Source organism: Pseudomonas sp. R3-57 (assembly GCF_051132065.1).
Lineage (GTDB): Bacteria > Pseudomonadota > Gammaproteobacteria > Pseudomonadales > Pseudomonadaceae > Aquipseudomonas.
Window position 1 is genome coordinate 2,343,929 of record NZ_CP071655.1, and the last position, 55,377, is coordinate 2,399,305.

At 60.4% G+C, this 55,377-nt stretch carries 56 protein-coding genes and 1 pseudogene (2 of these 57 only partly in view); 26 read left to right on the forward strand and 31 right to left on the reverse strand.

Going from position 1 to position 55,377, the window contains the following annotated elements:
- From J3P93_RS10695 to J3P93_RS10725, 7 genes are all read right to left on the reverse strand, one after another.
- Nucleotides 1-361, reverse strand: the start of a protein-coding gene (locus J3P93_RS10695) for a glutathione S-transferase family protein (protein ID WP_434597211.1). The gene continues 641 nt to the left of window position 1, outside the view; 361 of the gene's 1,002 nt are visible here — the first part of the coding sequence; the start codon lies at nt 359-361; its stop codon lies off the left edge, out of view.
- 91 nt (nt 362-452) lie between these two features.
- Entirely contained in the window at nt 453-1,454 is a 1,002-nt protein-coding gene (locus J3P93_RS10700; protein ID WP_434597214.1) for a glycosyl transferase family protein, read from the reverse strand.
- Complete coding sequence (locus tag J3P93_RS10705; RefSeq protein ID WP_090284330.1) at nt 1,451-1,786, reverse strand: TusE/DsrC/DsvC family sulfur relay protein; 336 nt, start codon at nt 1,784-1,786, stop codon at nt 1,451-1,453. The genes J3P93_RS10700 and J3P93_RS10705 overlap by 4 nt, the downstream gene beginning before the upstream one ends.
- Nucleotides 1,783-2,076, reverse strand: coding sequence for a sulfurtransferase complex subunit TusB (tusB, locus tag J3P93_RS10710; protein WP_090284329.1), 294 nt, complete (start codon nt 2,074-2,076; stop codon nt 1,783-1,785). Before tusB ends, J3P93_RS10705 begins: the two co-directional genes overlap by 4 nt.
- A complete protein-coding gene (tusC, locus tag J3P93_RS10715; RefSeq protein ID WP_336355920.1) occupies nt 2,076-2,432 on the reverse strand; it encodes a sulfurtransferase complex subunit TusC in 357 nt (118 codons plus the stop codon). The genes tusB and tusC overlap by 1 nt, the downstream gene beginning before the upstream one ends.
- Nucleotides 2,433-2,825, reverse strand: a complete 393-nt coding sequence (gene tusD, locus J3P93_RS10720) for a sulfurtransferase complex subunit TusD (RefSeq protein ID WP_090288579.1) — start codon at nt 2,823-2,825, stop codon at nt 2,433-2,435. It lies immediately after the preceding gene.
- 173 nt (nt 2,826-2,998) lie between these two features.
- Entirely contained in the window at nt 2,999-3,328 is a 330-nt protein-coding gene (locus J3P93_RS10725; protein ID WP_434597218.1) for a DUF6388 family protein, read from the reverse strand.
- Between the two features lie 134 nt (nt 3,329-3,462).
- Here J3P93_RS10725 and J3P93_RS10730 point away from each other — a divergent pair, with 134 nt between their 5' ends.
- A complete protein-coding gene (locus tag J3P93_RS10730) occupies nt 3,463-3,813 on the forward strand; it encodes a hypothetical protein (protein WP_434597220.1) in 351 nt (116 codons plus the stop codon).
- 104 nt (nt 3,814-3,917) lie between these two features.
- On the opposite strand, the gene J3P93_RS10735 is transcribed toward J3P93_RS10730, so the two are convergent.
- On the reverse strand, nt 3,918-4,343 hold the full coding sequence (locus J3P93_RS10735) for a GNAT family N-acetyltransferase (protein ID WP_434597222.1): 426 nt from the start codon (nt 4,341-4,343) through the stop codon (nt 3,918-3,920).
- A 146-nt stretch (nt 4,344-4,489) separates the two neighbouring features.
- On the opposite strand from J3P93_RS10735, the gene J3P93_RS10740 reads away from it, so the two are divergent.
- The gene (locus tag J3P93_RS10740) at nt 4,490-4,927 is read left to right on the forward strand and encodes a hemerythrin domain-containing protein (protein ID WP_434597224.1); all 438 of its coding nucleotides are present in this window, start codon (nt 4,490-4,492) and stop codon (nt 4,925-4,927) included.
- A 193-nt stretch (nt 4,928-5,120) separates the two neighbouring features.
- Here the strand turns inward: J3P93_RS10740 and J3P93_RS10745 are convergent, their stop codons facing one another.
- Both J3P93_RS10745 and J3P93_RS10750 read right to left on the reverse strand, forming a co-directional pair.
- A complete protein-coding gene (locus tag J3P93_RS10745) occupies nt 5,121-5,444 on the reverse strand; it encodes a contact-dependent growth inhibition system immunity protein (RefSeq protein ID WP_434597226.1) in 324 nt (107 codons plus the stop codon).
- Nucleotides 5,434-10,221, reverse strand: coding sequence for an RHS repeat-associated core domain-containing protein (locus J3P93_RS10750; protein ID WP_434597228.1), 4,788 nt, complete (start codon nt 10,219-10,221; stop codon nt 5,434-5,436). Before J3P93_RS10750 ends, J3P93_RS10745 begins: the two co-directional genes overlap by 11 nt.
- 194 nt (nt 10,222-10,415) lie before the next feature.
- Here J3P93_RS10750 and J3P93_RS10755 point away from each other — a divergent pair, with 194 nt between their 5' ends.
- Entirely contained in the window at nt 10,416-11,006 is a 591-nt protein-coding gene (locus J3P93_RS10755) for an NUDIX domain-containing protein (protein WP_434597230.1), read from the forward strand.
- Between the two features lies 1 nt (nt 11,007).
- Here the strand turns inward: J3P93_RS10755 and J3P93_RS10760 are convergent, their stop codons facing one another.
- Entirely contained in the window at nt 11,008-11,523 is a 516-nt protein-coding gene (locus J3P93_RS10760; protein WP_434597232.1) for a methylated-DNA--[protein]-cysteine S-methyltransferase, read from the reverse strand.
- Between the two features lie 149 nt (nt 11,524-11,672).
- On the opposite strand from J3P93_RS10760, the gene ggt reads away from it, so the two are divergent.
- Complete coding sequence (gene ggt / locus J3P93_RS10765) at nt 11,673-13,400, forward strand: gamma-glutamyltransferase (RefSeq protein WP_434597234.1); 1,728 nt, start codon at nt 11,673-11,675, stop codon at nt 13,398-13,400.
- 66 nt (nt 13,401-13,466) lie between these two features.
- A complete protein-coding gene (locus tag J3P93_RS10770; protein WP_434597236.1) occupies nt 13,467-14,003 on the forward strand; it encodes a cysteine hydrolase family protein in 537 nt (178 codons plus the stop codon).
- A gap of 870 nt (nt 14,004-14,873) precedes the next feature.
- Here the strand turns inward: J3P93_RS10770 and J3P93_RS10775 are convergent.
- Entirely contained in the window at nt 14,874-15,176 is a 303-nt protein-coding gene (locus tag J3P93_RS10775) for a DUF7693 family protein (protein WP_434597238.1), read from the reverse strand.
- Between the two features lie 154 nt (nt 15,177-15,330).
- On the opposite strand from J3P93_RS10775, the gene J3P93_RS10780 reads away from it, so the two are divergent.
- On the forward strand, nt 15,331-16,776 hold the full coding sequence (locus J3P93_RS10780) for a SulP family inorganic anion transporter (RefSeq protein WP_434597241.1): 1,446 nt from the start codon (nt 15,331-15,333) through the stop codon (nt 16,774-16,776).
- On the opposite strand, the gene J3P93_RS10785 is transcribed toward J3P93_RS10780, so the two are convergent.
- Nucleotides 16,744-18,975 carry a response regulator gene (locus J3P93_RS10785; RefSeq protein ID WP_434597243.1) on the reverse strand — a complete coding sequence of 744 codons (2,232 nt, stop codon included), beginning with the start codon at nt 18,973-18,975 and terminating at the stop codon, nt 16,744-16,746. The genes J3P93_RS10780 and J3P93_RS10785 overlap by 33 nt on opposite strands.
- 190 nt (nt 18,976-19,165) lie before the next feature.
- Nucleotides 19,166-19,684, reverse strand: a complete 519-nt coding sequence (locus tag J3P93_RS10790; RefSeq protein WP_434597246.1) for a carboxymuconolactone decarboxylase family protein — start codon at nt 19,682-19,684, stop codon at nt 19,166-19,168.
- A gap of 275 nt (nt 19,685-19,959) precedes the next feature.
- Here J3P93_RS10790 and J3P93_RS10795 point away from each other — a divergent pair, with 275 nt between their 5' ends.
- Nucleotides 19,960-20,787, forward strand: a complete 828-nt coding sequence (locus J3P93_RS10795) for a cupin domain-containing protein (RefSeq protein ID WP_434597248.1) — start codon at nt 19,960-19,962, stop codon at nt 20,785-20,787.
- Here J3P93_RS10795 and J3P93_RS10800 read toward each other — a convergent pair.
- Nucleotides 20,780-21,673 (reverse strand): DMT family transporter, encoded by an 894-nt coding sequence (locus J3P93_RS10800; RefSeq protein ID WP_434597250.1) that lies wholly within the window; start codon nt 21,671-21,673, stop codon nt 20,780-20,782. The two genes, J3P93_RS10795 and J3P93_RS10800, sit on opposite strands and share 8 nt — an antisense overlap.
- A 91-nt stretch (nt 21,674-21,764) precedes the next feature.
- On the opposite strand from J3P93_RS10800, the gene J3P93_RS10805 reads away from it, so the two are divergent.
- Complete coding sequence (locus J3P93_RS10805; protein ID WP_434597252.1) at nt 21,765-23,096, forward strand: PLP-dependent aminotransferase family protein; 1,332 nt, start codon at nt 21,765-21,767, stop codon at nt 23,094-23,096.
- Nucleotides 23,097-23,147: 51 nt separating this feature from the next.
- Nucleotides 23,148-23,534 carry a c-type cytochrome gene (locus J3P93_RS10810; RefSeq protein WP_434597255.1) on the forward strand — a complete coding sequence of 129 codons (387 nt, stop codon included), beginning with the start codon at nt 23,148-23,150 and terminating at the stop codon, nt 23,532-23,534.
- Between the two features lie 54 nt (nt 23,535-23,588).
- Here the strand turns inward: J3P93_RS10810 and J3P93_RS10815 are convergent, their stop codons facing one another.
- Nucleotides 23,589-25,232, reverse strand: coding sequence for a sensor domain-containing diguanylate cyclase (locus J3P93_RS10815; RefSeq protein WP_434597256.1), 1,644 nt, complete (start codon nt 25,230-25,232; stop codon nt 23,589-23,591).
- A 137-nt stretch (nt 25,233-25,369) separates the two neighbouring features.
- A complete protein-coding gene (locus tag J3P93_RS10820) occupies nt 25,370-25,930 on the reverse strand; it encodes a chorismate mutase (RefSeq protein WP_434597258.1) in 561 nt (186 codons plus the stop codon).
- Nucleotides 25,931-26,130: 200 nt separating this feature from the next.
- Between J3P93_RS10820 and J3P93_RS10825 the strand changes: the two genes are divergently transcribed.
- The 4 genes from J3P93_RS10825 to J3P93_RS10840 all read left to right on the forward strand — a co-directional run bounded on the left by J3P93_RS10825 (nt 26,131) and on the right by J3P93_RS10840 (nt 29,970).
- Nucleotides 26,131-27,486 (forward strand): MATE family efflux transporter, encoded by a 1,356-nt coding sequence (locus J3P93_RS10825; protein ID WP_434597260.1) that lies wholly within the window; start codon nt 26,131-26,133, stop codon nt 27,484-27,486.
- A 91-nt stretch (nt 27,487-27,577) separates the two neighbouring features.
- Nucleotides 27,578-28,588, forward strand: coding sequence for an acyltransferase family protein (locus tag J3P93_RS10830; protein WP_434597262.1), 1,011 nt, complete (start codon nt 27,578-27,580; stop codon nt 28,586-28,588).
- Nucleotides 28,589-28,650: 62 nt separating this feature from the next.
- Nucleotides 28,651-29,208, forward strand: a complete 558-nt coding sequence (locus tag J3P93_RS10835) for a YceI family protein (RefSeq protein ID WP_434597264.1) — start codon at nt 28,651-28,653, stop codon at nt 29,206-29,208.
- A 75-nt stretch (nt 29,209-29,283) separates the two neighbouring features.
- On the forward strand, nt 29,284-29,970 hold the full coding sequence (locus tag J3P93_RS10840; RefSeq protein WP_434597266.1) for a GNAT family N-acetyltransferase: 687 nt from the start codon (nt 29,284-29,286) through the stop codon (nt 29,968-29,970).
- A 149-nt stretch (nt 29,971-30,119) separates the two neighbouring features.
- On the opposite strand, the gene J3P93_RS10845 is transcribed toward J3P93_RS10840, so the two are convergent.
- On the reverse strand, nt 30,120-30,560 hold the full coding sequence (locus tag J3P93_RS10845; RefSeq protein ID WP_434597268.1) for a hotdog fold domain-containing protein: 441 nt from the start codon (nt 30,558-30,560) through the stop codon (nt 30,120-30,122).
- A 162-nt stretch (nt 30,561-30,722) separates the two neighbouring features.
- On the opposite strand from J3P93_RS10845, the gene J3P93_RS10850 reads away from it, so the two are divergent.
- On the forward strand, nt 30,723-31,355 hold the full coding sequence (locus J3P93_RS10850; protein WP_434597270.1) for a TetR/AcrR family transcriptional regulator: 633 nt from the start codon (nt 30,723-30,725) through the stop codon (nt 31,353-31,355).
- 188 nt (nt 31,356-31,543) lie between these two features.
- Here the strand turns inward: J3P93_RS10850 and J3P93_RS10855 are convergent, their stop codons facing one another.
- The gene (locus tag J3P93_RS10855; RefSeq protein ID WP_434597272.1) at nt 31,544-32,485 is read right to left on the reverse strand and encodes a class I SAM-dependent methyltransferase; all 942 of its coding nucleotides are present in this window, start codon (nt 32,483-32,485) and stop codon (nt 31,544-31,546) included.
- Between the two features lie 198 nt (nt 32,486-32,683).
- Here J3P93_RS10855 and J3P93_RS10860 point away from each other — a divergent pair, with 198 nt between their 5' ends.
- The 3 genes from J3P93_RS10860 to J3P93_RS10870 all read left to right on the forward strand — a co-directional run bounded on the left by J3P93_RS10860 (nt 32,684) and on the right by J3P93_RS10870 (nt 34,321).
- The gene (locus J3P93_RS10860; RefSeq protein ID WP_434597274.1) at nt 32,684-33,097 is read left to right on the forward strand and encodes a response regulator; all 414 of its coding nucleotides are present in this window, start codon (nt 32,684-32,686) and stop codon (nt 33,095-33,097) included.
- Nucleotides 33,098-33,154: 57 nt separating this feature from the next.
- Nucleotides 33,155-33,823 carry an HAD-IA family hydrolase gene (locus tag J3P93_RS10865; RefSeq protein WP_434597276.1) on the forward strand — a complete coding sequence of 223 codons (669 nt, stop codon included), beginning with the start codon at nt 33,155-33,157 and terminating at the stop codon, nt 33,821-33,823.
- Nucleotides 33,824-33,910: 87 nt separating this feature from the next.
- Nucleotides 33,911-34,321 (forward strand): SRPBCC family protein, encoded by a 411-nt coding sequence (locus J3P93_RS10870; protein WP_434597278.1) that lies wholly within the window; start codon nt 33,911-33,913, stop codon nt 34,319-34,321.
- A gap of 140 nt (nt 34,322-34,461) precedes the next feature.
- Here J3P93_RS10870 and J3P93_RS10875 read toward each other — a convergent pair whose 3' ends face one another.
- Both J3P93_RS10875 and J3P93_RS10880 read right to left on the reverse strand, forming a co-directional pair.
- Nucleotides 34,462-35,856, reverse strand: coding sequence for a sensor histidine kinase (locus J3P93_RS10875; protein ID WP_434597280.1), 1,395 nt, complete (start codon nt 35,854-35,856; stop codon nt 34,462-34,464).
- The gene (locus J3P93_RS10880; RefSeq protein WP_434597283.1) at nt 35,834-36,517 is read right to left on the reverse strand and encodes a response regulator transcription factor; all 684 of its coding nucleotides are present in this window, start codon (nt 36,515-36,517) and stop codon (nt 35,834-35,836) included. The genes J3P93_RS10875 and J3P93_RS10880 overlap by 23 nt, the downstream gene beginning before the upstream one ends.
- Nucleotides 36,518-36,814: 297 nt before the next feature.
- On the opposite strand from J3P93_RS10880, the gene J3P93_RS10885 reads away from it, so the two are divergent.
- From J3P93_RS10885 to hcnC, 4 genes are all read left to right on the forward strand, one after another.
- On the forward strand, nt 36,815-37,744 hold the full coding sequence (locus J3P93_RS10885; protein WP_434597286.1) for a hypothetical protein: 930 nt from the start codon (nt 36,815-36,817) through the stop codon (nt 37,742-37,744).
- Between the two features lie 379 nt (nt 37,745-38,123).
- Complete coding sequence (gene hcnA / locus J3P93_RS10890) at nt 38,124-38,438, forward strand: cyanide-forming glycine dehydrogenase subunit HcnA (RefSeq protein ID WP_090284264.1); 315 nt, start codon at nt 38,124-38,126, stop codon at nt 38,436-38,438.
- Nucleotides 38,435-39,844: a cyanide-forming glycine dehydrogenase subunit HcnB gene (gene hcnB / locus J3P93_RS10895; RefSeq protein WP_434597288.1), complete on the forward strand. Its 1,410-nt coding sequence runs from the start codon at nt 38,435-38,437 to the stop codon at nt 39,842-39,844. The genes hcnA and hcnB overlap by 4 nt, the downstream gene beginning before the upstream one ends.
- Complete coding sequence (hcnC, locus tag J3P93_RS10900; protein WP_434597290.1) at nt 39,837-41,096, forward strand: cyanide-forming glycine dehydrogenase subunit HcnC; 1,260 nt, start codon at nt 39,837-39,839, stop codon at nt 41,094-41,096. The genes hcnB and hcnC overlap by 8 nt, the downstream gene beginning before the upstream one ends.
- Before the next feature lie 269 nt (nt 41,097-41,365).
- Here the strand turns inward: hcnC and J3P93_RS10905 are convergent, their stop codons facing one another.
- Nucleotides 41,366-43,174 (reverse strand): monovalent cation:proton antiporter-2 (CPA2) family protein, encoded by a 1,809-nt coding sequence (locus J3P93_RS10905; protein ID WP_434597292.1) that lies wholly within the window; start codon nt 43,172-43,174, stop codon nt 41,366-41,368.
- Between the two features lie 249 nt (nt 43,175-43,423).
- Between J3P93_RS10905 and J3P93_RS10910 the strand changes: the two genes are divergently transcribed.
- On the forward strand, nt 43,424-44,338 hold the full coding sequence (locus J3P93_RS10910) for a LysR family transcriptional regulator (protein WP_434597294.1): 915 nt from the start codon (nt 43,424-43,426) through the stop codon (nt 44,336-44,338).
- On the opposite strand, the gene J3P93_RS10915 is transcribed toward J3P93_RS10910, so the two are convergent.
- Both J3P93_RS10915 and J3P93_RS10920 read right to left on the reverse strand, forming a co-directional pair.
- Entirely contained in the window at nt 44,328-45,098 is a 771-nt protein-coding gene (locus tag J3P93_RS10915; RefSeq protein ID WP_434597296.1) for a substrate-binding domain-containing protein, read from the reverse strand. The genes J3P93_RS10910 and J3P93_RS10915 overlap by 11 nt on opposite strands.
- 12 nt (nt 45,099-45,110) lie before the next feature.
- On the reverse strand, nt 45,111-46,403 hold the full coding sequence (locus tag J3P93_RS10920; RefSeq protein WP_434597298.1) for an MFS transporter: 1,293 nt from the start codon (nt 46,401-46,403) through the stop codon (nt 45,111-45,113).
- Between the two features lie 784 nt (nt 46,404-47,187).
- On the opposite strand from J3P93_RS10920, the gene J3P93_RS10925 reads away from it, so the two are divergent.
- Nucleotides 47,188-47,496, forward strand: a complete 309-nt coding sequence (locus J3P93_RS10925; protein WP_090284252.1) for an RcnB family protein — start codon at nt 47,188-47,190, stop codon at nt 47,494-47,496.
- A gap of 21 nt (nt 47,497-47,517) precedes the next feature.
- Here J3P93_RS10925 and J3P93_RS10930 read toward each other — a convergent pair whose 3' ends face one another.
- Together J3P93_RS10930 and J3P93_RS10935 are read right to left on the reverse strand one after the other, a co-directional pair.
- Nucleotides 47,518-47,829, reverse strand: coding sequence for a protealysin inhibitor emfourin (locus J3P93_RS10930; RefSeq protein ID WP_093100696.1), 312 nt, complete (start codon nt 47,827-47,829; stop codon nt 47,518-47,520).
- Between the two features lie 14 nt (nt 47,830-47,843).
- Nucleotides 47,844-48,890 (reverse strand): M4 family metallopeptidase, encoded by a 1,047-nt coding sequence (locus J3P93_RS10935; protein ID WP_434597301.1) that lies wholly within the window; start codon nt 48,888-48,890, stop codon nt 47,844-47,846.
- Between the two features lie 139 nt (nt 48,891-49,029).
- Between J3P93_RS10935 and J3P93_RS10940 the strand changes: the two genes are divergently transcribed.
- The gene (locus J3P93_RS10940) at nt 49,030-49,368 is read left to right on the forward strand and encodes an FKBP-type peptidyl-prolyl cis-trans isomerase (RefSeq protein ID WP_434597303.1); all 339 of its coding nucleotides are present in this window, start codon (nt 49,030-49,032) and stop codon (nt 49,366-49,368) included.
- A gap of 60 nt (nt 49,369-49,428) precedes the next feature.
- Here the strand turns inward: J3P93_RS10940 and J3P93_RS10945 are convergent, their stop codons facing one another.
- The 5 genes and pseudogenes from J3P93_RS10945 to J3P93_RS10965 all read right to left on the reverse strand — a co-directional run bounded on the left by J3P93_RS10945 (nt 49,429) and on the right by J3P93_RS10965 (nt 53,598).
- Nucleotides 49,429-49,740, reverse strand: coding sequence for a helix-turn-helix domain-containing protein (locus J3P93_RS10945; RefSeq protein ID WP_090284248.1), 312 nt, complete (start codon nt 49,738-49,740; stop codon nt 49,429-49,431).
- Nucleotides 49,741-49,744: 4 nt separating this feature from the next.
- The gene (locus J3P93_RS10950) at nt 49,745-50,068 is read right to left on the reverse strand and encodes a type II toxin-antitoxin system RelE/ParE family toxin (protein WP_090284246.1); all 324 of its coding nucleotides are present in this window, start codon (nt 50,066-50,068) and stop codon (nt 49,745-49,747) included.
- Nucleotides 50,069-50,257: 189 nt separating this feature from the next.
- Nucleotides 50,258-51,199 carry an AraC family transcriptional regulator gene (locus tag J3P93_RS10955; RefSeq protein ID WP_434597305.1) on the reverse strand — a complete coding sequence of 314 codons (942 nt, stop codon included), beginning with the start codon at nt 51,197-51,199 and terminating at the stop codon, nt 50,258-50,260.
- Nucleotides 51,200-51,226: 27 nt separating this feature from the next.
- A pseudogene (locus J3P93_RS10960) lies at nt 51,227-52,059 on the reverse strand (oxidoreductase).
- Nucleotides 52,060-52,197: 138 nt separating this feature from the next.
- Nucleotides 52,198-53,598, reverse strand: a complete 1,401-nt coding sequence (locus J3P93_RS10965; protein ID WP_434597307.1) for an amino acid permease — start codon at nt 53,596-53,598, stop codon at nt 52,198-52,200.
- A 942-nt stretch (nt 53,599-54,540) separates the two neighbouring features.
- Here J3P93_RS10965 and J3P93_RS10970 point away from each other — a divergent pair.
- Both J3P93_RS10970 and J3P93_RS10975 read left to right on the forward strand, forming a co-directional pair.
- Nucleotides 54,541-54,903, forward strand: coding sequence for a DUF6124 family protein (locus J3P93_RS10970; protein ID WP_434597309.1), 363 nt, complete (start codon nt 54,541-54,543; stop codon nt 54,901-54,903).
- A gap of 136 nt (nt 54,904-55,039) precedes the next feature.
- Nucleotides 55,040-55,377 carry the 5' end (the start) of a T6SS phospholipase effector Tle1-like catalytic domain-containing protein gene (locus J3P93_RS10975; protein ID WP_434597311.1) on the forward strand. It continues 1,204 nt past the right edge of the window, so the window shows 338 of its 1,542 coding nt (coding positions 1-338); it begins with the start codon at nt 55,040-55,042; the stop codon falls past the right edge of the window.

Sequence of the window (55,377 nt, forward strand, 5' to 3'; positions counted from 1 at the left end):
CGGCGGTGTAGCGTTGATGCATGTAATCGAAGCCGTCGAGCTTATCGCCGGTCGAGCCGAGCGCTTTGTCGAAGGTCCAGCCGTTTTCCAGCATCAGCCAACTGACCACCGAAACGTCGATCAGACTTTCCAGACCTTTGAGCTTGCGCAGAATCAGGGTGCGATGCGCCCACGGGCAGGCGAGCGAAACGTAGAGGTGATAGCGCCCGGCTTCGGCAGCAAAACCGCCGTCACCACTGGGGCCGGGATGGCCGTCGGTGGTGACCCAATGGCGGCGCTGCGCCTGTTCGCGCTGAAACGCGCCGTCCTTGCTGCTTTCGTACCACTTGTCCTGCCAGCGGCCATCGACGAGTAAACCCATGATCCAGACTCCGTAAACCAATATTCATTGGAGCCGAGTCTATTCCGATGAGTTCGAACAAACAGCGCAAAGATCGGGCGTGAATGATCGGTTAAATCGATTTGTCTCGCGCGACCCAATACTGCTCGGCGGTAGCGAAGGCTTGCTCACGGCTATCACCGAGGCCGCGCAAGGCCAGTGCCATGGTCGCGATCAAGGCCATTTGCGGGTAGCTGTCGACCACCTCACCACGCCATACCGCTTTCAGGTGCTCGACATCCAGCGTGGCCGGTTTGACATGGCGTTGTGCCGAGAGCTGCGGCCATTCCTCGTCCCAGCTTTGCCCGCCCGTGGTGCCGTAGAGATGGCTGGTGGCGTCCGGGTTGATCTCGATTTCGCCGCCATCGCCCTTGACCACAATCGCCGTGTCGCCGAGCAAGCCGCTGGCATCGCGATGCACTGCCTGATAGCCGGGATGGAAAATGCTTTGCAGGCCGCATCGCGCGCCCAGCGGATTGAGAATCCGTGCCAGTGAATGAATCGGCGAACGCAGGCCCAGCGTATTGCGCAGGTCGATCATCTTTTGCAACTGCGGCGCCCAGTCCACCAATGGCATGAAGGCCAGTCCGCCGTTATCCAGTGCATCGCCGACCTGCTGCCAGGTGCGGCACAACGGGATATTCAGTTCGCCCAGCAATTGCTCGCTGTACAGCCGCCCGGCGGTGTGCGCGCCGCCGCCGTGCATGAAGATGCGCACACCGTTCTGCGCCAGGCACTTGGCGGCCAGCAGATACCAAGGCAGATGGCGTTTTTTCCCGGCATAGGTCGGCCAGTCGAGATCGACGTTCAGGGCCGGCGCCTGCAAGCGCTCGCGCAGGGCTTCGGTGAAGCCGGCCATTTCCTCTGCACTTTCTTCCTTGTGCCGCAGCAACATCAGGAAGGCGCCGAGCTGGGTGTCTTCGACCTTGTCATCAAGCACCATGCCCATGGCTTCGCGGGCCTCCTCGCGCGTCAGATCACGCGCGCCGCGCTTGCCTTTGCCGAGAATGCGCACGAACTGCGCGAACGGATGCTCGGCGGGCGTTTCGAGGGTCAATGCTGGGAAGTCGGTCATAGGCAATTCGTCGGTTTGGGCAGGCCCGCCAGTTTTGCGGCGAGTTTGGCAGGGGTGCCTTTGAACAGTCGGTTGAGGTGCAGGCTGTTGCCCTTTTCCGCGCCGAGTTTCAACGCGGTGTACTTTATCAGCGGCCGAGTAGCCGGGGACAGCTGGAATTCGGCGTAGAAGCTGCGCAGCAATTCGAGGATTTCCCAGTGTTCGGCAGTCAATTCGATATCTTCTGCGGCGGCCAGGGCGCTGGCGACTTCGGCCGACCAGTCGCTCAGATCGACAAGGAAACCGTCCTTGTCCAGTTCAATGGCGCGGGCGCCGACAGTCAGCGCATTCATAACCAGCTGTTGACCTTGTCGTGGTGAATCGACAGCTCGACGAAGGCCGGGTAGTCGATGGCTTCGGCCCAGTCCGGAATCTCGATCGCACGTGCTTGTACATCTTCAAGCAATACAAACAGACGGATTTTTTTGTCGTGCAGGGCGAAAAACGGCGCGCTATCCGGTTGCAGTGCATACACCGCATCGCCGGACAACAGCAACGCATCAGCACTGCCGAGCAAGCGCAGGCAACTGCTCAGGCGATCGTCGCCGAAAGGGGAGTGAGACAACACGTGCAAAGTCGACATCAGAGGGTGATCACCTGGTCGTAGCGGTCAATAAGGGCAGTGATGTGTTCGGCAGAAAGCGCCTGTGCTTCGTCCAGCGAGAGTTGTCCGAGTCCACGCGCGTTGGCGCTTTCTGCGCAATAAAACAGCTCCTCGACCCCGAACATCGGCAACGCTTGCAGATTGGCGCTGAGGTCTTTCTGTTGCAGCGCTTTGGCGTTCTGCCCCGCGGCCAGTTGCAGCACCCCGTCATCGAGAAACAGCAAACCGATCGGCAGATCGAACGCACCACCGGCCAGCACGATGTCCAGCGCTTCGCGAGCGCCGGGGCCGGACCAGGGTGACTGGCGGCTGATGATCAACAGTGATTTGGCCATTTACGCGCCTCCGAAGCAGATCAGACGATCGGCATCCTGCACCGCGTCATGCAACTGACCGAGGCCGGACAATTCCCATGGCGCGCTGATCGAAACCGCCTCACGCTGATAGCGCTTGGCTTCTTCCGCGCTCAATACACCGCGGCGCAGGGCGGCGGCGATGCACACAACGCCGTCGAGTTTCTGCTCGGTGATAAAGGTGCGCCATTGCTTGGGCAGGTCCAATTCGTCCTGCGGCGTGACCAGCGCGTCGGAGGCGTTATAGACGCCATCCTGATAGAAAAACAGCCGGACAATCTCATGTCCACCGGCCAGCGCCGCCTGGGCAAACAGCAGGGCGCGGCGCGAGGAGGGCGCATGGGCGGCGGAAAACAGCGCAATGGCGAACTTCATGACGGACTCGATCAGCAAAACTGCGGCCATGATAAAGCTTTATGCAGGCTGTCGCGAAACCGAAGTTGATGCATATCCCTGTAGGAGTGAGCCTGCTCGCGATAGCGGTGTGTCGTTCACAAGATATTCGCCTGACACACCGCTATCGCGAGCAGGCTCACTCCTACGATTGGTTACGGCTTGATGCCATATAAATCGCAATATTCGACCCAATCCATCCCGGCCATTTCCGCGACTTCGTGGTGCACTTCCAGACGCTGCGCCTGGTATTCCTCTGGCGAATCTGCCGTCAGTTGCAACGTCAGCTCCCAGGCAAACAACCCCTGACTTTCCGCCTCGACTTCAAACGCTTCGTGCAGTCGTTCTTCACGATACTGCGCCTGGGTTTCACCCTTGGCCTGCGCCAGCAACGGGTTGAGGTGGTCGAGGGTGTCGCGCAGTTCGGGACGTGCGTCGAGAAACAATTTCAGAGCATGCTCATGTCGCTGATCGGTAGGCTCCATGTGTTTTCCTTGTAAGGCTGATGACTCTAGGGTGCCGCAGCGCTGTGCGTCTGTCGCGCGATAAATGCAGTAAAGCAGAACGATTTCGGCGATTGCGGTGATACAGTCCGCTTTTTTGCCAACGAGCGAATGCGATGCGAATTCTGATGTTAGCGCTGGCGGCCACGATGCTCGCCGGCTGTGCAGGTTCGGTGATGAACGATGCGCGGACCCAAACTCCCTACAAAGTCCTGAACTCCGACAAGGCCGAAAAAGTCGTCGCACAGTGTGTGCAATTCGGTTGGCAGGATGAAGCGGTGTTCGGCGTGGACGCAGCGGCCTATATGGAACCGCGCAATGCGGGCGGCACGACGGTGTATACCCGTTCGGCGGAGTCGTTCGTTGACGTGCTCACTGACGCTTCGGGCACGACACTGAATTACTACGCGCAGAAAGACGATTTTGTTGCCAAGCGCCGGTTGGCGGCGCTGGCGACCTGTCTGTAAGCAATAGCGTTGGGCCCTGGCTGCCATGGCTCACCCAGCTTTGTTCTGTGTCGATCACAAATCAAAGGTGGGAGCGAGCCTGCTCGCGAAAGGGGGCGGCAGGTTCAATCGATCAGCCGCTTCTGAAAGAAATGCCGTTTGTGTCCCGGTGGATAGTCGACGATCTCACCAAATTGGCTATACCCGAGTTTCTTGTAGAACCCGGGTGCCTGAAAGTCGAACGTGTCGAGCCAGGCGCCGATGCAGCCTTTCTCCCGCGCAAGGTCTTCGGCCATGCGCATCAGCTTCGAACCAATGCCCTGGCCCCGGCCTGCTTCAGGCACTGACAGCAGATCAACGAACAGCCACTGGCACGCGAGCCGTCCATACAGTCCACCTAAAATCTGACCGTCATCGTCTCGTACCAGCAGGGTCAGGGGCTGTGAAACCGCAATGCCGGCCTTCGCCACGTTGTAGGCATGTAGCGGCGCCAGAATGGCGTTTCGTTCGTCTTCCGTGGAATTTTCTGACAACTCGATACGCAAATTCATGCAGGACTTCCTTGTTGTAGGAACTTGCAGACTATCCTGACCATCGGTCATTTTCCAAGCGCTTGCCTACGCTTTGGAACCGCTTCGCTTGCGCCGGGGTCTAGCGTTTACAGCGTCATTCCCGAACGCCGCCAACAAGGACCCCCATGAATATTTTCGAAGCCCTGCGTGAAAGCCACGAGCGCCAGCGAAGCTACGCCAAAGCCCTGATCGAAACCAGCGGCGACAGTCCAGAGCGGGTCGAGGCCTACAAACAGCTGAAAGCAGAACTGCAAGCCCACGAAACTGCCGAGGAACGCCACTTCTATATTCCGTTGATGGCAATGGATGAAGGCGTCGACCTGAGCCGTCATGCCATCGCCGAGCATCATGAAATGGACGAAATGATGGAAGAGCTCGACGAAACCGAGATGTCCAGCCCGGCATGGCTGGCGACGGCGAAGAAGCTGTCGGACAAGGTTCACCATCACCTCAAGGAAGAAGAGCATAAGTTCTTCCAGATGGCCGGTAAGCTTCTTGATGAGAAGCAGAAAGAGCAGTTGGCTGGGGAGTATGAGAGGGAGTTTCAGGCGCAGTTGTCCTGAATGTACGTTGACATTGTTGTCCGTGGCTCGCTGTTGCGAACAAACAGGCCCGGTGGTACTACCGGGCATTTTTTGCAAAGTGGCTACTGCGTCAGACGGGTAACTGATCGCCGACGCGGGCTGACTCGATCCATTTGATAGTTCTGGCTTTAATTTTCTATCACTCGTAAAACTGGAGCCGGGCGTCAGGCTCTCATCGGTGTAGATGCGGATCAGCCAAGCTGTCGTTCAATTTCTTTTCGATGTGACGTAGCCATATCTCGCCAGAAGCCCATTCGTTCCAGTAGCAATAACTACAGCTCATCTCTTTCAATAGGAAATCTCGTAGATTGTTTTCCGTTAGATTTGACCCTAGTAAGATTTCAATTTCCTTTAATACCTGTTGTATAGTGAGTTCATCGGAGTCCGCCACAAAAGATTCCACTACCTCATTAGCTAAGTCGAATTCACACATCCAATCCTCATGGAAATAAGCCCCGAGAAACTGGAATAGCCTATGAAAATCTTCAGTTATCATTTACAAACCCCGTCAAGATAAAATACCCAAGTGGTGAAGTCGCATCTCGCCTCAGCACTAATCTAATACTAAATAGCGGTTCTAGCGTGCCACTCTGTCTCACAACACCAATACCAGCAGGAGCAGACATTCGCTCGTTAATCACAAATTTATTTGCGTTACCTGCTAGAAAATCGTCGATATTTACTTTGTTGCTATTAATAACATGCGAGAGTGCAGCTTCAGCCTCCGTCCTGTTATGAAATGTTGACGCAATAGGTATGTTTGGCTCAGTTATTAGTCTAGCTCTCAGTTGCGTCTCCGATCTATTGACATGTCTCGCAATGGCATGTCCACCTCGAGACTCGTGCGCTTCCAACCCCCCACCCGGAACAATTTCACTATACGGTCCATCTGCCTGTACCGCCCCGGGACACGGAGTGCAAGCCAATCCCAACGGATCCACCGACCCCGTCGGATTCGGCGTGTACTGGTACTGATTCAACCCGCCGGCCAATTTGATCGGGTCCGGCGTCAGGTAACGTCCCAATTTCGGGTCGTAATACCGGTGACGGTTGTAGTGCAATCCGCTTTCGGCATCGAAGTACTGCCCCTGAAAACGCAGTGGCTGGTTCAGGTAGTCGTCACCGGCGAGGGTCAGCGCGGCGGTTTTGCCGTAGGCGTCGTATTGGGCGGACCAGACGATGTCGCCGCCGTAGTCGGTGAGTTCTTGCGGCGTGCCGAGGTGGTCGAGTTGGTAGTAGAACGGGCAGGCTTTTTTCGGGCCTTTGCCGTCGATCAGCGCGAGCGGGCGAAAGGTGCCGGGTTCGTAGATGTAGCTGCGGTATTCGTTCTGGCTGCTTTCGGCGACGACTTGGTCGCCTTGCCAGAAAAATTCGGTGGTGGCGCCGTCGACGGTTTTACGGATGCGGCGGCCGAAGGCGTCGTATTGATAGGTCGCGGTCTGACCGTCGGGACGGGTCAGGCCGATCAGGCGGTGCTGGCTGTCGTAGCGGTATTCGGTGACGAGTGCTTGTTCTTTGCCGCGGCGCTCGCGGATCAGGTTGCCGAAGGCGTCGTAGTCGTAATGGCGGTCGCCCTGCATCAGCAGGCGGTTGCCCTGAATGCGGCTCGGGCCGGGGCGGTCCTGCATCAGCAGGTTGCCGGCTGGGTCGTGGACGAAGGATTCCGGCAGCTCGTCGCGCGAATGGCGGACGCGGATCAGTCGGTCGAGGGCGTCGTAGCCGTAGGTGCGTTGGCCGTGGCGGCTGTCGGCGATGTGCGCGAGGTTGCCGTTGGCGCTGTAGGCATAATCGCGACGGTAGAGCGAATCGCGCTGATGGCCTACGGCGTGGGCCAGTAATCTTCCCTGTTCGTCGTAGGCATATTCGCTGAGCAGCAGGCCTTGCTGGCGCTGCACTTCGCGGCCGAACTGGTAGACGTGGCGGGTCAGCGGTGTGCCATTGAGGTCGATTGCCGTCAGCGCGCCGCCCTTGGCGTAGTGGTACTCGAGCTTGCTGTTGTCCGGCAGGCGCAGGCGTTTGAGCTGACCGCAGGCGTCATAGGCGTAACGCAGGGTGCCCCAGCCCTGATGTTCGGTGATCAGCCGGTTCTGGCGGTCGTATTCGAAGGCCAGCGGGTGGTCGTGGCCGTCGTCGACGGCGATCAGGCGTCCGAGGCGGTCATATTGATAGGAGACTTTCAGCCCGTCGGGAAGGGTTTTGATCAGCAGTCGGCCGGCCGCGTCGCGCTTATAAGCAGTCAGCAAACATGAGCCGTCATCACCAAATTCGGTCTTTTCCAGCAGATGCCCATTGAGGTCGTAGGCATACGCCGTGCGCCGCCCATCAAAACCGGTTTCCTGTCGGATCAATCCGCTTGGCGTGTAGTCCAGTCGGTATTTTTCTCCGGACTCGTTTTCGATCTCGGTGAGCAGTAGTTGCGCATGGTCGTAGCGGTACTGCAGCTGCGTGCCGTCGGGATTGATTCGCCGCGAGACCAGGTGCAGGTCATCGTCGTACTCGTAACGGGTGATGCGCCCGAGCTCGTCACGTTCGGCGGTGATCTGGCCGTAGGCGCCGTAGCTGTAGGCGCGGCTGCTGCCGCCAGGAAGCGTCGTCTGGATCAGTCGGCCAACGGCGTCCCACTGCTGGCGGGTGACGGCGCCGTGTTCGTCGGCCGTGGTGGTCCGTCGCCCTAATGCGTCGTAGGAAAAGCGTCGCACACCGCCATCGGGCAGGGTTTCTTCGGTCAACTGGCCGAGCGGATTCCACACCAGCTTATGGCGGCTGCTGTCCGAGTAGCGGATCGACAGCAGTTGCCCGCGCACGTTGTAGTAGTAATGGGTGACCTGGCCGTCAGGATCGACCGCTTCAGTGACGTCGCCCTCGGCGTTGCGCCGATAAATCCACACCGCATCGCCGCGGGTGCGCCGGTAGAGAAAACCGTTGCGATACTCGTAGGACGTTGGCACATCATCCGGAGGAATCAACGCGATCAGCCGTCCGACCTCGTCGTAGCGGTATTCGGTGACCGCGCCCAGCGGGTCCTGCTCGGCGATCAACCGGCCTTCAGCGTCATAGGCCTTGAGGTGTTCGCCGCCATCCGCCTCGACCTTGCGCACCAGTCGCGCGCGGTCGTCGTGAACGTAGGTTTCTTCGGTGCCGTCGACGTACTGCACCGCGACGCTGCCGTCGTCGGCCCAGACGTAGCGGGTGTTCATCTGCGAGAACGAGGCCCAGTGGCGGACGCACCGCGCCGCCTTGCCGGAGCGTTCCCATTCCCAGAAGAAACTCGCGCCGCCAGCCAGTTGCCGCTGCAGGATGACGTGAGCGTCGTCGTAGTCGTAACGCTCGCTGTCGCCGACCGCGTTGGTGGCTTCGATCAGATTTTGATAGGCATCGAAGCCATAACTAACGAGCGTCTGTTCGGTGTGCCAGGCAGCCTCACGAAACACCTGATAATCCACGCCGACCAACTGCGCGCGGTCATAACGCAACAGCAGCGAACGACCAGCGCCGTTATCGAGTCTTTGCACTCGATCAGCCCGATCGCGCTGCACCGAGAGCCGATTGCCATACGCATCACTGATCGCCGTCAGCCGACCCGCGCGAAAGTGATAAAACCGCGCCGCCTCGCCGGCCAGCGCGAGAATCAGTTCCTCCGGTTCATCGCCAAGAAAAACCGCCGCCCGCGACAGACTGTTGTGAATCGCCGGCCGCGTCGCACTCGGTAAAGGAAACCGCGTACGCCGGTTTTCATGGTCGACCCAAACAACAAAGTCGCCCTCAAACTCCAGCCGATGCGCCAGCGAGTGGCTCCAGCCAAACCCCAGGCCAATGTCGATCTCGACCGCGCTTGAGCGATACAAACGCCTGAACTCAAACGGCAGCACACCATCAAGCACCGCATCCGTCAGCGTCAGGAGTTCCTCACCGGTAACCATCGACACCGGACAGCCATTGGTGCAAGTCAGCGGCACGCAATCGGCGCTGTCGCCGTTGGGGTTTTTCGCCTGATCGGAAGCGTCGTCGTGAGGTTCGTGGCGCTCCATCCGCGTCGAAGCGCCAGTCTTGCCCCGCGCCATCGGCGCCGGATTCGGCACGGTCAGTACCACCGAATTGACCTGACGAATGTTCAGCGGGATGGAAGGTGTGGGTTTCAGCGCCACCTCACGCGCATGCAGCATCAACGGTTTCAACGCGCTGGCGTGCTTGTTCAGTTCCGGCGCCGACGTCAGCTCCGCCAGGCGCAGTGCCGAGCCCGCCAGCCATTGCCGCGCCCGCGGTGACTTGATCTTGTCCAAGACCTTGCTGCTCAAACGCAGCGACACACCGGCACCGCCCGCGACCCGCATCAACAAAAAGCTGACCAGCAGTTCGACCCGCACCTCGGCCACCACTTCGGCGAGGTACTGCGGCGGCAGCATCTTCAGCCAACTGGTAAACGCGGCCAGATGAATGAACAGCAGCGGCTCGTCGCTGAGCATCAGCAGTGCGTTGGCGATGGCCTCGCTGGAGGCCGCGAGCAGTGCCTCGAGTTCGACATCGCTCAAATAATCGAGAAGTTTTTCGCTGTTGGCTTGCAGATCAGCGAGGAGGGCGAAGACCTGTTGAATGTCGTCCCAAACGCCGTTGAATGCATTTTCGAAACCGCGCCAGTCAGCCCGTTGCAACTGCCTGTAACGCTCAATAAACCCGGCGCTGGAAAACTCCATCCACTGCGGCTGAAACCCGGCCCATTCGCCGCGTAACCAGCCTTCCAATTCAGCAATAACCCCTTCATAAGAGGCATACAACGCCCGCACCTGCGCAGTGGAAACATCGGGAAAGAAGGTGATGCGATAACGCTGGCCCCGATCGCAGTCGGTGACTTGCAGAATGCCGCTGGGGCCGATGGTGTAGCGCAGCGGTTCGCCGAAGGTCTGGACGCCGTCGACCTCGCTGAGCAGCGGTTCAAGCGTCACCGGCGTATTGCCGACCGGTACAAAACGCGCGGCCTCGAACAGGTGCACCAGGGTCAGCGGCCCGTTGGCGGGGCACATCACCACCGATGAACTGAGCGGTCGGCGCGAGGTGATTGGCGCACTCAGGCGCACGTCGTTGCCGACGCTAAACACCTGCTCGATGTCGAGCGCGGTGCCGGTCCAGAACTGCTCGGCCCAGGCGTCGTAGTTGTTCAGGCACAGGCGGAATTCGCCAATCAGGGCTTCGAAATCCGGTTGCTCGGGATTGAGCGCGGCCACCACCAGCAAACCGATGCTGTTGTTCAGAGCCAGGAGCCGATCAGGTTCAAACATTCGCAGTCGCTCGCGCACATAAAAAGGTGCGGGGACTTTGCGGGGGATCAAACGAGAAAGAAGTCGGGCAAGTAGGCAGTCTCTGTAGGACGGTTCGACATGCCTTGTAGGGCGATATATGGTTGGGTTTTTTCGTTCAAATAACCGGGCATTTGCAGGCCCGGAGGCCATCAATGACTAAAGGATCAGGCGTCATGTCCAACACAGCCGAGCGGGTCAATATCGTCGACACTCAGGTGTTGTCCCATGACTGGTATTTGTTGAAGAAAATCACCTTCGACTATCACCGCAACAATGGCGAATGGCAGCGTCAGACTCGCGAAGTCTACGATCGCGGTAACGGCGCGGCGATTCTGCTGTTCAACCGCGATAAACGCACGGTGGTGCTGACCCGGCAGTTCCGCTTGCCGGTGTTCGTCAACGGCCATGACGGTTTACTGATCGAGGTGGCAGCCGGGCTGCTCGAAGGCGCGGCGCCAGAACAGCGCATTCGCGACGAAGCCGAGGAAGAAACCGGTTATCGCGTGCACGATGTAAAGAAGGTGTTCGAGGCTTACATGAGCCCGGGGTCGGTGACGGAAAAGCTTCACTTTTTCATCGCCGAATACGACGCGACCTCGAAGGTCAGCGACGGTGGCGGGCTGGAGGAAGAAACCGAGGAGCTGGAAGTGCTGGAATGGACGTTCGACGAAGCGCTGGCGGCGTTTCAGCGCGGTGAGATCTGCGATGCCAAGACCATCATGCTGTTGCAGTACGCGGCGATGAATAATCTGTTCGGTGCTTGAGTCAGAACAGTTCGCCGGTTTTGCCAATGAACGACCACTGGCCACCCTCAAGGGTCAGCAGCCGCTCTTTTGCTTCAAGCCCGCCGGCGAAACCGGTCAGCTTCCCCGACGCGCCAATCACCCGATGGCATGGCGCGACGATGGAAATCGGGTTGCGCCCGTTCGCCGCGCCCACGGCTCGCACGGCAGTGGGATTGCCGATCTGCTCGGCGATCTGGCGGTAGGTGCGGGTTTCGCCGAACGGAATGGTCAGTAGCGCCGCCCAGACTTGTTTTTGGAAAGGCGTGCCAGTGAAGTCGAGTTCTAGCTCGAAGCGTTCGCGGGTACCGGAAAAATATTCTTCCAGTTGCCGCGCAGCGTTTTGCAGGACCGGATTGCCCGGTGCCTCGCTCATCGGCCCGAGGCGTACCCGGTTCGGTTTGTCGTTTTCCCAGAGGATGGCCGCCAGTCGCGAGTCGTTCGCCACCAGCTTCAACTCGCCGACCGGCGAGGGCAGGGTGATGAATGTGTAAGGCATCAGTGTAACCCCGCTGGAAAGTGTGGACAGCGTCCAGCATAGCGGCGGAACACAGAGGCGCAATACGTAAAGCCGACCATACTGCTGATTGCGCTTGAAACGCTGCACGTGGTTTGCGCCGTCCCCTAAAACAAAAAAGAGATCGACACATGAAGTACGAACCTTTGACCAGGTCGCTGATTACGACGTCCCTGGCACTCAGCTGTCTCATGGCTCACGCGGCGTCGGTGGCGCCGGTCGCCGCAGAAAACGGCATGGTGGTCACCGCACAACATCTGGCCACGCATGTCGGCGTCGATGTGCTGAAAAGCGGCGGCAATGCCGTCGATGCGGCGGTCGCGGTGGGCTATGCGCTGGCGGTGGTGTATCCCGCGGCAGGTAACCTCGGTGGTGGCGGTTTCATGACCATTCAATTGGCGGACGGACGTAAGACCTTTCTTGATTTCCGTGAGAAAGCGCCGCTGGCGGCAACGGCGAACATGTACCTGGACAAGGACGGCAACGTCATTCCGGAGCTGAGTACCCGCGGTCATCTGGCGGTAGGCGTGCCCGGGACCGTGTCGGGCATGGAGCTGGCACTGAGCAAGTACGGGACCCAATCGCGCAAGGACATGATCGCCCCGGCGATCAAACTGGCCGAAGACGGTTTCGCCCTGGAGCAGGGCGATGTCGAGCTGCTGGAGTACGCCACCGACGTGTTCAAAAAGGACATGCGTGATTCCGGATCGATTTTCCTGCACAACGGCGAACCGATGCAGGTCGGGCAAAAACTGGTGCAGAAGGACCTCGGCAAAACCCTGCGCAGCATTTCCGAAAAAGGCGCAGACGGCTTCTACAAAGGCTGGGTCGCGGATGCGATTGTGACCTCCAGTCAAGCCAACAAAGGCATCATCACTCAGGCCGACCTCGACAAATACAAGACCCGTGAACTGGCTCCCGTGGAATGCGATTATCGCGGTTATCACGTGGTCTCGGCACCGCCGCCGAGCTCCGGTGGTGTGGTGATCTGCCAGATCATGAACATTCTCGAAGGCTATCCGATGAAGGATCTGGGCTTCCATTCCGCCCAGGGCATGCATTACCAGATCGAGGCGATGCGCCACGCTTACGTGGATCGCAACAGCTATCTCGGCGATCCGGATTTCGTCAAAAACCCGATCGAGCACCTGCTGGACAAGAACTACGCGACCAAACTGCGCGACGCGATCCAGCCGCAGAAGGCTGGCGTATCGGCCGAACTGAAACCCGGCGTCGCGCCACATGAGGGCAGCAACACCACGCATTACTCGATCGTCGACAAGTGGGGCAATGCGGTGTCGGTCACCTACACCCTCAACGACTGGTTCGGCGCGGGCGTGATGGCGAGCAAGACCGGGGTGATCCTCAACGACGAAATGGACGACTTCACTTCCAAGGTCGGCGTACCGAACATGTACGGTCTGGTGCAGGGCGAAGCAAACGCCATCGCGCCGGGCAAGGCGCCGTTGTCATCGATGAGTCCGACCATTGTCACCAAGGACGGCAAAGTGGTGATGGTAGTCGGCACGCCGGGCGGCAGCCGGATCATTACGGCGACTTTGCTGACCATGCTCAACGTCATCGACTACGGCATGGGCTTGCAGGAAGCCGTCGACGCGCCGCGTTTCCACCAACAGTGGATGCCCGAAGAAACCAACCTCGAAGACTTCGCCGCCAGCCCCGATACGAAAAAGTTACTCGAGAGCTGGGGCCACAAATTCGCCGGCCCGCAGGACCCTAACCACATCGCTGCGATTCTGGTCGGCGCACCGACGCTGGGCGGCAAACCGGTGGGCAAGAACCGCTTTTACGGTGCCAACGATCCACGGCGCAATACCGGCTTGTCATTGGGCTATTGAGCGGAGTAAAAAAGGGGCGGGCTCAGGTCCGCCCCATTCTCAAGGACTGATCAAGGAAGGCTCGACATGACCACCGCATTACTGATCATCGACGTCCAGCAGGTTCTGTGTGCTGGTGAATATCAGTGTTTTGAAATCGACCGCGTGATCGCTACGATCAATGATCTGAGCCGCCGCGCTCGAGAAGCCGGGGTTCCGGTGGTGCTGATTCAACATGAAGAAAAGGACGGTGCGTTCGCTCACGGTGCTGACGGTTGGCAACTCGCCAACGATCTGCAGACTTCGACGAAAGATCTGCGCGTTGGCAAAACCACCGGGGACTCCTTTTACCAGACCGATCTCGGCAAGCTGTTGCCCAGCGAAGATTTCGAACGCCTGGTGATCTGCGGCCTGCAGACCGATTACTGCGTCAACGCCACCGTGCGCCGCGCCCATGAACTGGGCTATGACGTGGTCGTCGCGCACGATGCGCATTCGACCGTGGACAACGGCACGATGAGCGCCGAAGACATCATTGCCGAACACAACAAGGACTTCGCCGCCCTCACCAGCTCCGTGGCGCGGACCGATGTCAAGCCAGCGGCAACCATCCAGTTTCAATAACACCCCAAACCTGTAGGAGTGAGCCTGCTCGCGATAGCGTCAGCCCAGCCAAAACATCAGTGCCTGACACACCGCCATCGCCAGCAGGCTGGCTCCCACATTGGTCCTGCGTTAACCCAGCCCCTGAGCCCACCACAAAACCTGTAGGAGTGAGCCTGCTCGCGATGGCGCCAGCCCGGCCAAAACATCAGTGCCTGACACACCGCCATCGCCAGCAGGCTGGCTCCCACAGTGGTTCTGCGTTGCCCTCAAACTCGAGCCCACCACAAAACCTGTGGGAGCGAGCCTGCTCGCGATAGCGTCAGCCCAGCCAAAACATCAGTGTCTGACACACCGCCATCGCCAGCAGGCTGGCTCCCACATTGGTCCTGTGTTAACCCAGCCCCTGAGCCCACCACAAAACCTGTGGGAGCGAGCCTGCTCGCGAAGGCGCCAGCCCGGCCAAATCACCAACAACTGACACACCGCCATCGCCAGCAGGCTGGCTCCCACATTGGTCCTGCGTTAACCCAGCCCCTGAGCCCACCACAAAACCTGTAGGAGTGAGCCTGCTCGCGATAGCGTCAGCCCAGCCAAAGCATCAGTGCCTGACACACCGCCATCGCCAGCAGGCTGGCTCCCACATTGGTCCTGCGTTAACCCAGCCCCTGAGCCCACCACAAAGCCTGTAGGAGTGAGCCTGCTCGCGATAGCGTCAGCCCAGCCAAAGCATCAGTGCCTGACACACCGCCATCGCCAGCAGGCTGGCTCCCACATTGGTCCTGCGTTAACCCAGCCCCTGAGCCCACCACAAAACCTGTAGGAGTGAGCCTGCTCGCGATGGCGTCCGCCCAGCCAGAACATCAGCGCCTGACACACCACTGCCGCCGATTAACGATCCGTCAGCAACAACCGTTCAACCTGCGCCAGTTCCCAGGTACTGAGCAGACTCACCGGATCCGTGCCATAACGCTGCCACGACTCGAGTGCGCCCTCATGGCCTTCGGGACTGCAGGCGTATTCACAGTGATGCAATCGTTGACCGGCAAAATCCAGCAGCAGGCGCCAGCCTTCGATATCGACCGTGACCAGGCCAGTCGCATCAGGTCCTGCGCAGACCTTGAACGTCAGGACGCCCAGCGCCGCTTCACGAAGACGCTGACAAACCTCGCGGGCGGTCAATGATGACGACATGTCGAGCTCAACCAAAAAATGAGGCGCCAGCATAAGGCGCGGCTCGACACCTGTCAGCGATCACTGGCCCGACGCGGAACAATTACGTAACATTCGCCCCCCTCTTTTTCCGAACACCTGCGGTCGCCGCGTCGGCCGCTCAGTCAGGTAAGCCATGAAACCGATTCGTCTGCGCGCCGATGTCCTGGCCGGACTCACCACCTCGTTTGCCCTGTTGCCCGAATGCATTGCGTTCGCGCTGGTGGCGCACCTCAATCCGCTGATGGGCCTGTATGGCGCGTTCATCATTTGTACGCTGACGGCCCTGTTCGGCGGGCGCCCGGGCATGGTGTCCGGGGCCGCAGGCTCAATGGCCGTGGTGATCGTCGCCCTGGTGGTGCAGCACGGTGTGCAATATCTGCTGGCGACGGTGCTGCTCTGCGGTCTGATCATGATGGCGTTCGGGCTGCTGCGCCTGGGCAAACTGGTGCGCATGGTCCCGCACCCGGTGATGCTCGGGTTCGTCAACGGGCTGGCGATCATCATTGCCTTGGCGCAACTGGAGCATTTCAAGAGCGGTGAAGACTGGCTCAGCGGCACGCCGTTGTACCTGATGACCGGTCTGGTGCTGCTGACCATGGCCATTGTCTACATCCTGCCGCGCCTGACCCGTGCGGTGCCGCCGGCGCTGGTGGCGATCCTCGGTGTCGGCCTGCTGGTCTATCTGTTTGGCCTGCCGACCCGCACCCTCGGCGACATGGCGCACATTGCCGGCGGCTTGCCGACCTTTGCGCTGCCGGATATTCCGTGGAATCTCGAGACCCTCGGCATCATTGCGCCTTACGCAATCCTGATGGCGCTGGTCGGTCTGCTGGAAACCCTGCTGACCCTCAACCTCACCGACGAAATCACCGAAACCCGCGGCTACCCGGACCGCGAGTGCGTGGCGCTTGGCGCGGCGAACATGGTCTCGGGCGCATTCGGCGGCATGGGCGGTTGTGCGATGATCGGCCAGACCGTGATCAACCTCAGTTCCGGCGGGCGCGGGCGTTTGTCCGGGGTGGTCGCGGGCGTGCTGATCCTGTTGTTCATCCTGTTCCTGTCGCCGCTGATCGAGCGGATTCCGCTAGCAGCACTGGTCGGCGTGATGTTCGTGGTATCGCAGCAGACCTTTGCCTGGGCGTCGTTGCGAGTGATCAACAAAGTGCCGTTCAACGATGTGCTGGTGATCATCGCCGTGACCACTATCACCGTGTTCACCGATCTGGCCACCGCCGTACTCTGCGGCATCGTCATTGCCGCGCTCAACTTTGCCTGGCAGCAGGCGCGCGAACTGTACGCCGACGAGCATCTGGAAGCCGACGGCAGCAAGCTCTATCGCCTGCATGGCACGTTGTTCTTCGCCTCGACCACGCCGTTTCTCAACCAGTTCGACCCGACCAATGACCCGGACCGAGTGACGCTGGATTGCCGGCATCTGAGCTTCGTCGATTACTCAGCGATCGCCGCGCTGAAAACCTTGCGTGAACGCTACGCCAAGGCCGGCAAGCATTTGCAGGTGTTTCATCTGTCGGAGCGCTGCAAGAAGTTACTCAAGCGTGCCGGCGTCGATCACGACTGAGGCTGCGCCGGACGCGTCCTTGAGCCAGGTCTTGCCGAGAATGCGCGAGACCTGATCGGCGGAGTAGGGCTTGGCGATGAACTCGAACCCTTCGTAACCGCTGCGCGCCAGTTCTTCGCTGTAGCCGGAGGTCAGAATCACCGGCAGATCCGGGCGGCGCCGGCGCAGCTCTTTGGCTAGAGCGACGCCGGTGATGCCCGGCATCACCACGTCGGAAAACACCGCATCGAAGGCCATGGCGTCGGTACCTGCCAGTTGCAGGGCTTCTTCGGCGTTGGTCGCCCAAACCGTCTCGTAGCCCAAGTCCTGCAGAATCTGATTGGCAAAGCGGCCGACATCAAGATTGTCCTCAACCACCAGCACCCGGCGCTTTTCGTGCAGCGGCTCTGCATCGTCATCATCCGCTGCGTCGTTGCACTCCACTTCGCTGGCAGGCACCTGTGGCAGGTACAGGGTGAACTCCGAACCTTCACCGAGCACGCTGGACACATCGACGTTGCCGCCCGATTGTTTGGCAAAGCCGAATACCTGCGACAAGCCCAACCCGGTGCCTTTGCCAACGTCCTTGGTGGTGAAGAACGGTTCGAAGATGTGTTCAAGGGTCTTTGCATCGATGCCGGGACCACTGTCCGCCAAAGCGATCGACACGAATTGCCCGCCGGAGCTGGCGTGGCCGCGAATCGCTGGGAGTGGCTTGTTGCATTCCAGTCGCAGTTTCAACAGCCCCTGACCGTTCATGGCATCGCGTGCGTTTAACGCAATGTTGATCAGCGCGGTCTCGAACTGACTCAGGTCGACGCGGATATAGCAGGGATGATCGGGCCGTTCGACGAACACATGAATTTGCGCACCGGTCACCGATTCGAGCATTTCGCCAATATTTTCCAGACGCTCGCCGGCATCGACCACCTGTGGATTGAGCGGCTGGCGGCGGGCAAAGGCGAGCAACTGGCTGGTCAGCTTGGAGGCACGCTCGACCGTATCCGACACCGCGCGCATATAGCGCTGCCGGCGCTCTTCGGAAAGGTTGGGCTGGCGCAGAAAATCCACCGACGAGCGAATGATCGTCAGCAGATTATTGAAGTCATGCGCGACGCCGCCGGTGAGCTGGCCGATGGCTTCGAGTTTTTGCGATTGGCGCAACGCTGATTCCGCATGGGCCAGGCGCAGGCTGCGCTCCTCGACCCGCTGCTCAAGTGTCGCGTTGAGTTCGGCCAGCGCGTTGAGGCCTTCGCGCACGCTGGCATCGGCGCGCACTCGCTCGATGTGCGCCCAGCAACGTTCGGTGACTTCGCTCAACAGCGCCTGTTCGAATTCCGACCAGATCCGCGGCGCCTTGTCGTGGATGGCCATCAGGGCAGTCAGGCGACCTTGCTTGATCAGCGGCACGCAAATGGTCGCGGTGATGCCGATCGCCTGGAACGTTGCCGATTCTTCCGGCGGCAATTCGCTGCGGTTGTCGTGAATGACCAGCGGTTTGCCGGCACGCAACAGCGTCACGGCTTTTTCGCCGAAGTCGCGCAATCGATAGTGGCCGACAATGCTCGGCGAGCCCGGCGCCGCATAGTCGCCGCGAATGGTGAAACCGTCTTCGTCGGCATCCATGTCGGCGTAGGCGCAATTGGACAGATGCAATTGCTCGACCATCAAGCGCGTGCTGGCCGCCAGAATGTCCTGCGCGTCAGTGGCGTTGGTCACCGCCTTGCCGATCGCATCGAGGACCGCCAGGCGCTGGTTGAGGTAAACGGTTTGAGTGGTTTCGGTGACGGTGTCGATCATGCCGACCACGTTGCCTCGGGAATCGCGAATCGGGCTGTAGCAGAAGGTGAAGTAGGCCTGTTCGGGACCGCGGCCACGCTCGATCATCAAGGCGAAGTTTTCAATGTAGGTGGCTCGCCCGGCATAAGCCGCATCGGCGATGGGGCTGATCTCGCTCCAGGCTTCTTTCCAGATATCGCTGAACGGCCGGCCCAGCGCATTCGGCTTGTCGCCGAGAATCGGCGCAAACGCGTCGTTGTACAGGGTGATCAGTTCCGGGCCCCAGATGATCGCCTGGGGGAAGTGCGAGGCAAGACTGAGCGAGACCTTGGTCTTGAGCACATCGGGCCAGTGTTCAAACGGACCGAGCGGGCTGTTTGCCCAATCGTGCCGTCGAATCTGCTCGGCCATCGCGCCGTGGTCCTGTAACCAGTCTTTCATGGGGATCGTGTCTATCCTGACGTCAGCATGTGAAGAAGACCCTTGTGCCGGAGTTTGGTTTCAGCGCACCTGTGCGGTGTTGGCGCGCGGGTGGGGCGCGGCCTTCGCGCATCATGGCACGATGCATTGGACAAAACGATTTGTGGCGAGGGTTTCGCGCCCTCGCCACAGTGTTTTTGCCAACGGGTTATCACACTTCGATGGCGGGGAAATCGATGTCGGTCAGCGCGGTGTTGTTCAGGTAGTTGGTCAGGGTCTGCACCGCCACCAGCGCGATCACTTCAATTATTTTCACGTCATCGATACCGGCGGCGCGGGCGGCAGCGATCTGCTCGTCATTAAGGTGCCCACGGGTTTCGACCAGTTGCCGGGCGAGGGCGGCGTAGGCGTTAAGTTCACCGTGACGGGCGGCGACGATGTCCTCGGTCGACAGTCCAGCCTTGCCAGCGAACAGGGTGTGCGCCGCCAGGCAATAGTCGCAACCGTTGACCTGCGAAGTGGCGAGGTACACCGCTTCTTTTTGCTGAGCGCTCAGGGAAGTCTTGCCGAGAATGGCCGACGCCTGCACATACGTGTCGAGGGCAACCGGCGCCTTGGCCAGTGTGGAGAACAGATTCGGCAGGAAGCCGATTTTCTTTTTCACGCCTTCCAGCACAGGGCGGGTGGCATCGGTGGCGGTGTCGAGGCTGATAGCGTTGATGCGGCTCATGGTGATTCTCCGAAGTACCGGTGCAGAGTGCGCCGGGGATGGAGGCCATGTTATTGAACGTGACTGGTGCTTTGGCGGCAAATCGTCGAGGATATGCTGCAGATCGTCCAGATAAGCGCTTGGTGAAAGATTTATCGACCGGGCGGGCGCCTTCGCGAGCAGGCTCGCTCCCACAGGATTATGCATTTCAAGGTGGGAGCGAGCCTGCTCGCGAAAGTCTCGACGCGGAGCGAGCGTTGCAACACCACAAGCAGCCAACAAAACCGGAGTCGCCCATGGATCGCCTGTCAACCTTGCTCAGCCATTTCGGCGTGAATGCCGGCACATTTCACAGCGGTGCGTTTTGTGGCGTCAGCGTGCATGAGGACGAGCCGGTCGGCCATGTTCATCTATTGCAGACGGGCGAGTTGCTGTTGCAGCCGGGTCGTGATCGCGAGATGCGGCTGACTGAGCCATCGCTGATCTTTTTCCCGCGCCCCTTCACTCATCGCATGTTTGCCGACGAAGCCATGGACACCCGGCTAGTCTGTGCATCGCTGACCTTCGACGGCGGCTCCGGCAATGCCCTGGCGGCGGCGCTGCCGGATTATCTGGTGCTGAAGCTGACGGACGTTCCCGAACTGGGCAACACACTCGAATGGTTGTTCAAGGAAGCCTTCGAAGGCCATTGCGGGCGCATGGCGGTGATGGATCGGTTGTTCGAATTGCTGGTGATTCTGCTGTTGCGCCACTTGATCAGCAGCCGAGAAGAACAACCGGGGATGATCGCCGGGCTCGCCGATCCGCGCTTGTCGCGTGCTCTGAACCTGATGCATGAGCAACCGCACAAACCCTGGAGCGTGGCCGAGCTGGCGTCGGTCGCCAACCTGTCCCGCGCCGGTTTTGCCGAGCAGTTTCGCCGTGTGGTCGGGCAGACGCCGGCCGATTATCTGCTGAGCTGGCGGGTCAGTCTGGCGCAGAAACGCCTGCGCGAGGGCCGGCCGATTGCGCTGATCGCCGAGGAAGTCGGTTACGAAAGTCCTTCGGCGCTGGCTCGGGCGTTTCGCCGCAAGACCGGGCTCAGCCCTCGTGAATGGAAGGCTGGCGCCCTGAGCATCATTTAGCGAATTTCTTCGCCCCGGCTACGCACAGAATCACCCCCAACGTTACCGCCAGCATGCCGAGGCTGACCTGTTCGTGCAGCAGTGTCGCCGCCAGGGCCAGTCCGAAAAACGGTTGCAGCAATTGCAACTGGCCGACCGCTGCGATCCCGCCCTGAGCCAGGCCGCGATACCAGAATACAAAGCCGATCAGCATGCTGAACAGCGACACATAACCCAGGCTCAGCCACGCAGGCAGACTGATGGTAGCGAACGAGGCGGGCGCCAGCCACACACTGGCAATCGCCATCAGCGGCAACGACAGTACCAGCGCCCAGCAAATCACCTGCCAGCCACCGAGGCTGCGTGACAGCTTCGCGCCTTCGGCGTAACCGAGGCCGCAGGCGAGAATGGCCGCGAGCATCAACAGGTCACCCGTGGGCGAGGCAGTCAGACCTTGCGCCAGGGCAAAACCAACCACCAGCGCACTGCCAAGAATCGAAAACAGCCAGAACACCGGACGCGGCCGCTCGCCGCCGCGCAGTACACCAAAAATCGCCGTGGCCAGCGGCAGCAATCCGACAAACACAATCGAATGCGCCGACGTGACGTGTTGCAGCGCCAACGCGGTCAGCAGCGGAAAACCCAGCACCACGCCGAGCGCGACAATCAGCAGCGGCAGCCATTGATTGCGCGCCGGCCGTGGTTGGCGAAACAGCCCCAGCAGGATCACAGCCAGCAGTCCGGCAATAGCCGCGCGCAGCACTGTCAGAAACACCGGATCGAACTCCAGCACCGCCAGGCGTGTGGCCGGCAGCGAGCCGCTGAAGATCAGCACGCCGATGAAACCATTGATCCAGCCACTGGTTTTTTCCAGTGCCGGGTTGGGCAGGTTTGCAGTCCGATCCATACGAATTCACGCTCGACAAGTGAGTTGCGTTGCGCCGATGCTAGGGCTGAGAATCAGCACAATCAAAAAATTGTCATGGATACACCTCGACATGCCGCGCTCCCGTTATAAAACCCTGGTCGACGCCTACGCTGCGGACATCCGTTCGGGGCGCCTGGCACCGGGCACACGCTTACCGACTCACCGGCAATTGGCGACGCAGGAAGGGCTGGCGCTGGTTACGGCATCGCGTGTCTACGCCGAGCTGGAGGCCATGGGCCTGGTCAGCGGCGAAACCGGACGCGGCACGTTTGTCCGTGAAACTTCACTGACGCCGGGCCAGGGCATCGATCAGAAAGACGTCGCGGTCGGCATGATCGACCTCAATTTCAACTACCCGTCATTGCCCGGGCAGGCGGAGCTATTGCGCACCGCGCTGCGCCAATTGGCCTTGTCGGGTGACCTTGAAGCGCTGTTGCGCTACCAGCCCCACGCCGGTCGCGCCCACGAGCGCGCATCCGTTGCCCGGCATTTGCTGAGCCGCGGCGTCGAGGTAACGGCCGAGCAAGTGCTGATCGTCAACGGCGCCCAGCAGGGGCTGGCAGTGACGCTGATGGCGTTGCTCAAGCCCGGCGACGTGATCGCCGCCGACGCATTGACCTATTCCGGCTTCAAAGTCCTGGCTGAAGCGCTGCATTTGGAGATTGTCGCGATCCCGTCCGGCGCTCAGGGGCCGGATCTCGACGCCCTGGAAAAGCTCTGTCGCCATCGCGCCGTGCGTGCCGTGTACTGCATGCCGACACTGCACAATCCGCTGGGCTGGGTGACACCGTTGGCGCAACGCGAGCAATTGGTGGCGATCGCCCGGCGGTATGATCTGACACTGATCGAGGACGCGGCCTACGCATTTCTGGTGGAAAACCCACCACGCGCGCTGATTGATCTGGCGCCGGAGCGCACGGTTTACGTCTCGGGCCTGTCGAAAAATATCGCCACGGGCCTGCGCGTTGGCTTCATCGCCGCACCGCTCGAGCGGGTGCCAGCGCTGGAACGGGTGATCCGTGCCACGACCTGGAACACGCCGGGCGTGATGACCGCCATTGCCTGCGGCTGGCTCGACGACGGCACCGTGACGCTGCTTGAAGAGCAGAAACGCAACGACGCCATGGCGCGACAAGCGTTGGCCGCCGACGTGCTCAAAGGTCTGCATTGTATTGGCCATCCGGCTTCGTATTTCCTCTGGCTACCGCTGCCGGAAGACGTGCGCGCCGACCAGATCGTCGTCGAATTGATGCGCGAGCAGATTTCGGTCACCAGCGCCGAGCCGTTCGCCGTGGCGAGCCATGTACCGCACGCGATTCGCCTGGCACTGGGCTCGGTAGATATCGATGTACTGCGTCAGGCGCTGAGGAAAATCCGCCAGATCCTCGGCGCTTATCTATAAACACAAAATGCTAACCTTGCGCCGCCCGTTGAAATGGAACCGGAACTTGCGATGAACAACACTGCTGCATTGACCCTCGCGCTGCTGCTCGGCACTGGCCTGCTCAGTCCTCTCACGCAGGCCGCAGGCGACCCCGAAGCCGGCGCAAAAATCTTCCCGCGCCTGTGCGGTGGTTGCCACCAGGTCGGCGAATCGGCCCGTCCCGGATTCGGCCCGCAACTCAATGGCATCCTCGGTCGACCGGCCGGGACCTCCGCGAACTATGTGTATTCTGACGCGATGAAAAACTCAGGTCTGACCTGGGACCGCGACACGCTGATTGCCTACCTCAAAGACCCGAAAGGCGTGGTGCCCGGCACGCGGATGATTTTCTGGGGACTGAGTGACGAGGAGAAGCTGGATAATCTGCTGGCGTATCTGCAGACGTTTTCGCAGTAAGTTCTGCGGAAATTTCCAGCTACAACGCCGAAGCAATATCTGCGCAACGCCTGCTCAAGCCACCCGATTGCGACCGTTCGCCTTGGCCTGATATAGCTGCTGGTCTGCACGTTTGAGCAGCGCGGCATGGCTGTTGTCGGCCGGGTCGGCCAGGCCGATGCCGATGCTCACCGTGACCTGCTCGATGCCGGGGAAATCTGCGCTGGCGATGGCCGCGCGGATCTTTTCGGCGACCACTTCGGGTGTATCGGGGGTTGCGATTTCCGGCAGCAGCACGGCGAACTCTTCACCACCGTAACGAGCGATGAAGTCGGTGGTGCGCACACTGGCCTGAATCAGTTGCGCCAATTGTTGCAGCACGGCATCGCCCATGGCGTGACCATGCGTGTCATTGATGTGCTTGAAGTGGTCGGCGTCGATCAGCAGCAGCGAGAACGGCCGACCGGTGCGGCGAAACAGCAGGGTGTACTCGGTGAGTTTTTCGTCGAAACGACGACGGTTATAAACGCCGGTCAAGGCGTCGTGGGTGGCCAGACTCAGCAGTTCGGCATTGGCCTGGGTCAGCGCCGCGGTGCGCTGTGCGACGGTGGCTTCCAGTGAAGCATTGGCTTGTTGCAGTTCGCGCTCCTTGGCCAGCAGCGACTGGGTCATGGCCTCGATCGACTGGCCGAGCTGGGCGATTTCCTGCACCGGGTGTTGCAGGGCAAATTGCACACCGGTCTGTTTGTTCTGCACTTGCCGGGCCGAGTGCGCGAGCTGCTCGATCGGCCGGCTCAGATACAGCGCCAGATAGTAGGCTACCAGACCAAAAATCACCGCCGCGAACACGCCGAGAATCAGCAATTTGTAAAACAGCAGGCGTGCCGGTTGCAGTGCGGTTTGCAATGGCTGACGCACCGCAATCGACCAGGTCAGTGCCGTGCTGGAGGGCGTCGGCACGCTGACCGTGCTGGTCAGAAAACCGTTGCTCGCCGTCCAGCCTTGCAACTCCTCGTCAGCCGTCGCCACTTGCTGGCCAGCCAGTGCTTCCGGGTAAAGAACCTTACCATCGTGATCGATGATCAACGCTTCGATGTCCGGCGCAGAATGTTTATGCGCGAACGCCGCCGACTCGACCATGCGGGTCACCCAGCTCCAGTGCGCATGCGCGCCCAGCACGCCGATCACCCGGCCTTCGGCGTTATGGATCGGCGCGGCAAAATCGATGAAGCGCAGCGGCTCGCCGTTGGGCAAACCGGGCAACATTTTCGCCAGCAGCACGGCTTCATGCGGGTCACCGGTGTACTCACCGTCCAGCCCGGCCCGGAACCAAGGCCGTTGCTGCACTGACTGGCCGACCAGCAAACCGCCCACCGCTTGACGCACCTTGCCCTCGGCGTCAGTGACGCCCATCCACGCATACTCGGCGCGGGCCTCGGTGCGCAATTGCATCGATTTGAGGATTGCGGGATTGTCGAGATCGCCGCGTTCCAGATGCGGCGCACGGCTGAGCAGATAAACCTCCAACTGGCGTTCGCGCAGTTGTTCGCCCAACAAGGACGCCGCTGCGCGCGCGGTATTGAGCAGCGCATTGCCGCTGGCTTGCTTCATCTGCTCGGTGGCGATGTGGCCGACATAGAAGCCCACGCTCAACAGTGTCAGCAAAGACAAACCGGCGAACCAGAGGGTGAGGTGGCTACGCAGACTGGCTTTGAGCATGGCAGGCAGGGTCTGTTCTGATTTTTGTCGGCGAATGGTATGCGCAATGGGCGGCGGGGGCCAGTCGCGTGTGGATGCCCCGCGGCAGTTTCAGCTTGGCTTGCCTGTGCTTTTGCAAGAGCTGCGTACGCGATTGATTACGGCGCTATCGGGCGAATGCACAGCTCACCGGTTGCACGGGTCAGTGCCAGATCATGCAGCGCATCCTGAGTCAGGCCTTTGCGTGCATTGGCCAGCCATTTTGGGCAGTCGGCGTCATGGCGATACGACGCAAAGTCGGCGTACTGCTGCAACAGCCGCGTTTGCAACTCATCAAGGCGTGGACGAATCTGCTTGCCCAGATCAGGACGCGGCGTGTCCGGCGCGGCGCCGGCGGCCTGCCACTGCGCGAGCAGACCGTACTGCACCAGCTTGTTCGCCTCCATTTGCGCGGCGAGCAATTGCGCAACGTCCTCCGGATTGAGTTGCCGTTCTGCGGCCAGCGTTCGCGCATTGGCGATGACCTGCGCTTCACGCGGGCTGTCCTGGATCGGCTTGCCGCTGTCCCATTTGGTCAACGCCACGAGGTCGCCGATGCTCAGGCGTTCGTTCAGCGTCTGCACCAACGGCTTCAAGGTTTCGGCGGGCGCGGCGGCTTGAACGGTAGTGGCGAGCAGGGTGAGAAGGGTAGCGGTCAGCAAATTGGCAACGTGCGGCATGAACAGACCTCAAGCAGAAAAATGGGCGTGGGTGTTGTTTACCACAGCCCGTGGCACGCTACCTACTGCCGTCAGCGATTGTTTAGCCAATGTTTGAACCGCTGATAAACAGCGAACGGAAATGTTAATTGCACACCGCTCGCAACTCATCGAAGCTATCCTCCACCAACCCTCCCGCCGTAGAGATGGACCTCCCCTCAATGCAAGTCGCCGACCACCGCCCGCTCTGGCAAACCTATCTGCTGTTCCTTGCGCCGATGGTGCTGTCGAATTTTCTGCAATCGATGTCGGGCACGGTCAACAGCATCTATATCGGCCAGATGCTCGGCACCCAGGCACTGGCGGCGGTGTCGGGGATGTTTCCGGTGGTGTTCTTTTTCATTGCGTTGGTGATCGGCCTCGGCGCAGGGGCGGGTGTGCTGATCGGTCAGGCTTGGGGCGCGCGGGAACCGCACATGGTCAAGGCCATTGCGGGCGCGACGCTGTTGCTGGGCGTATTGATCGGTTTGCTCGCGGCGGTGCTCGGCAGCGTGTTTGCGCGACAGGCGCTGACCGGGCTGGGAACGCCGGCGGATGTGCTGGACGATGCGGTGGCGTACGCCCATGTGATGCTGTGGATTCTGCCGTCGCTGCTGGTGTTCGTGCTGTTTACGCAATTGCTGCGCGGGGTCAGCGATACGCTCTCCCCGCTGCTGGCGCTGATGGTCTCGACCTGCGTCGGGCTGGCGCTGACGCCGGCACTGATTCGCGGCTGGTTCGGCTTGCCGCAACTGGGTATTCAAAGCGCGGCCTATGCCGGGCTGGCCGGTAACCTGTCGGCGATGGCCTGGCTGGCGTGGCGCTTGATTCGCAAGGGGCATCCGCTGGCGCCGGACCGGGAGTTTTTTGCTGCCCTGCGACTCGACGGGGCGATTCTCGGCAAGGTGCTGCGCATTGGTCTGCCGACCGGCGTGCAGATGATCGTGCTGTCGCTGTCGGAGCTGGTAATTCTGGCACTGGTCAACCAGCACGGCTCGCAAGCAACCGCGGCTTATGGCGCGGTGACGCAGATCGTCAACTACGTGCAGTTTCCGGCGTTGTCGATCGCGATCACCGCATCGATTCTTGGCGCGCAGGCCATTGGTGCCGGACGGCTGGAACGCATGGGCCCGATCCTGCGCACGGGCCTTGTGATCAACGTGTGCCTGACCGGTGGCTTGATCGTTCTCGGCTATCTGCTATCGCACTGGTTGCTCGGGCTGTTCCTTACCGACGACTCGACCCGGGCGATGGCCGAGCATCTGCTGCACATCATGTTGTGGAGCCTGTTGGTGTTCGGCTTCCAGGCGATCATCGGCGGCATCATGCGCGCCAGCGGCACGGTGCTGGTGCCGGTCGTCATTGCAATTATCTGTGTGGTTGGCGTGCAACTGCCGGCGGCGTATTGGCTCGACGGCCAGTTTGGTTTGCAGGGCGTGTGGATGGCGTTTCCGGTGGCCTATCTGGGCATGCTGGTGCTGCAAACGCTGTATTACAAACTGGTCTGGCGGCATCAGAAGATCGAGCGGTTGGTGTAGAACCGAAGCCGGCGAATGCAGATTTTGCTGTTTTTATGGCCGACCGCGTCGTAGCTTACGCGCCATAACAATAAGGATATTCGAGGTGTAAGTGGGGGCGTTTCGTCTGCTGTTGGCCGTATTGGTCGCTGTGTCTCATATGGGCAAAACCTTCGCCGGGCTCAATCCGGGCGTCGTTGCCGTTATTTCCTTCCTGATCATCAGCGGGTTCGTAATGAGCTCGCTGATCGAGCGCAATTATCGCTCGCTCGGAGACGTCGGTCTGTTCTACCTCGACAGAGCGTTGCGGCTGTATCCACAGTTTCTGTTCTATTTCATCGCTTCCTGTCTGGTGATCCACTTCTTGCTACCCGGCACGCCTCAGGCGGCTGAGCTCACGTTGAAAACCATCCTGAGCAGCGTGCTGATGCTACCGCTGGGTTTTTACATGTTCGGTATCGGCGGTACCGAGATCGTGCCGCCCGCCTGGTCGCTGGGGCTGGAGATGAGTTTCTACCTGGTCATTCCAGTCCTGCTGATCTTGCGGATGCGGGGAGTGGCATTCGCAGTGTCTGTCGGCATATTCCTGTTGGCCTGCCTTGGTTACATCAATACCGATATCTATGGCTATCGGTTGCTGCCCGGCGTTTTGTTCATGTTCCTGTGTGGCAGTTATCTTTACCAACCCAACGTCAAAGGTTCGCTGCTGATTGCCAGTACGGCGGTGGCGGCGGGGTTGTTGTTTATCGCGATCATGATCGGATGGGTCGAGCGTCGCCCGTTCAACGCCGAAGTCACACTGGGCATCGCGGTGGGCATTCCCGTGGTTTTTTGGCTGAGCAGACTCAAGTTCCACCGGGTCGATGAGTTCCTTGGCAATATCAGCTACGGCGTATTTCTCAATCATTTTGTCGTCATGTACGTGCTGCGCGGCTTCTGGCCGGTGGCGTACGATGCCAGCGTTGTCGGCGCTGTGCTGCTGTTGTCTTTGCTGTGCAGCGGCGTGACGTATTACTGCGTCGAACGCCCGGCGCTCAGATTGCGCCACCGGTTACGCCGGCGCGCGAAGCAGGGCGGTGCAGACTCGCGTGAAAGCGCGACTACTGAGGTCGAGTTGGCGTAACGACCGGTTGTTTGCTTAAGTCAATCGAGGCGCCCTGATAGCGAGCCCAGCCTGGAGAAGTCATGTCGATCCGATTGCTGCTGGCTGCCGCGTTTTGCCTGTGCGCCACGACCGCTGTGCAGGCGCTCGAATACAACCGGGTCAACACCACCGCCAGCCAGATCAGCTTTACCTACAAGCAAATGGGCGCGCCGATGTATGGCACCTTTGGCAAGTTCGAGGCGGTGCTGGATTTCGACAGCACCCGCCTCGATGGCGCCCGGACTACGCTGCATATCGACCTCACCAGCATCGACGCCGGCAGTGAAGACGCCAACACCGAACTGGTGAAACCGGCGTGGTTCGATACTGCAAAATTTCCCGTAGCGGTGTTTCAGTCGACGCGCTTCACCGAAGTGGCCGAGCATCGCTATCTGGTCGACGGCCAGCTCACGCTCAAAGGCATGACGCGCGCTGTGCAGGTGCCTGTGGAGTTGAAACCGGGCAGTGGCATCGGTGTGTTCGACGGCGAGATGATCCTCAAGCGCGACGAGTTCGGCCTTGGCGCGGGTGAGTGGGCGGACTCGGTGGTGTCCAGAGAGATCGCGATCAAATTCAAGGTCGTCGCGCCGCAGCAGTGACGGTGAGCTGCCATCAGCAGATTCTGTCGATCCACAAGGTATGATGTCGCGGTTTTCCGCCGGAGTTCGCCTGTCATGCCACGCATCACCCACTACAAGACCCCATGCCCCGAAGGCGTCAACAGTCAGATTCTGCAAATGGTCGTCGACTACCTGACCGACATCAGCGCCGTCGGCCTTGGTCCGAGCAACCTGCTCTACAACGTCTATCAGTACGCGGTGGGTTATGAGGTGCATCTGTATCTCGAGGCGTTGAACGCCGAGAAGGGCACCGAAGTGGAGTTGCTGGTGGCGACTGACGAGGACGACCCGGAGCAGGTGATCGGCTTTCTTCTGTACCTGCCGGTGCAGGGCGACTGGGAAGCGTGCAGCGTCGCCTACATGGCCGTGCGCGAAGGACATCGGCGCCAGGGTGTGGCGCGGGCAATGATCGGCGAGATGGTCGGGCGCTACCCGCATGCCGAACTGACGTGCAGCGTTGGCAAAGTCCCGTATTCCGAGGCGCTGGGTTTCGAGGTGATCGGCTCGCGCGAAACCCAGGTATTGATGAGCACCCGGCACTACCGCAGCAACGGCCTGCGCGGATTTATCGACACCACCCCGATTTATCGCTCACTCGAGGTGCAGCAGATTCATACCTACCTGCTGCAGAAAAACGGCAAGCGCGCCATGCTCGACGCCGAGAAACAGCGTGACCGGCATCTGGATCAGACGACCCGGCATACCGAGGAATTCGTCCGCCAGCGACTGACGTTGCACTGAGTTAGCCGGAGTATCCCCCGTGACGCAATGGACGCGGAGCGTCCGGGGCTGCATTCCCACGCGGAGCGTGGGAACGATCAGGTCGGCAGCCAACCGGGATCGGCGCCCTTACCTCCGGGTGAGGGCTGGCTCCCGCTAAACCCGGCTATTCAGCCAAGCTTTACATTCATGGTAATCCGCGCCGTGAAGACCTTTTTTCCCTCGGTATCGTGAATATCGACGGTCACCACCTTGTCGCCCTCGCTTTGCCAATCCACGCCTTCAGCGCTGGCCACCGCCGTCACGTCGGTTTTGGCCTTGGCCAGGTATTCCACGGTCATGCCTTTGGGAATCCAGCGTGCGCCGTCGGGAATCGAAACGTCGGTCATCATGCCGCCAGCGAGCTCTGCGGCGTTGCACATGGCAATCGCATGGACCGTGCCGAGGTGGTTGGTGATTTCCTTGCGAAACGGCACTTGAACGGTGGCGGCGTTCGGGCGCAGTTCGCTGATGACCGGGTTGATCGTGCTGAAGTAGGGGGCGAACTGGCAGGCCATTTTGCTGAAGGCATCGGAGCCGACGCTGTTGAACATGCTGAGAGATTGACTCATGGGAAACGCCTCGCGATAAGTGGTCGAGCAGAATTATGTTCCGTTACAGAACAATATTCTGTAACGGAACGGTATTCTGTCTGCGGGAAATCTGTCAACCTGTGCAGGCTTTTTTCCGGGCACCAGCATGTCTTCCCTTTTTACTTTCAGGCTGTGAGCAGCATGGACACCGCAGATCTACTTGAACGCAGTTACCCCGGCCGCCGCGCCGAGCTCAAGCGCGATATCTTTCGCAAGGCGCTGAACCTGTTCAACGAGCAGGGGATCGAGGCCACCACCATCGAGATGATTCGTGCCGAGTGCGACACCAGCGTCGGCGCGATCTATCATCATTTCGGCAACAAGGAAGGCTTGGTCGCGGCGCTGTTTTTCACGGCGCTGGAGGATCAGACGCGGTTACGCGATGAATATCTGGAGGCCGCGCAAAGCACCGAAGAGGGCGTCCAGGCCTTGGTTTTCAGCTATCTCGATTGGGTCGAGCGCCAGCCGCAATGGGCGCGCTTTCAGTATCACGCACGATTTGCCGTGACCAAGGGTCCGTTCAAGGATGAATTGGCCGAGCGCAACAAAACGCGCAATCGGCGCCTGCGCGAATGGCTCGGCGAATCCGGGCGCATGGGTGAACTGCGCGAGTTGCCCTTCGAACTGTTGCCATCGCTGATCATCGGCCAGGCCGACAGCTATTGCCGGGCGTGGCTGGCGGGGCGGGTCAAGGGCAGTCCGATGGAATATCGCCAGGTGCTGGCGCAAGCCGCATGGCGCTCGATTCGAGCCGACTCGCCATTGCCCGATTGAGTTTGCGCAAGGGGGACAATCAATGGACACCCCAGGCTGTTTGCGCGACCCGCCAAATTTCTGAAGCAAAACGCTGACCCTGTGGGAGCGAGCCTGCTCGCGAATGCGCTAGCTCAGTCAACATCGCTGCGACTGATAGAACGCTTTCGCGAGCAGGCTCGCTCCCACAAGGGGACGTCGTCAGGAACTCAGGCGTTGCGCTGGAAAACCAGCGCCTTCAGGCCGCTCTCCGCATCGATGTCCGGAAACTCCGGCGGATTTTCCAGCCGTTGTTCAAAGCGCAACTGCGGCGCTTCCCGCGTCACGCCATCGATCAGAAAATCCGAGCCGAACGCCGGGTCGTTCATGCACGCCAGTACGCTGCCCTGCGCCGTGAGCAATTCCGGCAGGCGCCGCAGCACGCGCTGGTAATCCTTGGTCAGTAGAAAACTGCCTTTCTGAAACGAGGGTGGATCGATGATCACCAGATCGTACGGGCCGCTGTTGATCACCTTGCCCCAGGACTTGAACAGGTCGTGGCCGAGGAAACTGACTTTGCTCAGGTCATGGCCGTTCAGGCGATGATTGTCGCGACCGCGGCTCAGCGCCGCGCGCGACATGTCGAGGTTGACCACATGGCTGGCGCCTCCCGCAATGGCTGCGACTGAGAAACCGCAGGTGTAGGCAAACAGGTTGAGAATGCGTTTGCCGCTGGCCTGTTCGCGCACCCAGTTGCGGCCGTAACGCATGTCGAGAAACAGCCCGGCGTTCTGCTTGCGGCCCAGATCGACGCGATATTGCAAGCCGCCCTCGACGACGGTCATTTCCTCTATCTCTTCGCCGAGCAGCCATTCGGCGGTGCTTTGTGGCAAATAGCGATGCTGAATCAACAAGGTGTGCGCGCCGCACTGTCGCCATTCGTCCCCCGCAATGATTTCGAGCAGCAAGCGCTTCAGACCTTCCAGTTGTTCAGGTGCCGGTTCCTTGAACAGCGACACCAGCACCACGCCTTGCAACCAGTCCACCGTCAACTGCTCCAGCCCCGGCCAGCAGCGCCCGCGCCCATGAAACAGGCGACGGGTTTCGCTAGGGGCGGCGGCAAGTGCCGGCAGCAAATGGGCGTGGAGAGTGGCGAGGGCTTCTGGGGTCATCGGGCAGGATCGGCAAGCAGAATGGGCCGGCATTTTAACCACAATTGCCGGGTTGCGAACGTTGGCCCATAACCGCTGAAAAGCTCGTTGTCGAAAAGTCCTGTATCAAAAGTGAATTTATACAGAGCCCACTGCTCATACCAGTTAAGCAGCGGATCCAAACCGCTAATCGAAATGTAATTCGGGGGAGTGCTGTTCATGTGCCCTACACCTACGTCGAGCGCGCACCTTCCTGGCGGGTTGATTCTGGTAGTGGAAGACGATCCGTTGATTCTGGAGTTTCTTTGCGAAATTCTTCAGGAGGAAGGGTTCAAGGTCGAACCGCAAACCAGCGCTGACGCAGCATCACTGTATCTGGAAAAACATGCAGCAGACGTTGCGCTATTACTGACCGACATCACCATGCCCGGCACGCTCAACGGCGCCGACCTGGCCAATCTGGTCGGTGACCGCTGGCCGGAAAAACCGGTGATGGTCATGTCCGGTTACGAGACCCCGGAAACCTCGGGGGTCAAACATTCGGTGGCGTTCATCAAGAAGCCCTGGGCGATCGGTCAGTTGCTCGACTGCGTGGAAGAGGCATTCAACTCCAAGGCCCCGCAGCTGCACTGACAGATGCTACATTGGCGGGCGAATTTGCCCGCCCCCCCTGTCAGAGGATTTGCCCTTTTGTCTGCTGAGACTTCTGTTTTCGACCGCGCGTTCGCTGCCTTTCTGTTCGACATGGACGGCACCGTGCTCAATTCCATCGCCGCTGCGGAGCGCATCTGGTCGGCCTGGGCGGTACGCCATGGCGTCGATGTCGAAGCATTTTTGCCGACCATCCACGGTGCGCGGGCCATCGATACCATCACGCGTCTGAACTTGCCGGGGGTGGATGCCGAAGCGCAAGCGGCGTTCATTACTGCCGCAGAAATTGATGACGTCGAAGGCATCGTCGAGATTCCCGGCGCCGCTGCGTTTCTCAACAGCCTGCCGGCCGAGCGCTGGGCGATGGTCACTTCGGCACCGCTTGATTTGGCGTTGCGCCGCATGGCCGCCGCCGGCATCGCCGCGCCTGCGGTGCTGATCACAGCGGAGGACGTCAAGGCCGGCAAGCCGGATCCCGCCGGCTATCGCTTGGCGGCGCAACGCCTCGGAGTTGAACCGGGTGATTGCCTGATATTTGAAGACGCAGCAGTGGGCATTCAGGCAGCGGAAGCGGCGGGTGCGCCGTTGATGATCATTACCACGACTCATCAGCATCCGCTGGAAACGGCACATGCGACGATTGCCAGTTATGACGCGATCAGGGTCGGGGTTGATGGTCAGGGGCTGCTTCGGTTGTTGGAGAACTGAAAAACTCTCATCGGATCGCCGCCCGCCTAACCCTCTCCCGGAGGGTGAGGGGCTACAATATTTGAACTGACGAGAGAGACCACTTCCATGGCAACCGCTTCTGCAACCATCGACATCCCGGCCTCGGCCGACCAGGTCTGGCAATTGATCGGCGGCTTCAACACGCTGCCCGACTGGCTGCCGCTCATTACCGAAAGCACCCTGACCGACGGCGGACGGGTGCGCAGCCTGAAAACCGCTGACGGCGGCGTGGTGATCGAGCGCCTGCAAAACTTCGACAACGCCGCCATGACGTACAGCTATTCGATCGAACAGGCACCGTTTCCGGCGACTGATTATCTGGCCACGCTCAAGGTCGAGGCCCAGGGGCAGGGCGCACGAGTGACCTGGTCGGGACGATTTACCGCCGTCGGCGTGAGCGATGAGGAAGTGGTGGCGCTGTTCAACGGCATCTACCAGGGCGGGCTGGACGCATTGCGCGCCAATTACCCGGCCTAGGTCACCACGGACCGATCGTTCCCATGCTCTGCGTGGGAATGCCTCAAGGGACGCTCCGCGTTCCGCCTCTCGAATAGGGACGCGGAGCGTCCCGGGCTGCATTCCCACGCAGAGCGTGGGAACGATCAGCAAAACGCTGATCAGGAATTGCCGATCAGACTCTGCCGGCAATCGAGCAGCAATTTCGCCCCGCCCAGATCGCTGCTGCTCACCTGCAGACTGAAGCCATGCAGGCTGACAATCGCCGCGACGATCGATAAGCCAAGGCCAAAACCGCTCTTCGGTTGCCCGCCCTCGGCGCGATAAAACCGTTGAAACACCGCCTCACGCTCGGCCTCGGGAATCCCCGGCCCCGAGTCGTGCACCTCGATCTGCGTTTGCCCACCAACATTCACCCCACGCAGCAGCACCGTGCCTCCGGGCGGGGTGAACTTGATCGAGTTGCTCAACAGATTCGCCAATGCCTCAAACAACAACGCCCGGTCGCCATTGAGCGGCGGCAGGGTTTCCGGCATGTTCAATTCGAAACGCAGCTCGCCTTCTTCAGCCAGCGGCAAGTAGAACTCATGCAGTTCTTCGAGCAATTGCACCGGGTCGAGCTGCACGAAACCCGAGCGGCGCTGACGATCTTCCAGTTCGGAAATCCGCAGCAAGCCGCGAAACCGCGCCATCAGCGTATCGGCTTCGGCCAGTACCAGATCCAGTTGCGCCGCTTCCTGCGAGCCTTCGCCGGCCTGTTGCTGCATGCGATACAACTGCGCGCGCAGGCGCGTCAGAGGCGTGCGCAAGTCGTGGGCGATGTTGTCGCAGACGCCTTTGACTTCATTCATCAGTCGCTCGATGCGCTCCAGCATCGCATTGACGATGGCCGCGAGCATGTCCAGCTCATCGCGGCGGTTGGACAGCGGCAAACGATGGGTCAGATCACCCGCGACGATCGCTTGGGCACTGTCCTGAATCGCCCGAATCCGGCGCAACGGTCGGCGCCGCAGCAAATGCCATCCGGCGACACCTGGCAGAATGGTCAGCGACACGCCCCAGAACAACGCATGCAAAATGATCCGCGTCACCGCGAACAGCGAACCGTTGTCGCGCAACAAAACCAGCCAGCGGCCATCGCGGGTTTGCGTGGCGACGGCATCGCAGCTGTCGCTCGGCAGGGTCGGATCGTCGGAATCGGCGCAGTCGGCGAGCATGTGGATCTTGCCGTCCAGCGGCAGGCCTTCGGGAATCTGTTGCAGTGCGCCGCCGAGGTAAACGCCGTCGGCGCTGAACAGGCCGTAGGCGTCGATGCCGCGAATATCGAAGGTCATGCTGGCGGCGAGGGCGTCTTCCAGTTGCTCACCGCGAAAATGCGAAAACAGGTGCTGACGTTGCATCAGCGAATGCTTGGCGAGGCTGTCGAGGTAGCCCGACACCTCGTAATACATGACCCCCATGAGGATCGCGCTCCAGGCCACGAACAGCGAGCTGTACAGCGCCAGCAGGCGGCTGCTGGAGGAGCGCCAGCCGTCAGACGGGTTCGGCAATGACATAGCCGGAGCCCCGTACCGTGCGGATCAGCGGAACGTTGCCGGCTGCGTCGATTTTCTTGCGCAGGCGGCCGATGTGCACGTCGATCAGGTTGGTGCCCGGGTCGAAGTGATAGCCCCAGACCTCTTCGAAAATCATCATTCGCGAAAGAATCTGGCCGCTGTTGCGCATAAGGAATTCGAGCAGTTTGTACTCGGTAGGCAGCAGCGTCAGCACCTGGTCGGCACGGCGCGCCTCGTGGCTGATCAAGTCCAGTTCGAGGTCGGCGACCTGCAGCGTCGTCGCTTGCGTGGCGACGCTGTTCTGGCGGCGCAACAGCACTTCGACCCGCGCGGCCATCTCGTCGGTGGCGAACGGCTTGGTCAGGTAATCGTCACCGCCGGCGCGCAAGCCCCGCACACGCTCGTCGACGTCGGAGAGGGCGCTGATCATCAGAATCGGCGTCGCGACGCCCATGGTGCGCAGGGTGGTGACGATGGCGAGGCCATCCAGCTCGGGCAACATGCGGTCGAGGGTGATCAGGTCGTAATTGCCACTCACGGCGCGGTCGAGGCCTTCGCGGCCATTGTCGACCCAGTCGACGTCGAGCCCGTGGCTGCTGAGTTCGGCGACGATTTCCCGAGCGGTCACGGCGTCGTCTTCGATGGTCAAGATACGAGTCATAGGCAGGCCTGCTGATCGGTTCAAACGGAATGGCAGCATTTTGCCAAGAAATTTCCGTGACGCTTTAAATTAACTTTCATGTTGCGCCTGTCACAAACGCCGATTTCACCCCGTCAGCCAATGCAGAAAACCCGCCGTTATCCGGCGCTTGTTGCATTTTGCATGGTCTGAGGAAGTTCATCTTTTCTAACTGGTTGAAAACACTATGTATATTTTGTTCTGACGACTGGCACGCTCGCTGCAATTGCTCCGTTGAGTACTTGTAACATCATTTTTCATGCCTGGAGCAGAACAACAATGAACAGATCTTCTGATGGAATTTATTCTGCCGTTGAAGAATCAAGCAGCGTATCAGGTGTGTCCTGGGGCGCGATCTTTGCGGGCGCTGCGGCGGCTGCGGCGTTGTCGATGATCCTGGTGTTGCTCGGCTTCGGTCTGGGTTTTTCCGCTGTTTCACCGTGGGCCGGTGAGGGCGTCAGCGCCAAGGGCTTGGGTATTTCGACGATTGTCTGGCTGGCAGTGACGCAGATCATTGCCTCCGGGATGGGCGGCTACATCGCCGGTCGCCTGCGAGTGAAGTGGGCGAACATGCACGGTGACGAGGTGTACTTCCGCGACACCGCCCACGGTTTTCTCGCCTGGTGTGTAGCCACGCTGGTCACCGCGATTCTGGTGGTAGGCTCGGTCAGCAGCGTCATCAATGGCGGGGTGCAGGCCGGTGCCAACGTTGTCGGCGGTGCTGCCGGTGCGATGAGTCAGGCCGCCGGTTCGGCTGCTGCCAACACGGACAGTGATCAGTACGGCTATTTCGTCGACAGCCTGTTCCGCGACGATCGTCCTGTCGCCGTCAGCGATGACGCCGCACGCGGCACCGTGACCCGCATCTTCGCCCAGAGCCTGGCCAACGGTCAGTTAAGCGCCGAAGACCGCACCTACCTCGCACAACTGGTCGCCCAGCGGACCAATCTGAGCCAGGCCGATGCCGAGCGCCGTGTCGATGAGATCTACGCCAACACGCAGAAAGCCATCGCCGACGCCAAACTGAAAGCTCAACAAGCCGCCGACACCGCCGCCAAAGTCGCTGCCTACACCTCGCTTTGGATGTTCGTCGCGCTACTGGCCGGTGCGTTCTTCGCCAGCCTCGCCGCCACGTTCGGCGGTCGTCGTCGCGACGCGGTGGAATACGTCGAAGTCGACACCTACACCACGACCACTCCAGTCCGTTAAACAAGGAGCAAAACCATGCGCTCATTACTGCTGTTTTTCCTCGGCGTGCCTATTCCGATCATCATCCTGATCGCCCTGTTCGTGCACTGATCCCTCTGAGGCAGGATGCCTCGGCCGCTTTCATCTTCGGGTGAAAGCGGCTTTTTGCTTTCTGCTGCCTGGCCTGCTCTGGATCAATATTTCCCTTCGCGATACCCCTTACCTTAAATGGATCCAATCTTTTTGCCGCGGTATCGACTACATTGTTTCCGCGCGCACTTTGTTGCGCTGACGGAGTACCGCACGTCCCCCTGAAAGCATTAAAAACGGGACGGCACGGTGTAGTGCAGCAAGGAGCTGGCGCAACACTCTTCTGAATTTTTCACGGACGAACACTGCAATGAACTGCCTAGAAAGATCCTTCGATATCCAGCCTTTGGTGCAGGCGGACATGACTGTGCATATCAACGGCCAGCCTGTCACCGCTGCTATCGGCGAAACCGTCCTCAGCGTTATTCAATCCCTCGGCCTGCGCCAGATCGCCCGCAACGATCACAACCAGATCAGCGGCGCGTATTGCGGCATGGGCGTGTGCCAATGCTGCCTGGTGCGAATCAACGGTCGGCATAAACGCCGCGCCTGCCAGACCGTGGTGCGCGACGGCATGCAGATTCAAACCCAGGTCAATCGCATCACTGCGCAGGAGGTCGTATGAGCCTGCAACCGGTGATTGTCGGCGGTGGCCCCGCCGGGATGGCCGCCGCCATCGAACTGGCCCGTCACGGCGTGCGCTGCACCTTGCTCGAAGAAGCGTCGCGCCTCGGCGGCGTGGTGTATCGCGGGCCGCTGCGTGACGGCGTGCAACTGGACTATCTGGGCCCACGTTACGCTGAGGCGCTGGGCAAGCTGCACGGTGAGTTTCAGGAACAGGCCGGACTGGTCGACGTGCGTCTCAACCATCGCGTGGTCGGCGCCGAAGGCACCCGTGCGTTGGTGGTGCTCGACAGCGACGAGCAATTGCATGAGATCGAATACCCACAGTTGCTGTTGTCCGCCGGTTGCCACGAGCGCAGCGTGCCGTTCCCTGGCTGGACATTGCCGGGGGTAACCATGCTGGGCGGCCTGCAGCTGCAGATCAAAAGTGGCGTGGTCAAGCCGCAAGGGCCGGTGATCATTGCCGGCACCGGGCCGCTGTTGCCGCTGGTGGCGACGCAACTGCATGCGTCTGGCGTACGCGTCACGGGCGTGTATGAGGCCTGCGCATTCGGCAAGATCGCCCGGGAAAGTCTGGCGCTGCTGAACAAACCGCAGCTGTTCCTCGATGGCTTGAGCATGCTTGCGTACCTGAAACTGCACGACATCCCCATGCATTACGGCTGGGGCGTGGTCGAGGCACAGGGCGAGGGCGAACTGAAAAGCGTCAGCGTCGCACCGTATTCGGCGACCTGGGAGCCGGACCTGAGCCGCGTCGAGCGCTTCGAAGCGCAGACCCTGGCGGTCGGTTACGGCTTTATTCCGCGCACCCAGTTGAGCCAGCAGATGGGCCTTGATCACGGTTTCAGTGACGACGGTTATCTGCGCGCCAATGCCAATATCTGGCAGCAAAGCAACGAACCGCACGTGCATCTGGCCGGTGACATGGGCGGGATTCGTGGTGGTGAGGCGGCGATGCTCGCTGGCAGGATTGCAGCGACGTCGATTCTGCTGCAACGCGGCGTGCTCGAAGAGGAACTGGCGCGGGTGCGCCGCGACCGCTACTTGAGCAAACTCAAGGCCATCGTGCGCTTTCGGGCGGCGGTCGATCGCTACACCGCGCGCGGCGTCGGCCAGACCACGTTGCCTGCCGCCGACACGGTCATCTGCCGTTGCGAAAATGCCACCCGCGCCGACATCGATCGGGCGCTGGAGCAGGGCGTGCAAGACATCGCCAGCCTGAAAATGCGCACCCGCGTGAGCATGGGCGATTGTCAGGGACGCATGTGCGTCGGCTACTGCAGCGATCGTCTGCGCCAGGCTACCGGTCGCAAGGACGTAGGCTGGCTGCGTCCGCGCTTCCCGATTGATCCGATTCCTTTTTCCGCGTTCCAGTCTGTCGGCACGGAGGCCGCTGCCCATGAGTAAGTTCTACGACGTGGTCATTGCCGGTGGTGGCGTGATCGGGGCGTCCTGCGCCTATCAATTGTCCAAACGCAAAAACCTGAAGATTGCGCTGATCGACGCCAAGCGCCCCGGCAACGCCACCCGTGCGTCGGCCGGCGGATTGTGGGCCATCGGCGAGTCGGTCGGCCTCGGTTGCGGGGTGATTTTCTTTCGCATGATGTCGGCCAATCGCAAGCGTGAAACTCAAGGCGCGGCGGTGGCGGTGGATGCGAGCACGCCGCACATTCTGCCGAAGTCGTTTTTCGATTTCGCCTTGCAGTCCAACGCGCTGTATCCGGCGCTGCACCGGGAGCTGAAAGACCATCACGGGATGGATTTCAAGTTCGAGCGGACCGGGCTGAAATTCGTCATCTATGACGAGGAAGACCGGCTCTACGCCGAGCACATCGTCGGCTGCATTCCGCATCTGGCCGATCAGGTGCGCTGGCTCGATCAGGCCGCGTTGCGCGCCGCCGAACCGAGCGTCAGCCATGAGGCAAGCGGGGCGCTGGAGTTTCTCTGCGACCATCAGGTCAGCCCGTTCCGCCTTGCCGATGCCTACATGGAAGGCGCGCGGCAGAACGGCGTGGAGATCTTCGTCAACACCAATGTCACCGGTGTGTTGCATCACGGCACGCGGGTGACCGGGGTGCAAACGAGCGAGGAGGGCGTGTTTCACTGCAAGACGCTGATCAACGCCGCGGGTGCCTGGGCGGCGGATCTTAGTGAGTGGGCCACCGGGATTCGCATTCCGGTGAAACCGGTCAAAGGCCAGATTCTGCTGACCGAACGCATGCCGAAGATCCTCAACGGCTGCCTGACCACCAGCGACTGCTACGTGGCGCAAAAGGACAACGGCGAAATCCTCATCGGCAGCACCACCGAAGACAAGGGCTTCGACGTTACCACCACCTACCCGGAAATCGCCGGGCTGGTGCAGGGCGCGGTGCGCTGCCTGCCGGAACTGGCCGACGTCAACCTCAAGCGCACCTGGGCCGGGCTGCGACCGGGCTCGCCGGACGAACTGCCGATCCTCGGGCCGATGCGCGGCGTGGAGGGTTACCTGAATGCCTGCGGACACTTCCGCACCGGCATCCTCACCTCGGCGATCACCGGCGTACTGCTCGACAAACTGGTCAATGACGAGCCGTTGCCGCTGGATATCGCCCCGTTCCTGGCGGATCGGTTCGCACTAGCAGCGGCCAAGGAGGAACGCGTGGCTGAGCTGGCCTGACCTGAGCGACATGATCGTTCCCACGCTCTGCGTGGGAATGCCTCAAGGGACGCTCCGCGTTCCTGCTCGAGAATGGAACGCAGAGCGTCCCGGGGCTGTGTTACCACGCGGAGCGTGGGAACAATCAGAATATTAGTGTTGACGGTGCCGGCCTCTTCGCGGGCAAGCCCGCTCCCACAGGGTTATATGTCGTACACGAAATATCGGTTCGACTCGACCACTGTGGGAGCGGGCTTGCCCGCGATGGCGGCGTGAGCTGCGCCACATTTTCAGGATTTTCGGGCTTGTTCTTCCAACTGATCCGACTCGAATAGTTTTGCCAGCTCCGCCCGGGCTTCCTGGGCGGTTTGCAAGACTTTGGCCTCGTCGTCGTAGACCGCGTGCTGCGCCTCCAGCACCTGTTCGTCGTGATGCTTGAAGCGCTTGATCCGTGCATCGGCCTGTTCCTGGGTCAGACCGAGCCCGACCAGCGTACGTCGGCTCATTTCCAGGCTCGAATAATAGGTTTCGCGAATCGCTTCGGCGCCGACATCGATCAAGCGATGCACGTGCTGACGGTTACGGGCGCGGGCGATGATTTTCATGTGCGGATAGAGCTTGCGCACCACCTCGGCGGTTTTGATGTTGGTGTCGGGATCGTCGGTGGCGATGACGAAATATTCCGCTTCACCAACCTTCGCCGCATGGAGGATTTCCGGGCGCATCGGGTCACCGTAGAACACCGGCACGCCACCAAAACTGCGCGACAGTTCGATGGTTTCAACTGACGTATCCAGCGCGACAAAATTGATATTTTGCGCGCGCAGAATCCGCGCGACGATCTGGCCCATCCGGCCCATGCCGGCGATCACCACGCGGGGTGCTTCGGTATCGATCTCGCGGAATTTCTCCGGCACTTCCACCGGCTGCACTTTCGGGCTGACCAGTCTTGCGCAAAGCAACAGCAACAGGGGCGTCAACGCCATCGATAGAGTGATGGTCAGCACCAGCAAGTCATACAGGCGCGGCTCGAACAGGCCCTGATCGCGACCGATCTTGAACACCACGAAAGCGAACTCACCGCCGGCCGCCAGCACGATGCCGAGGCGAATCGCACTGATCTTGTTCAGGCCGCCCGCCAGACGCCCGACCACAAACAGCAGCGGCAATTTCAGACCGATCAATAGCAGCGTCAGCCCCAGCACGGTGATCGGCGCACTGAGCAGCAGACTCAGGTTGGCGCCCATGCCGACGCTGATGAAAAACAGCCCGAGCAGCAGGCCTTTGAACGGTTCGATCTGCGCTTCCAGCTCATGCCGATACTCCGAATCCGCCAGCAGCAGACCGGCGAGAAAAGCACCCAATGCCATCGACACGCCGACCAGATCCATCAGCCATGCGGTGCCGATCACCACCAGCAACGCCGTGGCCGTCGACACTTCCGGCAGACCGGTTTTTGCTACCACGCGGAACACCGGCCGCAACAGATACCGCCCGCCGACCACCACCACCGCGATGCCACCGAGCACCTGCAACGCATGGTTGAGGCTTTCGGCATGGCTGGTGTTTTCGGCACCACCGGCGAGCATCGGCACCAGCGCGATCAACGGGATCGCGGCGATGTCCTGGAACAGCAGAATCGCAAACGCCAAACGCCCGTGGGGGCTGGTCAGTTCCTTGCGCTCGGCCAGGCTCTGCAGGCCGAACGCGGTAGAGGAGAGTGCCAGGCCGAGACCCAGCACAATCGCGCTGTTCAGCGGTTGGCCAAACACCGACAACGCCAGCACGCCGATCACCGACGCGGTCAGCAACACCTGCGCCAGGCCGACGCCGAACACCGATTTGCGCATCACCCACAAGCGTCGCGGCGACAGTTCAAGGCCAATGATGAACAGCAACAACACCACGCCCAGTTCGGAAATATGCGCCACGCTCTGCGGGTTGCCGATCAGGCCGAGCACCGACGGGCCGATGATCACCCCGGCGAACAGATACCCGAGCACCGCGCCCAGTTGCAGACGTTTGGCCAAAGGCACGGTGAGCACCGCCGCGAACAGAAACACGACAGCGGCTTGCAACAGATTGCCTTCATGGGGCATGGGTCAACTCCTGACAACGGTACGGCGGGGGACGACAAGGATAAGGGCTGCAGCGGCTTTGCATCCACCAAAGATCCCTTGTAGGAGTGAGCCTGCTCGCGATAGCGGTGGGTCATTCGACATCATCGGTGACTGATTCACCGCTATCGCGAGCAGGCTCACTCCTACAGGGGGTTTGCTTTGTGGCTGTAATGTTTTGCATCAAATGGTTACATTTATAACCCCTGCGCATCAATTTCCGGAACCGCCATGGCCATCAACTTCGACCTCAACGACCTGCAAGCCTTTCGCGCGGTGGTCGAGCAGGGCAGTTTTCGCAAGGCCGCCGACACCGTGCGTCTGTCGCAGCCGGCGTTGAGCCGACGCATCGAAAAGCTCGAAGACGCGCTCGGGGTCAAACTCTTCGAGCGCACTACGCGCAAGGTCAGTCTGACCCAGGCCGGACGCGGCTTCATGCCCAGTGTCGAACGCTTGCTCGATGATCTTGACGTGGCATTGCTGGGCATCAGCGAAGTCGCCTCGACGCGGCTCGGCCATGTCACCGTCGCTTGTGTGCCGTCGGCGGCGTACTACTTCATGCCGCGGGTCATCGCGCGTTATCACCAGCAGTTCCCACGGATCAAGGTCAAGGTGCTCGACTCCAGCGCTCACGATGTGTTGAGTGCAGTGGTCAATGGCGAGGCGGATTTCGGTTTGAGTTTTCTTGGCACGCAGGATGCCAAAGTCGACTTCGAACCGCTTGTGCAGGAGTGCTACGTTGTTGCCTGCCGCCGCGATCATCCCTTGGCGCAGCGCAGCAGCGTGACGTGGGACGAGTTCTATCAGCAGGACTACATCGGTCTGGACAAGACCTCCGGCAATCGTTTTCTGCTGGATCAGGCGTTGGGCGGGGTAGTGCCGCAGCGTCAGAGCATCTGCGAGACGCGGCACGTGACGACGATGATCGGCCTGGTCGAGGCGGGGTTGGGCGTGGCGGCGGTGCCGATGATGGCGCTGCCGGGGCCGGATCATCCGATCCTGACACGGGTGCCGCTGACCGATCCGCAAGTGATGCGCAGCGTCGGCATCCTCAAGCGCCGGGGTCGTACGCTGACCCCGGCGGCTTTGGAACTGGAGCGGCTGGTGGTGGAAATGAAGGTCCAGCCGCCAACGATCAGCGTTTGACCGAGTCCATCCCGGTGGCCTGCACGTCGGCCTGGGCGGCAGGCGCGGCGAGGTAGGCGAGCAGGGCTTTGGCTTCTTCCGGATGCTCGGCCTTGACCGGAATGCCGCCAGCGAAACGCGTCACCGACTGCACAGACTCCGGAATCTTCGCGACGAAACTTACGCCTGGCACTGGCAGTAATTCGCTGACCTGCTGGAAGCCCAGTTGATAGTCACCGCTGGCAACCTCCGAGCCCACCGGGATCCTGGCGATCATTTTGGCCTTCGGCTTCAGCTGATCTTCGATGCCCAGCTTCTTGAACAACTGCTGCTCGATGTACACGCCGCTGGCGCTGTCGGAGTACGCCACCGATTGCGCACCGAGCAGAGTTTTCTTCAAACCGTCGACGCTGCTGATGTCCGGTTTCGCCGCGCCTTCGCGCACCACCATGCCGATCCGCGAGTCCGCCAGTTCGACCCGCGAAGCCGGGTCGACCTTGCCTTGTTTGATCAACTCGTCGAGGGCATAGCCGACCATGATGACCACGTCGGCATGCTCGCCGCGTGCCAGACGATTGGGGATCGCCTCCGGGGCCTTGCCCATCGACGGGCCGAGGCTGGTGGTCAGCGTGTTGCCGCTGGCGGCAGCGAATTTCGGCCCGAGGATTTTGTAGGCGGCGGTGAAGCCACCGGACGTCATCACGCTCAGTTCTGCGGCGTGGGCGCTCAGGTTGAACGCCAGACCGGCGAGCAGGGCGGTGACAGTAAAGATTTTTTTCATGGCAGGTTTTCCTCAGGCCGCGACAGGTTGCAGACGACCACCGGCACGGCGGTACAGATAAAGGGTGGCGCACAACGCACACAGCGCACCGATGCTCATCCAGTAACCCGGCGCGGCTTTGTCGCCGGTGTACTGGATCAGGAAGGTCGACATCGCCGGGGTGAACCCGCCGAAAATCGCCGTGGCCAGGCTGTAGGCCAACGAGAAACCGGCGACGCGTACTTCCACCGGCATGATCTCGGTGAGGGCCGGAATCATCGCGCCGTTATACAGACCATAGATGAATGACAGCCACAGCAGCGACAGCAGCATGTTGGTGAAGCTCGGCGACTGCACCAGGAACGACAGCGCCGGATAGGTCGTGGCCAGCGCCAGCAGCGCCATGGCGATCAGCACCGGGCGACGGCCGATGCGATCGGACAGCGCGCCGCCAATCGGCAGCCAGAAGAAGTTAGAGACACCGACCAGCAGCGTCACCAGCAGCGCGTCGGAAGTGCTCAGATGCAGCACGGTTTTACCGAAAGTCGGCGCGTACACGGTGATCAGGTAGAACGCCGTGGTGGTCAGCGCGACCATCAACATGCCGCCCAGCACCACGCCCCAGTTCTGGCCAAGGGTGCGGAACACTTCGCCCATGCTTGGACGGTGCTTACGCGCAGCGAACTCTTCGGTTTCCGCCAGGTTGCGGCGCAGGAAAAAGATGAACGGGACGATCATGCAACCGACGAAAAACGGAATGCGCCAGCCCCAGTCGGCGATCGCCTGCGGCGCCATCCACTGGTTCAGGCCATAGCCCAGCGCGGCGGCGACGATGATCGCCACTTGCTGGCTTGCCGACTGCCATGCGGTGAAGAAACCCTTGCGACCGGGCGTGGCGATTTCCGACAGGTAAACCGACACACCGCCCAGTTCGGCACCGGCCGAGAAGCCTTGCAGCAGCCGCCCGATCAATACGAGCGCCGGGGCGAACAGGCCGATGGTTTCGTAGCCGGGCACCAGCACGATCAATATCGTGCCGCTGGCCATGATCGACAGGGTGACGATCAGGCCTTTGCGGCGGCCGACGTCATCGATGTAGGCACCGAGCACGATGGCGCCGAGCGGGCGCATGAGGAAGCCTGCGCCGAACACGGCGAAGGTCATCATCAGGGAGGCGAATTCACTGCTTGCCGGGAAGAACACCGCGGCGATCTGTGTGGCGTAGAAACCGAACAGGAAGAAGTCGAACTGTTCGAGGAAATTGCCCGAGGTGACTCGGAAAATGGCACCGGCGCGCGAGCCGACGTGTGGGATTGAGGCTGTCATGGTAAAGGACTCCACCGCTTTTATGACGTGCGCTACGGGAGGGCGGCGCACGGTTTTTATTGAGGTGGATGGTGGCGCAGATGTAACAATCTGTTAATTGCATTGTTGGCATGGATTGATGTTCGGGGCGGATCAATGGTTTTGAGTGCATATCCGTTGCTGCGGTAACGGCTTCGTATGGTTTCGCCCTTACGGCGAGTCCCTTTTTCAGACGCCAAAAAGGAACCAAAAGGCTTTGCTCCTGCGTACGGCCCTCGCAGGCTCGGGTTCCTTCGCTCCGGGATCGATCCGGGCGCAGCGGCTACGGTTTGCTTCGCTGCACCTACTTCCGCTGTGTACGACTTCGTCGTACGGTCGCTGCGCTCCCACGCCCGGATCAATCCCTGCGCTCAGCCTTCCGATGTCGCCGGTTAGGCAAGATCAAGATCAAGGGCACTCGAGCTAACGCTCATTGTTGAGTGGTTAGGAGCGGGTGGTTGGCTTGGGATTTGCGCTGTGGCTGCCCCTCACCCCAGCCCTCTCCCCCTGGAGAGGGAGCCGATTTGTGTTGGCTTTGAAGTTTGCGTTCGACTCGGTTTGCGCGTCGGCGCAACTCTCGCATCCACCACGATCAGTTCCCTCTCCCTCCGGGAGAGGGCCAGGGTTAGAGGCTTTTGATTTTGCTTTTGTTTCCAGGACGCCCCAATTCCAAAGACTTTTACCGCCCACCCCCCGGCAAAAAAAGGAATGATTCCCGCCCCACGCAGTCGGAGTTCAGGTACTACCCAATTCAGGAGGTTCACCGATGAACAGCAAGACCCTTATCGCCAGTCTGGCGCTGGTTGCCGGCATTGCCGGGATCAGCCCACTTGTTCAAGCGGCGCAAACCTCAAGCGATCCTTCCGTTCAATCGCCGACCAGCGATCGTCAGTTGAAGGTCAACGACCGCGCGCCGGAGATGTATCAGCGCAAGGACAAGGCGCTGCAGAACTGGAAGGCCAAAGGTCTGAAAGCGCCAATCGAACAGGCGCAGTGGGTGCAGATCAACGATAAATACGTGATGGTGATGATCACCAACGGCACGATTGTCGAGATGCAGCCGGTCGAGCGTTAAACACGAATGGCGGGAGAGCGTTTACAGAAGCTCTCCCTTGTCCCACAGATGCACCAGTTCCCCCGGTGCCCGGTCCTCGGGCACTTTCAGCAACATTTCCCCTGACTTGTAACGCACTTCAATCTGATAGAAGCGCTGGTCTCCGCGTCCGGAGTCGCTGCTGTCCAAAGGCAGGCAGCCTTCGAGGACCGAGCAGATGCGTGAGCGTTGGCTGATGTCGCATTGCGCGAATTCGATTTCGCGCGGGCGGCTCAGGCTGTGAATCGCGGCGACGCCACCCTGGCGAGAAACACGCAAAACGGAATCGTCACCTAAATCGGGTAGCGTTTTCATACAGCCTCCTCAGTTTATTCGACACCGACCTGTGCCCAGGCCTGCTGCACCGCTTCAACTTCCTTGGCGCCGAAGCGCTGGCCGGCGTGGTCGATGGTCAGTTTTGCGAAAGCGTCGAACGTGGCGTCCTGGCTCAAGCGCTCGTCGCACAGCGTGTCATACCAGATCCGTCCGGCCTTTTCCCAGGCGAAGCCGCCCAGCGCCCGAGCCGCCAGATAAAACGCGCGGTTCGGGATGCCGGAGTTGATGTGCACGCCGCCATTGTCTTCGCTGGTGATGACGAATTTGCGCATGTGCTCCGGTTGCGGGTCCTTGCCCAGCAAAGGGTCGTCGTAAGCGGTGCCGGGGTGCGACATCGAGCGCAAGCCCTTGCCCTGAATTTTCGGCATCAGCAGGTCGGCACCGATCAACCAGTCGGCCTGTTCGACCGTGTGGCCGAGGGTGTATTGCTTGGTGAGCACGCCGAACACGTCCGACAGCGATTCGTTCAGGGCCCCGGACTGGTTGGCGTAAATCAAACCAGCCTCGCTCTCGGTAACGCCGTGCGCCAGTTCGTGGGCAATCACGTCGAGGGAGCGGGTGAAACGCTGGAAGATTTCACCGTCGCCGTCACCGAAGACCATTTGCGCGCCGTTCCAGAACGCGTTTTCGTAACCCTGGCCGTAATGCACGCTGCCGATCAGCGCAAAACCCTGATTGTCGATCGAGTCGCGCCCGAGCACTTTCCAGAAGAAATCATAGCTGGCGCCCAGCGCGTCGTAGGCTTCGTCGACCGCCGGGTCTCCCGACGGCGGCTGGCCTTCGAGGCGTACCGGCATGCCCGGCAGGAGCATCTTGTTCTGCGCGTCGTGCACGCTGCGCCGGGCCAGGCCCGGTTTGGTCGCCTGCGGCAACACCGCCCGCGCCGGCGGCTGCGAAGGTCGGCCGGGGTTGGGCAGCAGGCTGCGTACGTGGTTGAGCGTCTGCATCGCGGCGTTGCGTTGCGGCTCCGAACCGTGGGCAATGATTCGGTTGAGGATGTAGGGCGGGATAAAACTGCGCAGCAAACGAGAGTCGGTCATCAAAGCATCCTTGTCGTCATACGATGTCGATATCCATGTGAGCCGCGGCGCGAATTTCGGTTCCATCGATTGCCATCGACGCGCAATTCTGCGAAAAAACCGTTCGCGCCATCAGGGCCATTCTTAACGAGTCAACCACATGTCAGAAGAACTGCAAATCATCGACCTGCAACCGGGCGACGGCAAAGCCGCCGTCAAAGGCGCGCTGATCACCACCCAGTACACCGGCTGGCTATCAGACGGCACCGAGTTCGATTCCTCCTGGAGCCGCGGCAAACCTTTTCAATGCGTGATCGGCACGGGTCGGGTGATCAAAGGCTGGGATCAGGGCCTGATGGGCATGCAGGTCGGTGGTAAACGTAAATTGCTGGTGCCGGCGCATCTTGGCTACGGCGAACGGACGATGGGCAAGATTCCGCCGCATTCGGATCTGGTGTTCGAGACCGAGTTGCTGGAGGTTTTGACGCGGGAGGATTGAGGCGGCGTTCAGCCATGGATGGCGTGCGATGCCTCATCCATGGCTGACTGTTTTATCGGGTCAGACCCATTGCAGTGGTTGACCCAGCGGGAAGCAGATATCTACCTCCAATTGTGCAGCTGCTGACAGATTGACCAATGCGTCCAACGAGAATTTGTCGATCTTGCCATTGAGCACATCGTTGAGACGTGGCTGGGTGATTCCCAGGCGTTTGGCTGCCTCCTTCTGGGGAAGCTCCCAAGCTCGGATGGTCTCGCAAAGCGTACGCATCAGCTTGGCCCGCAAACGCATGTTAGCCGCGTCCTGCGGCGTGTCTTCCAGTGCATCCCAGACACTTGAATAGCGCTGGGAGTTGTTCTGATGATCCGTCATGGTTTTACCTGATTTCCTGGTATCTGGCGCGTGCCAGTTCGATATCTCGCGTTTCGGTTTTACGTGTGGTTTTGTGCGTGACATGCAGCACATAGATCGCTTCAGGTCGGTTGGCCACGTAAAACACTCTGAACGCCCCTGAATCCTCGGTGATCCTGATTTCGTTAACGCCGCGTCCGATTGTTGTCATTGGACGCCAGTCAAAGGGTTCATCGCCCCGCTGCAACAGATCCAACTGGAATCCTGCCGCTCTGCGGGCATCGATCGGGAGCGCCTTCAGATCCTTAAGCGCGTTTCCGATGAATTCAACATCCTTGTTTCTTGGCATCGACTTCTCCTTTGTTGAAAGGAAAAGCGTAATCGCCCAAGCGCAATTGTCATGGGGCGTACTGTTGCAAGAAATGGCTGGAAGGCTTTGTAGAGAGGCTATATCAAAACAGATATAAATCAAGTGAGAATTGTATGCCCGCTGGGCGCTGCCTACGCAGGAAGGCCCCTCAAGCAGATACCGCATCCGTTAATGCGACGACACAAACAGCGAAGGCGTATTCGGTGCCGGCAACGCATACGTGCGTTTCATCCACGCCAGCTCCGCCAGCGGAGTGCGGCCGAAGAAGCGTTTGAAGTCGCGGCTGAATTGCGAGGCGCTTTCGTAGCCGACCAGAAACGCTGAGCGGGCGGCGGTGAAGTCGTTACGCAGCATCAGCAACCGCGCCTGATGCAAGCGCGTCGACTTGAGGTACTGCATCGGCGAGGTGTCGGTGACCTTGCGAAAGTGCAGGTGAAAGTTCGGCACGCTCATCTGCGCTTCTTCGGCGAGCGCTTCGACATCCAGGTGTTCGTGATAACAGCTGTGGATTTTGTGAATCGCGCGGGTCACTTTGCCGAACTGACCTTGCTGGGCGATGGCTGCGCGCAGCGTGCCGCCCTGGGCGCCGCTGAGGATGCGGTAGTAGAGCTCGCGCAACATCGCCGGGCCGAGGATTTGCGCGTCGTTGCGGTCGTTCATGATGTGCAGAAAGCGCAAGGTCGACTCGCGCAGCGCATCATCCATGGGCGAGGCGTACATGCCGCGCGGCGCCGTGGCGTCGAAGCCGCGGACCTCATCGACTTGCTGAATTAGCTCGCCGGCGAGGGCGAAATCCAGACGCAGATACACCGCGAGCATCGGCTGATCCTCGCTGGCATCGGTCTCCATGGTGAACGGCACCGGCACGGACACCACCAGATAATGCTGGGCGTCGTAGACGTAGATTTCGTCGCCCAGATAGCCGCGTTTCTGCCCCTGACAGAGGATCACGATACCTGGCTCGTACAACACCGGCGTGCGCGTCAACGGACGGTTGGAACGCAGAAACCGCACGTCGTCGAGCACGCTCAGGTTGCAGCCCTCGAGCGGCGCCAGTTCGCTTATCAGTTGCACCATGCGCGCCGTCGTCAGGTCTTCGGATTTCGCCATTCACTGCACCTTTTTTCACGCGACGGCTCAGCCATCGGTAGTGCAACTGAGCGCCTGCCATTGCTCAATACTCTCCGCCGTACGCTGCAACTTGTCACGCACCAGCGCGACGGCGTCGCTGCCCAGCAGCAGATGCGCCGGCGGAGCAGGGCTGGCAATCAGCGTCAGCATGGCCCGTGCGGCTTTCTGCGGATCGCCTAGTTGACGGCCGCTTTTTTCCTCGCGGGCCTTGCGCACCGGGTCGAAGCTTGCATCGTAGTCGCTGATGCTGCGCGGGGTGCGCTGCATCGAGCGTCCGGCCCAGTCCGTACGAAAGACCCCGGTGCGACTGCCGTGACGAAAATATTGAAGGGTGCGAGCTCTTTGCTCAGGGTGTCGGAAATGCCTTCCAGAGCGAATTTGCTGCCGCAGTAATAGGCGATGCCGGGCATGGTGATGTAGCCGCCCATGGAGGTGATGTTGACGATATGCCCAGCGCGGCGCTGGCGGAAATACGGCACGAAAGCCTTGGTTACCGCCACTGCGCCAAACACATTCACATCGAACTGACGACGCATCTCCGCCAGCGGCGATTCCTCGAAAACTCCTTCGTGACCGTAACCGGCGTTGTTCACCAGCACATCCACCGGCCCGTAACGTTTTTCAACGGCGGCGACCACCGTATCAATCGTTTCGAAATCGGTCACGTCCAACAGCACGCCATGCGCTCGCTCCGGCGCCAGCGCCTCGAACATCGCCACGGCGGATTCGCTGCGCACGGTGCCAATTACCCGGTGGCCCGCGGCGAGCGCCTCCCTCGCCAGCGCCTGGCCGAAGCCGCTGCTGACACCGGTGATGAACAGGGTTTTTTCAGTCTTCATGTCGCACACTCCAAAACAGACAAGGTGCGAGCATGCTAGGGCGAAGGAGGGCGGGGGACGATGCCGAATCGGATCTGAGTATTGCCTGTTCCTATCAGCAAGATTTTGCGGCGGTGCCGGATTGACTCCGGTCCATTCTCAGCCGGCAGGGGTGACACTGACCGTCTGCGCAGGATGTCGCGAGGTCAGCAAACCGATAAACGATATTGCCAGCGCCAGACCAATCGTCGTGCTCACTTCGGTGCGGTGTTCCGGGGTAATCATCATCACCGCCAGCGCGGCGCAGATGAACGCAATCACCAACCAGGTCAGCCACGGAAACAGCCACATGCGGAACGTCAGCTCGACGTTTTGCCGACGCAACATCCGCCGCATGCGCAGTTGCGACACGGCGATCGCCAGGTACACCAGCAAGGCAATCGCGCCGGAGCTGGCCAGCAAAAACTCGAACAACCCGGCGGGCATCACATAGCTCCACACGGTGATCGACGCGCCGAGGACGGTGCTGGCGATGACCGCCGCACGCGGCACACCTTCGGACGAAGTCACTTTCAACGCCTTTGGTGCATCACCACGCCGACCCAGGGAATAGAGCATGCGCGAGGCGATGTAGATCGACGAGTTCATGCAACTCGCCACCGCGATCAACACCACCACGTCGACCATGAATTTAGCGTGCGGAATATTCATGATTTCCAGCGCCCGCTGATAGGAGCCGACCGAGGCCAAAAGCGGGTCATTCCACGGCACCACCGAAATCACCACGAAGATCGACAGCAGATAAAACACACCGATGCGCCAGATCACCGAGCGCGTGGCCTTGGCAATGTTCTGCGCCGGGTTATTCGATTCGGCTGCGGCGATGGTCACCGCTTCGGTGCCGATGAAACTGAACATGATGGTAATGAACGCACCAACCACTGCCGACAAACCGTTCGGCGCAAACCCGCCGTGCGCCGCCATCAGACCACTCAAACCGCTGACTTCACGGTCGGGAATCCAGCCCATCAGCACCGCAAATCCAACGCCGATAAAGCCGATGATCGCCACCACCTTGGCCATGGCAAACCAGAATTCGAACTCGCCGTACTTCGACACGCTGAACAGGTTGGTCACCACCAGCGCAATGATCGAGCCCAAAGCGAACAACCAGGCATCGACCTGCGGAAACCACTGATGCAGCACGTGCCCGGCCGCCAACGCTTCAATCGGAATCACCAGCACCCAGAACCACCAGTACAGCCAGCCGATGGTAAACCCGGCCCAACGCCCGATGGCCTGATCGGCATAGGTGGAAAACGAACCGGTGTCCGGATTGGCCACCGCCATCTCGCCGAGCATGCGCATGACCAGCACCACCAGCAACCCGGAAAACAGATAAGCCAGCAACACCGCCGGCCCGGCCGCCGCAATGGCATGCCCCGAACCGACAAACAAACCGGCGCCGATGATCCCGGCGATGGACAGCATCGTCACATGACGAGGCTTGAAGCCCTGCGCCAAGTGGCCGGTCGAATCCTTGGAGGTGGGGCTGATCATTGTTTTCTTGTTCTCTGCTGATCGACGTTCAAGCGAATGAAAAGGGGCCGAGCGATAACCGGTAATGTTGGCTGAACAGCTCTAAATGGCCCCTCTCGAACGTCGCAGTGCTTATTGAATCCGCCACGGCGGACGGGGGTTTTGCGCAAAAGCTGCGTCACCTTACCCGGCTTGTACGCGAAACCAGATGCCTGATCACGCCACGGTTGTGTCTGTTATCGACATCGCGGTGGGGGATTGTTTGAAGTGAGAACTGGTTGGTCATGGGGTGTGTGGGAGGACAGAGAGCTGACGATATTTACAGATCAATTGGATTTTCCTGCGGGTGTAGGGAGGTCGACCGAGCGGGCATCCGCTCTCGATAAATCTGTGCGATTCCATCGTTTCTGGATTCACAGTCGACCGTCCAGACTGACGAATTTCATCAATCTCCCCCAATCGGTCCCCTCTCCCTCCGGGAGAGGGCTAGGGTGAGGGCAGCCATTTCGGCACCCGGCACAACCCGCAAGTTGCCACCGCCCTGATGTGCCCCCATGGCCAATACCCGACCACAAACAGGCGAGGGCAAAAACATCTAGGAAAGGCTAAACGCAAATTCCAGTATTCGTTTAAAAGCGAAATACGCACACCACCCAAACCCTACAACGCCTTGCGCCGTTACCTACGACTACGCCAGAATCCGCCGGCTTGTGCGTCTAGGGCGCGGGTTCTATCGTTTGGCGGTCACTGAAAAAGCAGTGATCGGGTTTGGTAGCCCGGTGTTAGATGTGCAGCTCCATCATCGCCGAGATTCTTCGTTTTCGGATTTATGGTGGCCATGCACAGGGCGTCCTAGTGCGCGCCGGATCCTAACACCCGGTCTACCAACCTGTGCATGGCCGCCACCCTTCGTTTGGTAGCGAAAGGGTGAAGCCTCCAGTCAATGTGTTAGGAGCTTCATCTATGTTCAAAGTCACGCCCAACCCGCCAGAAACCGACCCCGCATCCCCCTACGAATCCCCCGATTCCAGACGCTTCCACCCAGCCGCCGAACGCGCCCTCGACCACTACCTCAAACCTGCCAGCCAGATCATGGCCAGCGTCAACGAACCCGAACGCATGTACCTCGCCAACCCGAAATTCGACAGCGAATCGCTGCTCGCCAACGCCAGCGAAACCCTCGGCTCGGCCAGCGAAATGCTGGTCAACTTCGCCGCCATGCTCGACCCGCAACACCGCAAAACCGCATTGGGCATCGCCCAGGTTGTGATGCTCGGCGAACTCGCGGTCAATCAGGCACTCGACAACGTAGAAGTCACCAGCTGACCGCAACAACGACGAGGGGAAACCCTCGTCGAAACACCGAAACAAACCGCGCTGGCACACCGCCATGCCTTGCGCCGCCAAGCCCCGACTGTCACGCTTCGCGCCGTTCTCAAGGATCAGGACCAAGGAAACAAGGATGAGTGGCTACGTACCCAACCCCCCGAAAAACTACCGCTACGAACAAGCCAAACCCGTCGATATTCACGCCCAGCGTTGGGCGGAATACGAAAAACACGGCAAAGAACCCGCGCCCGAGCCTGAGAAGGTTGGGATAGCGCTGCGGATTGGCGTGTTTTTTGATGGGACGGGGAATAATGCGAATAACACAGCGGCTGGGTTGCTGTGTGGGGCGCAGCATCCGATTGCGCCGGAGGATATTCCGGCGAGTTGCATGCCATATATGAGTGATCCGGATAGCAGTTATGGCAACGATGTCAGCAATGTGAAAAGGCTGAGCGACTTGTATGATGCCGT

Coding starts and splice junctions, on each gene's coding strand:
- J3P93_RS10700 (WP_434597214.1), bottom strand. CDS start 1,454: ATGACCGACTTCCCAGCATTGACCCTCGAAACGCCCGCCGAGCATCCG.
- J3P93_RS10705 (WP_090284330.1), bottom strand. CDS start 1,786: ATGAATGCGCTGACTGTCGGCGCCCGCGCCATTGAACTGGACAAGGAC.
- tusB (WP_090284329.1), bottom strand. CDS start 2,076: ATGTCGACTTTGCACGTGTTGTCTCACTCCCCTTTCGGCGACGATCGC.
- tusC (WP_336355920.1), bottom strand. CDS start 2,432: ATGGCCAAATCACTGTTGATCATCAGCCGCCAGTCACCCTGGTCCGGC.
- tusD (WP_090288579.1), bottom strand. CDS start 2,825: ATGAAGTTCGCCATTGCGCTGTTTTCCGCCGCCCATGCGCCCTCCTCG.
- J3P93_RS10725 (WP_434597218.1), bottom strand. CDS start 3,328: ATGGAGCCTACCGATCAGCGACATGAGCATGCTCTGAAATTGTTTCTC.
- J3P93_RS10730 (WP_434597220.1), top strand. CDS start 3,463: ATGCGAATTCTGATGTTAGCGCTGGCGGCCACGATGCTCGCCGGCTGT.
- J3P93_RS10735 (WP_434597222.1), bottom strand. CDS start 4,343: ATGAATTTGCGTATCGAGTTGTCAGAAAATTCCACGGAAGACGAACGA.
- J3P93_RS10740 (WP_434597224.1), top strand. CDS start 4,490: ATGAATATTTTCGAAGCCCTGCGTGAAAGCCACGAGCGCCAGCGAAGC.
- J3P93_RS10745 (WP_434597226.1), bottom strand. CDS start 5,444: ATGATAACTGAAGATTTTCATAGGCTATTCCAGTTTCTCGGGGCTTAT.
- J3P93_RS10750 (WP_434597228.1), bottom strand. CDS start 10,221: ATGTTTGAACCTGATCGGCTCCTGGCTCTGAACAACAGCATCGGTTTG.
- J3P93_RS10755 (WP_434597230.1), top strand. CDS start 10,416: ATGTCCAACACAGCCGAGCGGGTCAATATCGTCGACACTCAGGTGTTG.
- J3P93_RS10760 (WP_434597232.1), bottom strand. CDS start 11,523: ATGCCTTACACATTCATCACCCTGCCCTCGCCGGTCGGCGAGTTGAAG.
- ggt (WP_434597234.1), top strand. CDS start 11,673: ATGAAGTACGAACCTTTGACCAGGTCGCTGATTACGACGTCCCTGGCA.
- J3P93_RS10770 (WP_434597236.1), top strand. CDS start 13,467: ATGACCACCGCATTACTGATCATCGACGTCCAGCAGGTTCTGTGTGCT.
- J3P93_RS10775 (WP_434597238.1), bottom strand. CDS start 15,176: ATGTCGTCATCATTGACCGCCCGCGAGGTTTGTCAGCGTCTTCGTGAA.
- J3P93_RS10780 (WP_434597241.1), top strand. CDS start 15,331: ATGAAACCGATTCGTCTGCGCGCCGATGTCCTGGCCGGACTCACCACC.
- J3P93_RS10785 (WP_434597243.1), bottom strand. CDS start 18,975: ATGAAAGACTGGTTACAGGACCACGGCGCGATGGCCGAGCAGATTCGA.
- J3P93_RS10790 (WP_434597246.1), bottom strand. CDS start 19,684: ATGAGCCGCATCAACGCTATCAGCCTCGACACCGCCACCGATGCCACC.
- J3P93_RS10795 (WP_434597248.1), top strand. CDS start 19,960: ATGGATCGCCTGTCAACCTTGCTCAGCCATTTCGGCGTGAATGCCGGC.
- J3P93_RS10800 (WP_434597250.1), bottom strand. CDS start 21,673: ATGGATCGGACTGCAAACCTGCCCAACCCGGCACTGGAAAAAACCAGT.
- J3P93_RS10805 (WP_434597252.1), top strand. CDS start 21,765: ATGCCGCGCTCCCGTTATAAAACCCTGGTCGACGCCTACGCTGCGGAC.
- J3P93_RS10810 (WP_434597255.1), top strand. CDS start 23,148: ATGAACAACACTGCTGCATTGACCCTCGCGCTGCTGCTCGGCACTGGC.
- J3P93_RS10815 (WP_434597256.1), bottom strand. CDS start 25,232: ATGCTCAAAGCCAGTCTGCGTAGCCACCTCACCCTCTGGTTCGCCGGT.
- J3P93_RS10820 (WP_434597258.1), bottom strand. CDS start 25,930: ATGCCGCACGTTGCCAATTTGCTGACCGCTACCCTTCTCACCCTGCTC.
- J3P93_RS10825 (WP_434597260.1), top strand. CDS start 26,131: ATGCAAGTCGCCGACCACCGCCCGCTCTGGCAAACCTATCTGCTGTTC.
- J3P93_RS10835 (WP_434597264.1), top strand. CDS start 28,651: ATGTCGATCCGATTGCTGCTGGCTGCCGCGTTTTGCCTGTGCGCCACG.
- J3P93_RS10840 (WP_434597266.1), top strand. CDS start 29,284: ATGCCACGCATCACCCACTACAAGACCCCATGCCCCGAAGGCGTCAAC.
- J3P93_RS10845 (WP_434597268.1), bottom strand. CDS start 30,560: ATGAGTCAATCTCTCAGCATGTTCAACAGCGTCGGCTCCGATGCCTTC.
- J3P93_RS10850 (WP_434597270.1), top strand. CDS start 30,723: ATGGACACCGCAGATCTACTTGAACGCAGTTACCCCGGCCGCCGCGCC.
- J3P93_RS10855 (WP_434597272.1), bottom strand. CDS start 32,485: ATGACCCCAGAAGCCCTCGCCACTCTCCACGCCCATTTGCTGCCGGCA.
- J3P93_RS10860 (WP_434597274.1), top strand. CDS start 32,684: ATGTGCCCTACACCTACGTCGAGCGCGCACCTTCCTGGCGGGTTGATT.
- J3P93_RS10870 (WP_434597278.1), top strand. CDS start 33,911: ATGGCAACCGCTTCTGCAACCATCGACATCCCGGCCTCGGCCGACCAG.
- J3P93_RS10875 (WP_434597280.1), bottom strand. CDS start 35,856: ATGTCATTGCCGAACCCGTCTGACGGCTGGCGCTCCTCCAGCAGCCGC.
- J3P93_RS10880 (WP_434597283.1), bottom strand. CDS start 36,517: ATGACTCGTATCTTGACCATCGAAGACGACGCCGTGACCGCTCGGGAA.
- J3P93_RS10885 (WP_434597286.1), top strand. CDS start 36,815: ATGAACAGATCTTCTGATGGAATTTATTCTGCCGTTGAAGAATCAAGC.
- hcnA (WP_090284264.1), top strand. CDS start 38,124: ATGAACTGCCTAGAAAGATCCTTCGATATCCAGCCTTTGGTGCAGGCG.
- hcnB (WP_434597288.1), top strand. CDS start 38,435: ATGAGCCTGCAACCGGTGATTGTCGGCGGTGGCCCCGCCGGGATGGCC.
- hcnC (WP_434597290.1), top strand. CDS start 39,837: ATGAGTAAGTTCTACGACGTGGTCATTGCCGGTGGTGGCGTGATCGGG.
- J3P93_RS10905 (WP_434597292.1), bottom strand. CDS start 43,174: ATGCCCCATGAAGGCAATCTGTTGCAAGCCGCTGTCGTGTTTCTGTTC.
- J3P93_RS10910 (WP_434597294.1), top strand. CDS start 43,424: ATGGCCATCAACTTCGACCTCAACGACCTGCAAGCCTTTCGCGCGGTG.
- J3P93_RS10915 (WP_434597296.1), bottom strand. CDS start 45,098: ATGAAAAAAATCTTTACTGTCACCGCCCTGCTCGCCGGTCTGGCGTTC.
- J3P93_RS10920 (WP_434597298.1), bottom strand. CDS start 46,403: ATGACAGCCTCAATCCCACACGTCGGCTCGCGCGCCGGTGCCATTTTC.
- J3P93_RS10925 (WP_090284252.1), top strand. CDS start 47,188: ATGAACAGCAAGACCCTTATCGCCAGTCTGGCGCTGGTTGCCGGCATT.
- J3P93_RS10930 (WP_093100696.1), bottom strand. CDS start 47,829: ATGAAAACGCTACCCGATTTAGGTGACGATTCCGTTTTGCGTGTTTCT.
- J3P93_RS10935 (WP_434597301.1), bottom strand. CDS start 48,890: ATGACCGACTCTCGTTTGCTGCGCAGTTTTATCCCGCCCTACATCCTC.
- J3P93_RS10940 (WP_434597303.1), top strand. CDS start 49,030: ATGTCAGAAGAACTGCAAATCATCGACCTGCAACCGGGCGACGGCAAA.
- J3P93_RS10945 (WP_090284248.1), bottom strand. CDS start 49,740: ATGACGGATCATCAGAACAACTCCCAGCGCTATTCAAGTGTCTGGGAT.
- J3P93_RS10950 (WP_090284246.1), bottom strand. CDS start 50,068: ATGCCAAGAAACAAGGATGTTGAATTCATCGGAAACGCGCTTAAGGAT.
- J3P93_RS10955 (WP_434597305.1), bottom strand. CDS start 51,199: ATGGCGAAATCCGAAGACCTGACGACGGCGCGCATGGTGCAACTGATA.
- J3P93_RS10965 (WP_434597307.1), bottom strand. CDS start 53,598: ATGATCAGCCCCACCTCCAAGGATTCGACCGGCCACTTGGCGCAGGGC.
- J3P93_RS10970 (WP_434597309.1), top strand. CDS start 54,541: ATGTTCAAAGTCACGCCCAACCCGCCAGAAACCGACCCCGCATCCCCC.